Origin of the sequence: Pseudoalteromonas sp. APC 3355 (genome assembly GCF_030407615.1) — a bacterium.
GTDB lineage: Bacteria > Pseudomonadota > Gammaproteobacteria > Enterobacterales > Alteromonadaceae > Pseudoalteromonas > Pseudoalteromonas distincta.
Window position 1 is genome coordinate 115,344 of sequence record NZ_JASDDB010000002.1, and the last position, 57,671, is coordinate 173,014.

The 57,671-nt window shown below is 38.2% G+C and carries 53 protein-coding genes and 1 tRNA gene (1 of these 54 only partly in view); 29 read left to right on the top strand and 25 right to left on the bottom strand.

Translation table 11 applies throughout. From position 1 onward, the window contains the following. Nucleotides 1-52 precede the first annotated feature (52 nt). Complete coding sequence (locus QMA08_RS03795) at nucleotides 53-898, bottom strand: LytTR family DNA-binding domain-containing protein (RefSeq protein WP_290173731.1); 846 nt, start codon at nucleotides 896-898, stop codon at nucleotides 53-55. Between the two features lie 147 nt (nucleotides 899-1,045). On the opposite strand from QMA08_RS03795, the gene QMA08_RS03800 reads away from it, so the two are divergent. Next, complete coding sequence (locus tag QMA08_RS03800) at nucleotides 1,046-1,465, top strand: DUF2141 domain-containing protein (RefSeq protein ID WP_182694694.1); 420 nt, start codon at nucleotides 1,046-1,048, stop codon at nucleotides 1,463-1,465. 10 nt (nucleotides 1,466-1,475) lie between these two features. Further along, a complete protein-coding gene (locus tag QMA08_RS03805; RefSeq protein ID WP_290173732.1) occupies nucleotides 1,476-2,996 on the top strand; it encodes a carotenoid oxygenase family protein in 1,521 nt (506 codons plus the stop codon). A gap of 191 nt (nucleotides 2,997-3,187) precedes the next feature. Here the strand turns inward: QMA08_RS03805 and QMA08_RS03810 are convergent, their stop codons facing one another. The 3 genes from QMA08_RS03810 to QMA08_RS03820 form a co-directional block, all read right to left on the bottom strand. Further along, on the bottom strand, nucleotides 3,188-4,231 hold the full coding sequence (locus QMA08_RS03810; RefSeq protein ID WP_290173733.1) for an acyltransferase: 1,044 nt from the start codon (nucleotides 4,229-4,231) through the stop codon (nucleotides 3,188-3,190). 557 nt (nucleotides 4,232-4,788) lie between these two features. Further along, a complete protein-coding gene (locus QMA08_RS03815) occupies nucleotides 4,789-5,097 on the bottom strand; it encodes a hypothetical protein (RefSeq protein WP_138488578.1) in 309 nt (102 codons plus the stop codon). A gap of 388 nt (nucleotides 5,098-5,485) precedes the next feature. Beyond that, nucleotides 5,486-5,728 carry a DUF4235 domain-containing protein gene (locus tag QMA08_RS03820; RefSeq protein WP_290173734.1) on the bottom strand — a complete coding sequence of 81 codons (243 nt, stop codon included), beginning with the start codon at nucleotides 5,726-5,728 and terminating at the stop codon, nucleotides 5,486-5,488. 350 nt (nucleotides 5,729-6,078) lie between these two features. Here QMA08_RS03820 and QMA08_RS03825 point away from each other — a divergent pair, with 350 nt between their 5' ends. The 7 genes from QMA08_RS03825 (at nucleotide 6,079) to QMA08_RS03855 (ending at nucleotide 11,661) form a co-directional block, all read left to right on the top strand. After that, the gene (locus QMA08_RS03825; protein WP_290173735.1) at nucleotides 6,079-7,311 is read left to right on the top strand and encodes a cytochrome C; all 1,233 of its coding nucleotides are present in this window, start codon (nucleotides 6,079-6,081) and stop codon (nucleotides 7,309-7,311) included. A gap of 219 nt (nucleotides 7,312-7,530) precedes the next feature. Further along, nucleotides 7,531-8,025 (top strand): general stress protein, encoded by a 495-nt coding sequence (locus tag QMA08_RS03830; RefSeq protein WP_002958042.1) that lies wholly within the window; start codon nucleotides 7,531-7,533, stop codon nucleotides 8,023-8,025. A 588-nt stretch (nucleotides 8,026-8,613) separates the two neighbouring features. Further along, nucleotides 8,614-9,183: a superoxide dismutase [Cu-Zn] SodC gene (gene sodC / locus QMA08_RS03835; protein ID WP_290173736.1), complete on the top strand. Its 570-nt coding sequence runs from the start codon at nucleotides 8,614-8,616 to the stop codon at nucleotides 9,181-9,183. 16 nt (nucleotides 9,184-9,199) lie between these two features. Then, nucleotides 9,200-9,433, top strand: coding sequence for a ChaB family protein (locus QMA08_RS03840; protein WP_039485228.1), 234 nt, complete (start codon nucleotides 9,200-9,202; stop codon nucleotides 9,431-9,433). Nucleotides 9,434-9,646: 213 nt separating this feature from the next. Further along, nucleotides 9,647-10,234, top strand: a complete 588-nt coding sequence (locus QMA08_RS03845; RefSeq protein ID WP_290173737.1) for an acyl carrier protein phosphodiesterase — start codon at nucleotides 9,647-9,649, stop codon at nucleotides 10,232-10,234. A 112-nt stretch (nucleotides 10,235-10,346) separates the two neighbouring features. Beyond that, nucleotides 10,347-11,282 carry a hypothetical protein gene (locus QMA08_RS03850; RefSeq protein ID WP_002958046.1) on the top strand — a complete coding sequence of 312 codons (936 nt, stop codon included), beginning with the start codon at nucleotides 10,347-10,349 and terminating at the stop codon, nucleotides 11,280-11,282. 37 nt (nucleotides 11,283-11,319) lie between these two features. Further along, complete coding sequence (locus QMA08_RS03855; protein WP_024596327.1) at nucleotides 11,320-11,661, top strand: YajD family HNH nuclease; 342 nt, start codon at nucleotides 11,320-11,322, stop codon at nucleotides 11,659-11,661. A 58-nt stretch (nucleotides 11,662-11,719) separates the two neighbouring features. Here the strand turns inward: QMA08_RS03855 and QMA08_RS03860 are convergent, their stop codons facing one another. Further along, nucleotides 11,720-13,078: a serine hydrolase domain-containing protein gene (locus tag QMA08_RS03860; RefSeq protein ID WP_290173738.1), complete on the bottom strand. Its 1,359-nt coding sequence runs from the start codon at nucleotides 13,076-13,078 to the stop codon at nucleotides 11,720-11,722. A 146-nt stretch (nucleotides 13,079-13,224) separates the two neighbouring features. On the opposite strand from QMA08_RS03860, the gene QMA08_RS03865 reads away from it, so the two are divergent. Continuing rightward, a complete protein-coding gene (locus QMA08_RS03865) occupies nucleotides 13,225-13,569 on the top strand; it encodes a hypothetical protein (RefSeq protein WP_244958612.1) in 345 nt (114 codons plus the stop codon). Between the two features lie 100 nt (nucleotides 13,570-13,669). Here the strand turns inward: QMA08_RS03865 and QMA08_RS03870 are convergent, their stop codons facing one another. From QMA08_RS03870 to QMA08_RS03890, 5 genes are all read right to left on the bottom strand, one after another. Continuing rightward, nucleotides 13,670-16,378, bottom strand: a complete 2,709-nt coding sequence (locus QMA08_RS03870; protein ID WP_290173739.1) for a VCBS repeat-containing protein — start codon at nucleotides 16,376-16,378, stop codon at nucleotides 13,670-13,672. A 314-nt stretch (nucleotides 16,379-16,692) separates the two neighbouring features. Further along, nucleotides 16,693-17,370 carry a DUF799 domain-containing protein gene (locus QMA08_RS03875; protein ID WP_165743139.1) on the bottom strand — a complete coding sequence of 226 codons (678 nt, stop codon included), beginning with the start codon at nucleotides 17,368-17,370 and terminating at the stop codon, nucleotides 16,693-16,695. A 1-nt stretch (nucleotide 17,371) separates the two neighbouring features. Then, nucleotides 17,372-17,719: a DUF4810 domain-containing protein gene (locus QMA08_RS03880; protein WP_008165258.1), complete on the bottom strand. Its 348-nt coding sequence runs from the start codon at nucleotides 17,717-17,719 to the stop codon at nucleotides 17,372-17,374. Next, nucleotides 17,719-18,399 (bottom strand): CsgG/HfaB family protein, encoded by a 681-nt coding sequence (locus QMA08_RS03885; RefSeq protein ID WP_008165259.1) that lies wholly within the window; start codon nucleotides 18,397-18,399, stop codon nucleotides 17,719-17,721. Before QMA08_RS03885 ends, QMA08_RS03880 begins: the two co-directional genes overlap by 1 nt. Nucleotides 18,400-18,705: 306 nt before the next feature. Beyond that, nucleotides 18,706-19,476: a DUF1223 domain-containing protein gene (locus QMA08_RS03890; RefSeq protein ID WP_290173740.1), complete on the bottom strand. Its 771-nt coding sequence runs from the start codon at nucleotides 19,474-19,476 to the stop codon at nucleotides 18,706-18,708. A 635-nt stretch (nucleotides 19,477-20,111) separates the two neighbouring features. Between QMA08_RS03890 and QMA08_RS03895 the strand changes: the two genes are divergently transcribed. Both QMA08_RS03895 and QMA08_RS03900 read left to right on the top strand, forming a co-directional pair. Further along, complete coding sequence (locus tag QMA08_RS03895) at nucleotides 20,112-23,183, top strand: S8 family serine peptidase (RefSeq protein ID WP_290173741.1); 3,072 nt, start codon at nucleotides 20,112-20,114, stop codon at nucleotides 23,181-23,183. A gap of 317 nt (nucleotides 23,184-23,500) precedes the next feature. Next, nucleotides 23,501-24,178, top strand: a complete 678-nt coding sequence (locus tag QMA08_RS03900; protein WP_278382790.1) for a glutathione S-transferase family protein — start codon at nucleotides 23,501-23,503, stop codon at nucleotides 24,176-24,178. A 52-nt stretch (nucleotides 24,179-24,230) separates the two neighbouring features. Here QMA08_RS03900 and QMA08_RS03905 read toward each other — a convergent pair whose 3' ends face one another. From QMA08_RS03905 to gss, 6 genes are all read right to left on the bottom strand, one after another. Next, nucleotides 24,231-25,970 carry a SulP family inorganic anion transporter gene (locus tag QMA08_RS03905; RefSeq protein ID WP_290173742.1) on the bottom strand — a complete coding sequence of 580 codons (1,740 nt, stop codon included), beginning with the start codon at nucleotides 25,968-25,970 and terminating at the stop codon, nucleotides 24,231-24,233. Between the two features lie 256 nt (nucleotides 25,971-26,226). Then, entirely contained in the window at nucleotides 26,227-27,018 is a 792-nt protein-coding gene (locus QMA08_RS03910; RefSeq protein WP_290173743.1) for a hypothetical protein, read from the bottom strand. Nucleotides 27,019-27,327: 309 nt separating this feature from the next. Next, nucleotides 27,328-30,267: a TonB-dependent receptor gene (locus tag QMA08_RS03915; protein WP_290173744.1), complete on the bottom strand. Its 2,940-nt coding sequence runs from the start codon at nucleotides 30,265-30,267 to the stop codon at nucleotides 27,328-27,330. A gap of 609 nt (nucleotides 30,268-30,876) precedes the next feature. Beyond that, the gene (gene dps / locus QMA08_RS03920) at nucleotides 30,877-31,401 is read right to left on the bottom strand and encodes a DNA starvation/stationary phase protection protein Dps (RefSeq protein WP_200219960.1); all 525 of its coding nucleotides are present in this window, start codon (nucleotides 31,399-31,401) and stop codon (nucleotides 30,877-30,879) included. Between the two features lie 236 nt (nucleotides 31,402-31,637). Beyond that, complete coding sequence (locus QMA08_RS03925) at nucleotides 31,638-32,006, bottom strand: DUF2237 domain-containing protein (RefSeq protein WP_024595436.1); 369 nt, start codon at nucleotides 32,004-32,006, stop codon at nucleotides 31,638-31,640. Nucleotides 32,007-32,141: 135 nt separating this feature from the next. Continuing rightward, complete coding sequence (gene gss, locus QMA08_RS03930) at nucleotides 32,142-34,010, bottom strand: bifunctional glutathionylspermidine amidase/synthase (RefSeq protein ID WP_290173745.1); 1,869 nt, start codon at nucleotides 34,008-34,010, stop codon at nucleotides 32,142-32,144. A gap of 299 nt (nucleotides 34,011-34,309) precedes the next feature. Between gss and QMA08_RS03935 the strand changes: the two genes are divergently transcribed. From QMA08_RS03935 to QMA08_RS03950, 4 genes are all read left to right on the top strand, one after another. Then, nucleotides 34,310-35,143, top strand: coding sequence for a mechanosensitive ion channel domain-containing protein (locus tag QMA08_RS03935; RefSeq protein WP_272450781.1), 834 nt, complete (start codon nucleotides 34,310-34,312; stop codon nucleotides 35,141-35,143). Nucleotides 35,144-35,385: 242 nt separating this feature from the next. Continuing rightward, a complete protein-coding gene (locus QMA08_RS03940) occupies nucleotides 35,386-37,458 on the top strand; it encodes a catalase (protein WP_290173746.1) in 2,073 nt (690 codons plus the stop codon). A 103-nt stretch (nucleotides 37,459-37,561) separates the two neighbouring features. Further along, nucleotides 37,562-38,032: a GFA family protein gene (locus QMA08_RS03945; RefSeq protein WP_039485181.1), complete on the top strand. Its 471-nt coding sequence runs from the start codon at nucleotides 37,562-37,564 to the stop codon at nucleotides 38,030-38,032. A gap of 100 nt (nucleotides 38,033-38,132) precedes the next feature. After that, nucleotides 38,133-38,606 carry a VOC family protein gene (locus QMA08_RS03950; protein ID WP_290173747.1) on the top strand — a complete coding sequence of 158 codons (474 nt, stop codon included), beginning with the start codon at nucleotides 38,133-38,135 and terminating at the stop codon, nucleotides 38,604-38,606. Between the two features lie 334 nt (nucleotides 38,607-38,940). On the opposite strand, the gene QMA08_RS03955 is transcribed toward QMA08_RS03950, so the two are convergent. Both QMA08_RS03955 and prs read right to left on the bottom strand, forming a co-directional pair. Then, nucleotides 38,941-40,536: a nicotinate phosphoribosyltransferase gene (locus QMA08_RS03955; RefSeq protein WP_290173748.1), complete on the bottom strand. Its 1,596-nt coding sequence runs from the start codon at nucleotides 40,534-40,536 to the stop codon at nucleotides 38,941-38,943. Nucleotides 40,537-40,546: 10 nt separating this feature from the next. Continuing rightward, nucleotides 40,547-41,401 (bottom strand): ribose-phosphate diphosphokinase, encoded by an 855-nt coding sequence (prs, locus tag QMA08_RS03960; protein WP_290173749.1) that lies wholly within the window; start codon nucleotides 41,399-41,401, stop codon nucleotides 40,547-40,549. A gap of 186 nt (nucleotides 41,402-41,587) precedes the next feature. Here prs and QMA08_RS03965 point away from each other — a divergent pair, with 186 nt between their 5' ends. Then, complete coding sequence (locus tag QMA08_RS03965) at nucleotides 41,588-42,286, top strand: NUDIX domain-containing protein (RefSeq protein ID WP_290173750.1); 699 nt, start codon at nucleotides 41,588-41,590, stop codon at nucleotides 42,284-42,286. 89 nt (nucleotides 42,287-42,375) lie between these two features. Here the strand turns inward: QMA08_RS03965 and QMA08_RS03970 are convergent, their stop codons facing one another. Further along, a complete protein-coding gene (locus tag QMA08_RS03970; RefSeq protein ID WP_290173751.1) occupies nucleotides 42,376-43,386 on the bottom strand; it encodes an SMI1/KNR4 family protein in 1,011 nt (336 codons plus the stop codon). 359 nt (nucleotides 43,387-43,745) lie between these two features. On the opposite strand from QMA08_RS03970, the gene QMA08_RS03975 reads away from it, so the two are divergent. The 7 genes from QMA08_RS03975 to QMA08_RS04005 all read left to right on the top strand — a co-directional run bounded on the left by QMA08_RS03975 (nucleotide 43,746) and on the right by QMA08_RS04005 (nucleotide 48,537). Continuing rightward, nucleotides 43,746-43,830: transfer RNA gene (locus tag QMA08_RS03975), tRNA-Leu, on the top strand. Nucleotides 43,831-43,970: 140 nt separating this feature from the next. Next, nucleotides 43,971-44,333 carry a hypothetical protein gene (locus QMA08_RS03980; RefSeq protein WP_007581481.1) on the top strand — a complete coding sequence of 121 codons (363 nt, stop codon included), beginning with the start codon at nucleotides 43,971-43,973 and terminating at the stop codon, nucleotides 44,331-44,333. Between the two features lie 111 nt (nucleotides 44,334-44,444). Further along, nucleotides 44,445-45,434, top strand: coding sequence for a fatty acid desaturase (locus tag QMA08_RS03985; RefSeq protein WP_290173752.1), 990 nt, complete (start codon nucleotides 44,445-44,447; stop codon nucleotides 45,432-45,434). Between the two features lie 403 nt (nucleotides 45,435-45,837). Then, nucleotides 45,838-47,130, top strand: coding sequence for an amidohydrolase (locus QMA08_RS03990; protein WP_290173753.1), 1,293 nt, complete (start codon nucleotides 45,838-45,840; stop codon nucleotides 47,128-47,130). A gap of 233 nt (nucleotides 47,131-47,363) precedes the next feature. After that, the gene (locus QMA08_RS03995; RefSeq protein ID WP_290173754.1) at nucleotides 47,364-47,777 is read left to right on the top strand and encodes a GFA family protein; all 414 of its coding nucleotides are present in this window, start codon (nucleotides 47,364-47,366) and stop codon (nucleotides 47,775-47,777) included. A 10-nt stretch (nucleotides 47,778-47,787) separates the two neighbouring features. Then, nucleotides 47,788-48,237 (top strand): Rid family detoxifying hydrolase, encoded by a 450-nt coding sequence (locus QMA08_RS04000; RefSeq protein WP_231616329.1) that lies wholly within the window; start codon nucleotides 47,788-47,790, stop codon nucleotides 48,235-48,237. 78 nt (nucleotides 48,238-48,315) lie between these two features. Continuing rightward, nucleotides 48,316-48,537, top strand: coding sequence for a hypothetical protein (locus QMA08_RS04005; protein WP_290173755.1), 222 nt, complete (start codon nucleotides 48,316-48,318; stop codon nucleotides 48,535-48,537). Here QMA08_RS04005 and QMA08_RS04010 read toward each other — a convergent pair. Continuing rightward, on the bottom strand, nucleotides 48,517-49,722 hold the full coding sequence (locus QMA08_RS04010; RefSeq protein WP_290173756.1) for an MFS transporter: 1,206 nt from the start codon (nucleotides 49,720-49,722) through the stop codon (nucleotides 48,517-48,519). The two genes, QMA08_RS04005 and QMA08_RS04010, sit on opposite strands and share 21 nt — an antisense overlap. A 106-nt stretch (nucleotides 49,723-49,828) precedes the next feature. On the opposite strand from QMA08_RS04010, the gene QMA08_RS04015 reads away from it, so the two are divergent. Next, the gene (locus QMA08_RS04015; RefSeq protein WP_290173757.1) at nucleotides 49,829-50,620 is read left to right on the top strand and encodes a helix-turn-helix transcriptional regulator; all 792 of its coding nucleotides are present in this window, start codon (nucleotides 49,829-49,831) and stop codon (nucleotides 50,618-50,620) included. Between the two features lie 35 nt (nucleotides 50,621-50,655). Here the strand turns inward: QMA08_RS04015 and QMA08_RS04020 are convergent, their stop codons facing one another. From QMA08_RS04020 to QMA08_RS04030, 3 genes are all read right to left on the bottom strand, one after another. Beyond that, entirely contained in the window at nucleotides 50,656-52,716 is a 2,061-nt protein-coding gene (locus QMA08_RS04020) for a TonB-dependent receptor (protein WP_290173758.1), read from the bottom strand. A gap of 74 nt (nucleotides 52,717-52,790) precedes the next feature. Continuing rightward, on the bottom strand, nucleotides 52,791-53,447 hold the full coding sequence (locus QMA08_RS04025; RefSeq protein WP_007581509.1) for a YoaK family protein: 657 nt from the start codon (nucleotides 53,445-53,447) through the stop codon (nucleotides 52,791-52,793). Nucleotides 53,448-53,476: 29 nt separating this feature from the next. Further along, the gene (locus QMA08_RS04030; RefSeq protein WP_272450766.1) at nucleotides 53,477-54,166 is read right to left on the bottom strand and encodes a transporter substrate-binding domain-containing protein; all 690 of its coding nucleotides are present in this window, start codon (nucleotides 54,164-54,166) and stop codon (nucleotides 53,477-53,479) included. Between the two features lie 123 nt (nucleotides 54,167-54,289). Between QMA08_RS04030 and QMA08_RS04035 the strand changes: the two genes are divergently transcribed. From QMA08_RS04035 to QMA08_RS04045, 3 genes are all read left to right on the top strand, one after another. Next, nucleotides 54,290-54,538 (top strand): TIGR03643 family protein, encoded by a 249-nt coding sequence (locus QMA08_RS04035; RefSeq protein ID WP_039485113.1) that lies wholly within the window; start codon nucleotides 54,290-54,292, stop codon nucleotides 54,536-54,538. 76 nt (nucleotides 54,539-54,614) lie between these two features. Next, complete coding sequence (locus tag QMA08_RS04040; RefSeq protein WP_002958080.1) at nucleotides 54,615-54,977, top strand: hypothetical protein; 363 nt, start codon at nucleotides 54,615-54,617, stop codon at nucleotides 54,975-54,977. 23 nt (nucleotides 54,978-55,000) lie between these two features. After that, a complete protein-coding gene (locus tag QMA08_RS04045) occupies nucleotides 55,001-56,083 on the top strand; it encodes an endonuclease/exonuclease/phosphatase family protein (RefSeq protein ID WP_272450764.1) in 1,083 nt (360 codons plus the stop codon). 146 nt (nucleotides 56,084-56,229) lie between these two features. Here the strand turns inward: QMA08_RS04045 and QMA08_RS04050 are convergent, their stop codons facing one another. Together QMA08_RS04050 and QMA08_RS04055 are read right to left on the bottom strand one after the other, a co-directional pair. Beyond that, a complete protein-coding gene (locus tag QMA08_RS04050; protein ID WP_033020541.1) occupies nucleotides 56,230-56,610 on the bottom strand; it encodes a VOC family protein in 381 nt (126 codons plus the stop codon). Between the two features lie 114 nt (nucleotides 56,611-56,724). Next, the gene (locus QMA08_RS04055) at nucleotides 56,725-57,132 is read right to left on the bottom strand and encodes a hypothetical protein (protein ID WP_182672802.1); all 408 of its coding nucleotides are present in this window, start codon (nucleotides 57,130-57,132) and stop codon (nucleotides 56,725-56,727) included. Between the two features lie 343 nt (nucleotides 57,133-57,475). Between QMA08_RS04055 and QMA08_RS04060 the strand changes: the two genes are divergently transcribed. Next, nucleotides 57,476-57,671 carry the 5' portion of a hypothetical protein gene (locus QMA08_RS04060; RefSeq protein WP_290173759.1) on the top strand. 152 nt of this gene lie beyond the right edge of the window, so the window shows 196 of its 348 coding nt (coding positions 1-196); the start codon lies at nucleotides 57,476-57,478; its stop codon lies off the right edge, out of view.

The window sequence follows — 57,671 nt, forward strand, 5'->3', positions numbered from 1 at the left end:
GATAACTAAGTAACTGTGGAACTCCCATAGTTTGCTAGAGGCTCTTTTTTAGCTAAATATTTAAAGCTGCTTTGGCGTTTGCTAAATAGGTTTGTGATACTGGTACTTCCAAACCATTTTCCATAATAAGTATAAGTTTTCTGCCTTCTTTTTTACTTGCAGCAACTGCTTCTCGCGATACCCACCAAGAGCGGTGTGTTTGAAAACCATCGTAATTTTCTAATTTTAATAAAGCATCTTTAAACCGTATAAGTAATAGGTGCTGGCCTTTATCTGTAACTATATTTAGGTAATGGTCGTCCATTTGTAGACAAATTAATCGACCTCTTTTTTCTAGTGGTAATTCGTTGATTAGGTCGTTTACTTGTTGATTTTGAATAGTTACGATTTTTTCAGACTCATCAGTAAGTGCTTTTTCACTTTGCTGTAACTGTTTATTTTGTTGTATTAAGATGCTTTTTATAGAACTTACACCCGCAATAACTCCGCCAATAAATACACACGCAAAAAAAGACATGGGGAGCGATTGCCAGTAATTTTCAAGCGAGTTAAAAAATAGGTTAATGATTAAGGGGGTCAAAAGAGCCATGATGGCACTGGCCGTGAGTGTTGAAATAATTAGCCTAATTGCTGCATTGTTATAAGGCTGAGGTAAGGATTTCAACAACCATACGGATAAAATTTGTATTGTAGGTGAGTAAATTACATAGCCGCTAAAGCAAATGATTGTCCAAAAAGCTCCGCTGTATAAAAAGCTAATTTCATGCATACCAAATGGTTTTAGAAACGTTAAAAAAAGCACAAAAATAGCCACAACCACGCAGTCAGATAAAATACTTCCTTTATCCCAGCTCCCTCTTACATACTGATTAATATGGTTTATTTCACGATTCGTCAATTGAACTCCTAGTTTTTTTACTTATTTTACGAAGTTTACTGTATAGCTTACGAAAGCGCTGTGGAAGGTGTTGGTTGTTAACCTTATTGTTATTTCAACGAGCCAAGAGGGCTCCGTCAATCTAACTTATTAGGAGTAGGAAATACCATGAACTTATTACAGCTTTCAGCGCTTTCACTTACATTAGTAATAGTACCTGTATCGGCACAAACGGTGCAATTTGATATTCAATCTATTCAGCATAATCAAGGAAAACTATACATACAACTGTATAAAGGTAAACAAAGCTATAAAAGTAATAAGCCTTATAGTGCCACGATAGTAAAAGCAAAAGAGGGCACTGTTAGTGTTAAGTTTAGCGACATTGAAGCAGGTGATTACGCTATTCGCTATTTTCATGATGAAAACAACAATGGCAGCATGGATACCAACTTATTTGGCTTACCAGTTGAAGGATATGGTTTTTCAAATAACGCCATTGTGAATTTTGGTCCTCCAAGCTATGAACAAATGTCGTTTAAGGTTGCTCAACAGCCTGTTAAAACTCACTCTACTATTAACTATTGAGGGCACCGATATGGAACGCAGAGAGGTACTTAAAAATATATTTAGCTTATCTATTGCTGCAGCGGTTGCTCCGCTACCATCTTTTGCTAATTTATCTTCGGCCGAAGGTGATTTATTAAAGCAGAACGCGCAGAGCTTTAATAAGGCTTTATTAATCAATCCAAATTTACAGGGCTTTGTTGGATTAAAGCAAAATATCCCCCCGCAGACACTGATGATTGAAGGAGCAATACCAGCTGATTTTAAAGGGGCATTTTATAGAAACGGTCCTGCAATACATCAAAGGCAGGAGCAACGCTATTCACATTTATTTGAAGGTGATGGCATGGTGCAACAGTTTTCATTTTCTGAAGAGGGGGTGACCCATCAGGCAAAATTTGTTAATACAGATAAATTTATCCAAGAGCAGCAAGCAGAGAAGTTTTTATTTTCAGGCCCCGACAGCAAATTAAAGCATAGCCGTTCAGTTACTGGTCCTGACAGTATTAATACAGCCAATATAAATGTATTACCAGTAAATGGTGAATTATGGGCTCTTTGGGAAGCCGGATCAGCAACCGCACTTGACGCGAATACGCTCAATACAAAAGGGTTGGTTGATCTTGGTAAAAACACTAAGTATGGCCGTAGTTTAAAAGGGTTGGCATTTTCAGCTCACCCTAAGGTAGATCCCGATGGCACTATTTGGAATTTTGGTAGCACTACTACTGGCGATATTGTGTTGTACCATTTAAGTAAACAAGGGATTACGCAAAAAGTTAATATTTTAAAAACGAATTACCGTGGCGGCATGTTGCACGACTTCTTAGTTACTCATAAGCACTTACTTATTATTTTGCCTTCTATTATTCAAGACAAAACTAATAATACATTTTTTGGCGCTATTAGTTTTGCTAAACAGTTACCAATGCGAGTGCTCGTTGTTGATAAGGAAACGCTGACATTAAAAAGAGAATATAACCTCGAACCGGGATTTGCTTTTCACTTTGGAAATGCGTGGGAAGATCAGCAAGGTAATATTCGCTTTGATGCTAGCCTTTATCCAAATTTAGATAACTTGCATTATATGAGTGATATTATGCAAGGTAGGATTAATCATCCTGAGCCGGCTAAAACAACATTTTTTACATTATATAAAAATGGCCAAACTAAGAAAGAAACCTTATCAGGGGTGAGTGAATTTCCTCGTATTTATAATCATTTAACGGGATTAAAAAACGATACTTTAGTTACATTATCCTCCATTGAAAGTGATGTGTGGAGTGACTCTGTGCGTGTTATTAATACTAATACAGGAAAACAGGATATATTTACATATGGTAAAGAATACCTAGTAGAAGAGCACATTGTGGTTGATACCTCACAAAAAGAAGGAAATGGTTACCTAGTTGGCACTGCTTTACACGTGCCTTCAAAGCGCACCTGTGTAAATATATTTAAAGCGAGTAGGGTGAGTGAAGGCCCTGTTTGTAAGGCATGGCTGCCTCATTCAATACCACTTGGTTTTCATGGGAATTTTATGCCTATTTAATAGAGTATTAAAAATAACGTTGTTTGCTTTTATTTTGTTAAGTGTGTTGTGAATGTCAGACCTTAATCACTTTGTGGAGTGAGTACACTCACTTCATATTGTAAACGAAAGGGAGCAAACCTTGAGGAACCACACACTCTTATCTGAACGACAAGCATTCACGGCAATCCTTATTTAATTGTAACAATACGTTAGGAGCCGATTAGCTTTCGTGAGTGTCGCCCTACTGGTTTCTTTATTAGCCATGCGAGGGCCATTGTTGTACCGACTCCAACAATCATATTTGCAATACCTAATAAGCCAATAATGAAGGCATCTCGGTGACTTTGAATATAGTCTTGTAGGCCCATAATTAGAAAGCCAACGAATAACACATGGTAAAAATAAATAGAAAACGAATATTCACCAATGTTGCATATGGCTTTGGGTAGACGTGTTTCAATATTTTGAAGCCACTTTAAGATTAGTAAACAAGCTAAGATTTTTTGAATGTAGAAAAGAGTTTGTCGGGATGAATACCACCCACCTACTTTATATTCATTAATATATTGGGTAAGGATGGCTGCGCTGATTAAGGCAGTAAAAGCGATTAACCACGTTTTATATTGATTGACCGTAGCCATTGCCTTTTCGTAATGACTCCCTATTATCATTCCGAAACAATATGCACCACAAAAATACACCAAACTCTGCATGCTTAAAAAATCAGGAAAGGCGCTGCGAGATATAATTAAGGGCACACATGCAAAAAGAAGCATAAGCTTTGGCGCGCGTTTATTCACAAAATTTAGCAATGGTGTCAATATGAAAAGTACCAATAAAATCGGTATGTACCAAAATTGAATAGCTGCGGTTCCGGATACTAGATTTGTGGCGACAGTGATAATAAACGATATATCGGTTGCTGCACCATCAGCAAGATAATATTGCCAGTACACAGCTGTCGCTATTGTGCTTGCGGCAACATAGGGTAAAACAACATTTAGTATTTTACTCTTATAAAATGAAATCCATCCTTTATTCTGTAAAACTTTGCTGAAAAGTAATCCCGAGATAATGGCGAAGTATAGTGTGCTGCCGTGAAACAATAATTCAGTTGAGTAAAACAGCGCTTTTAAACCGAGAGAATCTAAATCGCCAGTCCAAAAAATAGCAAATGACCACGCATGAGCTGCGACAATACTTAAGATCGCAATGCCTCTAAAGGCTTGTAAATGATAAATATGTGAAGACATAGGCAGAGTCATCTATCGTTAAATATACGTTATAATTATGTTACTGCTCAGGTGGTGCGATAGATACCCACTACATACGTATTCAGGGCTTACAAATTTAAACGAGGTAAATATTACTACTTAAAATGTATCGCCAAAATGCCACCTTGAGGTTTATGTATCTGTGTTTGATGAAGTTAAAACATTGATATTCAATTTTACCTACAGAAAACGCGTTGCTAACTAAGCTCAATGATACAAAGCGAGCCGTGTTATTAAAACGATTTACCAAAGGACTATACGGTGTTTATCAACAAAATAAACAGGTTGTTATTAGTGATTTAAGAATGGGGGAGAGGGCAACTGTGTGTTTTCGTTTGTGGTTGCTGAACAAAAAGATCAGCAGTTGATCTTAGGGCAATATGAGAAGTTGAGTAATTGATTGCCGCTATATAAGCTCAAGCAGATTTTGCTCGTATTACAGACTCAAATATCGATTTATAAACGAGCGCGGCAATATCCACGTTTTTTTACTGTGGATATTAGTTAAGGGTTACCTGCTATTACTTAAGCCTAGTTTAATCATCTGGCCCTTTTAAGGTAAACACTAAATGTTTACGCATATCTTTTAAAATCACGCCTTTTTTAAGCATTGCACCGCTTAAACGCTTTTGCCATTTTAATAAATCAGGCTCTGCGGCTGCTAAGGCTTGCTCGTTTTCAAACTGAAAACACAACAGTAGTGAACTTGGAAATAAGTGATATTCCACATCAAACCAGCATTGCAACATACCAGGTAGCTCAGTGCGGCCTTGCTCTTCTAATTTTTCAGCAGTATTAAGTACAAGCGCTTGCTGTTTTATTTGCACTGCAGAGAGTTTTTTCATTATTAAAATCCAAGTTAGCGGCTAAAAAAATGCAGCCGGAATGCGTGCATTATACGCAAGCTTGTAGGCAGGCAACAACTTTGAAAGAGAGTTAATGTTTAATAGAGTGTATCTGCTTAAAATAAAGGGTCATGTTGCAAGGCACCTCCAGTTTTTCAACCTATGTAGGTTGGATAAGCGGCGCAGCCGTGCCATCCGACTTTTTAAGTTTCATCACTGAACTCCGATTTAGGTATTAATATATTTTTTAGCTCAATAGTTAAGTAACCTTAACCTAGGCTTTTGCCAAGTTGCTTGCGACAACTGGGGAGTGGTTGTCGCAAGGCGCCTTTAGCGCCTCACCACATTACGCTTAATACTTATAAGAGGTATTAATTGGGTAGGTTTATTAGGAGCGGCGCTTGTCTAGTACGTAGCGTACGGCCATTCTTGCAACACCCGCACCAATACCTGAGACTACTGCCCATGTAACGGCCTCTTTAAGATCTGTTTCTTCGCTTGGTCTATCTTTTGGAGCTGGTTCGTTGGTAACCTTTTCCCACGATTTTTGTAAAGTTTTCCTTGTTAACATACCTGCAGATGCAGCGGCGAGACCTATACCTATTGTCGTAATTAGTTGTTTATTACTCATAATGTTCTCCTTTTTATAAATAACGGCAGCGTTATTTATGTATAACTCTTTAAGTAAGAATATTAATAACAGCAATTTACGTACCGATAGGCTGAGGCGCTTTTAAATTAGGGCGTTCTTGTTTTATGCAAATTAGTCGTTTAAAACCACACTCACATCACACTTTCACCACATTTACACACAAGCTAAATAACCATTGTAGAGCGTGCGCAACTCTGCTCAAAATCTTCTTTTTAGATATTAACTCTGCAATTTAACTTACCTTCTAGGCGGCTTATCGCACTCATTGCTGTACAGATAGTAAACACTTTCACCCTATGCTTTAATATTAAAAAACAAGGGAGGGCGTTATGAGTAAAAATCGATTTTTATTTAATAAATACGTTTTGGTAATGGCTGTGTCGGGCACTTTGTTTGCACCGCTATCTGTTTATGGCAAGGATGAGGGGCTAGTAGTTGAGCAGCTTTGTGCTAGTTGCCATAGTTTAACTAACCTTGAGCGCAGCGCGGGTTATAGCCAGCAGGACTGGCAAACATTAATAAGCTATATGGTTGATGCGGGCGCAGATACCGCGCTTAATAAAGATATAAGTGCTTATTTAGCGGAGCATTATCCTGTAAACACTAAGCGCGAGTCTAAGGTTGTTTCCGGCGATTTAAAGCTTAGCTTTAAGTACTGGCAAGTGCCAACGCTTGGGCAGCGCGCTCGCGATCCGGTGCAAGGTAAAAATGGCATTATTTGGTGGGTTGGCCAGTGGGGTAATATTTTAGGCAGGTTAGACCCTCAAACCGGCGATATGAAAGAGTACACACTGCCAAGTGGTACCTATGCGCACAGTGTGTCGCTTGATAAAAATCAAACCCCTTGGTTTTTAGGCAATAAAAATGGCACGGTTGGATATTTAGACTTAAAAACCGAAAAATTTAAAGTGTATAAAATGCCAAATAAAAATGCCCGCGACCCGCATACTGGTGTATTTGATGAAGCCGGAATATTTTGGTTTACCCTCCAGCATAGCAATATGATTGGCAAGCTAGACCCTACAACTGGCGATATTCAATTGGCTACTTTACCCACTAAAGGCTCACGCCCATATGGTATTAAGCTCGATTCAAACGGTTCGCCGTGGGTGTCGTGTAATGGTAGTAACTGTTTGGTTAAAGTTGATAAAAATACCATGGAGCTTAGTGAGATTAAACTCCCAGGCGCTAAAACGCATACTAGGCGATTAGCCATTACGCCTGACGATATGGTTTTTTATGTTAACTCTGGCATGGGTAAACTTGGCCGCTATAACCCCAAAAACGGTAAAATAACGCAGTGGGATAATCCCAGTGGTGAAAACAGTCACCCGTATGCAATTGAATATGCCGATAACGCCATTTGGTTTAACGAGTCAGCCAAGCGTCCTGAAACCTTAGTAAGGTTCGACCTTAATACCGAAACTATGCAGAGCTGGCAAATTCCGAGTAAAGAAGGAGTCTACTCTGGCTTAATTAGGCATATGCGCATGGGGAATAATGGGTTGATCATTCATCAAACAGCGACCAACCAATTAGCTGAAATTACGTGGAGTAAGTAATAATTTATTTTATGTTAAAGCTGCGTACTGCGTACTGCTTACTAGTAAGTTTTCTTATATTAGGTAGGAGTTTTTTACAAAGCTTAGCAACTTTTACCTTTTAAATAAGTAAATTGATACAATCATTTGTGTAAGGTACTGATTTTTAATAGTTAAATTTTTGGTTTGGGTTTTGCTTAGTAGTAAGTGTATTTTCTTAAATAAAATAAAGGAGTTATTATGAGTACCGTTATTACTGGGTTATTCGAAAGTGCATCACAAGCAACACTCGCAATTTATAGATTAGAAGCTTTAGGTATTAATGAAGCTGACATAAGCATTGTAGCCAACGACTCATACGCAAAGGAAGATTTTGCTGTAGACGAAGGTACAAAAGCCGCTGAAGGTGGCCTTGTAGGCGCGGCTTCAGGTGGTATTCTTGCAGCAATTATTGGCGGTTTTACTGCAGTAGGTACTGTAGCAACAGGTGGTACGGGCTTATTAGTTGCCGGACCATTAGTCGCAGCATTTGCTGCTGGTGGCGCAGGCGCCGCAGTAGGCGGTACTTTAGGTGCTGCAATTGGTGCGTTTATTCCTGAGCACGAAATTAAGTATTATGAAGATGCCATTGAAAAGGGCTCTATATTAATTGGTGTTAAGTACGATAGTGACAACAAAAACGCTATTGAAGAAATACTCAACAATGCAGGCGCAAGTAACGTTTCTACGGCTTAACGCTAACTAATTAGTTTCAAAATTAATTAAAAAGGTGAAACTTAGTTTCACCTTTTTTTCGTTTTTAACGGCGGAGGAATCATAAATATTAACGTAATTTTTTGTCATTAAATAAACTCCATATATAAGTAAATTGGTTTTAAACATGCTTTGATTATAGAAAAGACTTATTTAGATAGGCGCTTTTTATTACATGTCGTAAGGCCCCCCTAACAACACCAACTCTCGAGACTACCGCGTATATAATAACGGCCTTTTTAATAGCTACTTTTTAACTTGGCTTGTCTTTTTGGGTTGGAGTGTTGGTAGTCTTCTTTTATGAGTTTTGTAAAGTTGCCATTCTGTTTGTAAATATGCCTTGGTTTTTGCTTAACTTTTGGATGAAAGTCAGTTTTTTTAATTAATTAGCTATTTATTTAAACGTAATAAAAACTATAAATTTACTTTTTAATCAATAAATTAAAAATAAATAATACATAAAATCATGTTTACGCGTAGGGCTGGTATATACATTGAAACTACTTGTTTAATAGTCGCTTAATTTAGCGTTATTGCTTTATTAATTTGATACTAAACGAGGAGATGACGATGAATTGTTTGCAGTTTGATTCAAACGCTAAAAGACCTTTAACCCGCATTTTAAAACCAGCTTTTGCGATACTACTTACCGGTGTGTTACTACAAAATAGCGCACTGGCTAATGTAAAAGTTCAAATGCACCAAGTAACTAAGTCAGGCCAAGGGCAATCACTAGGTACTATTACACTAACAGAAAATGATAACGGCGTTGTTTTTACACCAAGTTTAAAAGGTTTAACACCGGGGCAGCATGGTTTTCATGTTCACCAATTTGCTAGTTGTGAACCCAAGGAAAAAGGCGATAAAGTTGTGCCGGGGGGCGCCGCTGGTGGGCATTTCGATCCAAAAGCTAGTGAGCATCATGATGCTCCTTGGGGGGATGGCCATTTAGGCGATTTACCGGCGTTGTATGTAAATGAAAGTGGCCAAGCTAAATCGCCTGTTTTAGCGCCAAGGCTCACGCTTGAAAAACTTAAACAACACGCAGTAATGATTCACGAAGGAAGTGATAACTATGCAGATAAGCCAAAGCCATTAGGTGGCGGTGGCAAACGTGTTGCTTGTGGCGTAATTGAGTAAATAAAAGGAGCAAGTTATGCCATATAAAAATCGTGATGAACTACCTGAGTCGGTAAAAAGTAACTTACCTAAACATGCTCAAGAGATATATCAAGAGGCGTTTAATAGTGCGTGGGATACCTATAAGGACCCTAGCGATAGAAAAAACGATGATGACCGCGAAACAACAGCGCACAAAGTAGCTTGGTCGGCGGTTAAAAATAGTTATAGTAAAAATGATAATGGAAATTGGGTAAAGTCGAGTAACTAAACTAACAACAAAGCTTAAGCATTAAAAAGCCGCCATAGCTGATATAGCGGCTTTTTATATACTCGTTTTATAGTTGCGATGTTTATACAATACTTTGCAGTCTGTTTGAGTAAAAACTGGTAAGCAAAACCATAAGTACTGCTTTAAACACGAATGTGAGTTTAGTTTAAACTTGCGTTATTATTTATTTGTATTAGCCAATCAGAGAACACTTTGAATTATTTAGCTCATCTTTATTTAGCGCAGCCCACAGCCGATTCTCACTTTGGGAACCTGTTGGGTGACTTTGGTGGAAAAAGACATGTAAAGCACTTACCAAACACAGTTAAAAATGGCCTCGATAACCATTATTTAGTTGATAAATTTACCGACTCTCACCGCGAAGTAAAACACGCTAAACAATACTTTTCACCTGAGCGTAAACGCTTTGCTGGTGTGGCTATTGATGTGGTGTTTGATCATTTTTTAATTGTGCATTGGCAGCGATTTAGCAAGCAACCTTTAAGTGATTTTAAGTACACCAGCTATCAGCTTTTGAATAATCGCATACCTGTTATGCCAGCGCGAATGCAGCACGTTGTAACAAGTATGACTAAAAACGATTGGTTTAAAGAGTACGAAACCGTTGAGGGAGTAGGGCTTGCGCTCGATAACATAGCCAAACGCATTCGTTTTACGAACACTTTTGCGGGCGCGGCTGATGATATAAAGCGTAACTACAATGAATTAGAAAACGTGTTTTTAACGTTTTTTCCGGAGCTGGTTAAGCATGTGAATGAGTTTAGTCTTGAAAGCACTTAAAAAAGTTAGATAAAGAACTTTATTTAAAGTTTTCATAAATTGTTAATCTTTTGTGATAAGTTAAGGTGAAAAAAACGCTACTCTAATACAAATTAATTTTTGAGTGTTTTTAATGAATCGCAATTACTTGGTTATTGTGGGCTTTGCCGTTTTATCGGCATTTCTATCTGGTTCTGTATTAGCTTTTGACTTCGACTTAAAATCGGTACGAACCACTATTTCAAACCCAAGCACTAGCCACGCGCTAATATACGACGACTTGGCTGGGAGTAATCAAAAAACACTGTTTTCGTTAGAGCCCATAAATAACCAGCGTGTGGGTGTGTTTTTTGATATTAACGACATTGAAATTGGTTACTCAGCCGATATTTTTGAAGATGATGTTGAAACAAAAACACAAGATATACTGCTCTCGTATAGAAAATTTAAAAATTCTAAAATCACATTTAACTATCAAACGCTTGAAGGGCTGCAAAGCACGGCTAGCAATTTAAGCAGCAATCAAACTGATCAAATTTTCTCGCAAAATACACGTTCAACCAAGTTTGAGCTATCTGGCCAACACAACTTTTATACCTTCAATAATAAAGCGTCTTTGTTTGAGCATTTTTTTCTTAATAGGCCAAAGCTAAGTAACAAATTTGATATGTCGTTAAGTATTGTTGGCGCGTGGTCTTTCAAGCATGTATCTCTTGAGAATAAAGATAATATTGTGTTTCAGGCTGATTTTTTAAATTCGTCTGCACCACAGGTCACTAAGTTAATTTCTAATTCGTACGGGGCGAGTATTGGCTCGCTTTTATCATTTTCGTTACCGCATAATGTTCACGTATTTGCTGAATACAAAGTAGGTAAAGGGCATATTCAAAACACAAACCCTGGGTTGGGGTTAAAAGATTCGGGCGCCGAAAAAGTTGAAGCATACGGCGGTGGAATTTCTTGGACTTCCGACAATAAAAAACTTATGGTCGTACTACGCGCGTGGGAGCAAACAGGCCGGCATATAGATACTTCTTTTGGTGATTTGTCAGTAATTAAGTTTTTTTAGTAATGATCACCGAAATAGTAAATTTACCAGGAATACTATGAGTAAGAATAACGCAGTACCTCAGGCTTATGTGAAGCAAGAGGAAGGTTACCGAATTAAAGCCTTAAGATTATACCCTTGGGTATGCGGGCGTTGTGCCCGTGAGTTTGAGTACTCTAATTTACGAGAGTTAACGGTGCATCATATAGATCATAACCATAGTAATAATCCAGAGGATGGCAGTAACTGGGAGTTATTGTGTATTTATTGCCACGACAATGAGCACAATAAATACCACGAACATATTATGTATGGCGGGTCGACTACAGAGCGAAAAGTTGAGGCTGCAACACATTCTCCATTTGCCGATTTAAAAGCGATGCTTAGTAAATCAAAGTAGCTTTAGAGAGAGCTATTTAACAAGAGCGAAGCATTTTGTGCCTCGCTCAAACTTGTCGCTAAATTTTAATCGCCTCAGTGGGCGTTGTTGATAATCCACTAAAATACTTCATTACTAATTGGCCTTGACTATCTTTTTCTATTACTAAGTAATTGTTTGAATTAGGATAGTAAAAGCTATTTTTAGACATCGTAATAAGTTTTGTTTTATCGCCACCGGTGCGCTTAGAGTACAAAACGTCATTTTCAAAAATTAGGCTGCGTAAGGTGTTTTTATCAATACGGTAATCACCCAATACGGGCGCTAACTGCTGCGCTGTTACATCTGCTTTTTTAAACTCGGGGAGCGCAATACCCAGTGCTTTGGCTGTGAGTTTTTCGTTGATAAAAATAGGGTTTATGTGGTTTGAATTAGCCAGTACTGCAACATATAGCTTTTGCTCTGGAATATAGCGTGCATGTGCTAAAAAGCCATTTATTCCGCCAGTGTGTTTAATTACGGTGTATTCATTCAAAGGCTTAATAATTAATCCGTAACCATAGGATGAAAAGCTGCCGTCGTTAAGTTTAAAAGGGCTGACCATCTTCTCATAACTTGCTTTACTAATAAGCTTGCCAGACGATAGTGCATTAAACCAAATGTTTAAGTCGGTTGGGGTAGATATAAGCGCACCTGCGGCATAAGGCCAATCCATATTAATGTAGCTGGTGTTGATAAATCCTTGCTCTGTTTGCTCATAGCCAGATGCGCGATGGGCAACAAGTTCTTGCCCTTCATAACTACTCTGGTTCATTTTTAGCTTTTTAAATATGTGTTGTTCAATAAAGTCTTTGTAAGACTGGCCACTTGCCACTTCAATTATTTTACCAAGCAGTGAATAGCCGGTATTTGAATAAGCCATCGCTTCGCCGGGTTTAAACACCATTGGGTGTTTGGCAAATCTCTTGAGTGTATCGTCAACGCTGGTGGGTACTTGTATTTCTTTATCAAAGAGATCGTCGTCATCTGTGTAGTTGGCCATGCCTGAGGTGTGGGTTAATAAGTTTTCGATTGTGACGAGGTTGCCTTCAGTAGGAAAGCTTGCAACATACTTATGAATATCATCGGTAACCGCTAGCTTACCTTGCTCTTGCAACATCATAATTGCAGCTGCAGTAAATTGTTTTGAAATAGAACCTAAACGTAAAACGCTTTGCTCATTAAGTGCAATGTTATGTTCGAGGTTGGCAAGCCCGCGCGCTCCTTTAAAAAGTACTTTGCCATTTTTGCTTATAATTACCGATACCCCAGGCTCGTTTTCAACTAGGCTCTCGTTAAGAATTTCCTGATACTGCGAGGCCGTCGGGTTTGCTTTTACAAGGCTGGGTGTTAATAGCAAGAGGGCTAACAAACAGCTAGCGTAAAATGGCTTAATCATATTCATCCTTTTAGTTTTTATACCAAACCTGTAAATAGGTTTAGCAATCCTTGTACTTATTAGTGAATTAATATTGCACAGCTAAAAAGTAAACACAATTATCAGATTTTATAGGGACTCAGTAATAGGTATAATCGCTGCGTTTATTGGTTTTATTATTTTCTTACAAGGAAGTTATTTATATGCCTGATATAACGGCTCTATTTTATATTGCGATTATGGCTTTTTATTTATTACACAAAAACGAAGAGGGCAAAATATTAGTGCCCATAATAGGTTTTGCTGCAATTCCTCTTTTTAGCAACGATTACTGGCTATGGTTTAAGGTAAGCGTAGGGTTAGGAATTTATGTATTGATGGTGGAAAAAGCTAAAGCAGGGTATACCGGTGGCGGGGCTGTTTCAGCATTTGCTATGTTTTTTATGGTGGCTTTTTTAGTTAGTATTATTATAAAAACTATTTTTTCTGTTGCTATTAATTTTAGTTTTTAAACCTCATGTTTATTTAGTCAAAACTAAATTATCTCTACTTTCTCGCGCATACTTGTGGTTTATTATTTTTAATAAACCACAAGTAGCCCTTTAATTTAAATTAATGAGTTAAAAACATTCCAACATTAGTGCCAAAAACTAGTGGCACTGTATCTTTACCTATTTTGCCAAATTTTATTGAGTTACCCATTACTTCTCCCGCTAATGGGTAGCCTTGCCATACAATATCACCTGTCTTTGTACTAACTTCAGAGATAAGACTTGATTGTGAATAATAATTATTGTCACTTGAGTTTGTGGTTATTAATACATTATCAGAATCAGGTAATTGTATTAGGCCTGTTACTTCACCATTAATTCGAGCTTTTAGTAATAGTTCTAAGTCTAATGAAAAAGTAACTAAATTACCCTGATATGAGTATTCAGGAGAAAAACATAAAACACTATCCGTTTGAGGTTGTGCATAAAGACTCTTACATTCCTCTGAGTTTACTGAACTGGAGCGCATGCTCAGTTTATTATTCTCAAAGGTAAGAGTTGTTAGGCTATCTCGAGTACTTAGTATTACTAATTTTTCCCCTAAAGTACTTGTTGTGGCAGTAATTGAGGTGATGGCACTGCTAGCTGTCCATGTAGCTAGAATATTATTGTTACTAATGTCGTGTACGGTAAGTGTTTCATATGTGGCTATTAATGCATCGTCATAGCCATCGTTATTAATATCAGTAACCTCTAAAGCATTATAATTAGAAGAGTCATCTTCTGTCGTTACTTGCCATTTAGAAATATCAGACTCTAATTCAATTACGTTTAGGGAAGGAGAGTAATTGCGAGTTCCAAATATAAATAATTCATCATAATTGTCTGAATCTATATCACCTATTGCTGCTAGGGCTGCTTCGAGAATATTTGATGAGCTATTATAATTAGGTGTAACTTCACCATCTTCATTCATAGTTAAGTATCGAGGGCGAATATAGCCACTATTTGTACTAGGAATTATATAAACTGCCGCCTCTTTTTCAGGGCTTATATTTGCCCACCCAGCTGCAATATAGGAATCGTATTGTGAAGGTGATTCTCTATTTGCGTTATGCCATAAAATTTCGGGATTTGGAGTAATACCAGCGACTACTAGTATATCTTTACCTGAACTGCTTAAGCCTGTCCCCCAAACAATTTCTTCTTTACCATCATTATTAATATCGCCAACAACCATCGCAGCGCTGCCATGATCTATAAGTGGCAGTGTCCACAGCTCTGCATGGGTATTATCAATAATATCGTAGGCGTGAACTTGACCCCATTGGCAGTCGCCAATTATTATCTCATCGGCTGGGTCGTTATCTATATTTGCTGTGGCTACAGAACAATTATCCTGATTATTAATAGTTAGGATTTGAGAGCGATCATTAGCATTCCATACTGTTATCGAATTCCATCCTTCAGTGCTAATGATCTCATCTATACCATCGCTATTTACGTCGCCCGTTGCCATAATTGGGCCAAAGCCGTCAGCGTTAAACCATTGACTGCTAGCACTTTGGATATCAAAAATTTCACCGTTTGAGAGTATTAATTCTAATGATGTGTCGCTATCGATATTGGCAACAGCTATTTCAATAGGAGAATCTCCCTCTAGAGAAAAGCTAAAAAGCTCTGTTTGAAAATTATTGTCGTAAACAACAGCTTCTTTAGCGCTATAGCTTTCACCAAAAATTACGATTAATTCGGATTCGCTATCACTATCAATATTTTTTACCATAAAATTGTGGATAGTTTTATTTGTCGAAAATACACTGCGAGGGGGCTGTGTAAAACCACTTACTTGATAGATATTATTATTTGTTCCTACAAAGGTATTGTTTGCGCCATTATCTTCTTTAAATACAGATAGGCGCATTTCATTCTGATTACCGCCAAAAGAGTATGGGTAGCTGTAAATTGATTCGAATCCATCGCTTTTTTGAGATATAACAGACAGTCCACCTAATTTATCAAGCACCAACATTTCGTTATTTTCATCGCCAATGAAGTTACCAATTTGCATACCGTTAGATATATGGGTGAGCTCAATATCCTTTCGCATTGTAGGTGCTTTAAAGTTTTGTATTGTTACATTTATTTCACTAACTAATGGCTCAAGGGTTCTATCAGATGTAAAAGCAAATTTAACCGTATTTTGTTGCGTTATCATAGGCAATAGTGGGGTCCATTTTACTTCCCCTTTGCTTGATACCGTCATTCCAGTGGGTCCGTATAATAACTCGACTGGGGTGTCTGACTCAGCATCTTTATTTACATTGAATGTAACTTCTTCGCCTGCTTTTGCTTCAGTAGGTGCGCTTGATAAAGACAACGTTATTGCTCTATCAAGTGTAAAAATAGCACTGCCGCCAGCGCCTGATTCATACCATTGCATTTGTTGTTCGTTAGGAAAACTAGCAAATAGCTCAAGGTTAGCCCCAACAATATAATCAAAAGAACTTTCACAGTCATACCCTTGATTTTGTTGCTCAAAGCTTAGGGTTAATGAGTGACGTTCACCGCTATCAACAGATGCATCAAATGAGTAGCTACCGGTTACATTCGACTGATTAGAATTGATTTCGAAACTACCATCTGTATTAAACTGAAATGTTTCTAAGCATTTATTTGGGTACTCGTAAAACCAAGTGGCACTAATTGATTTTGATGTTTCATTAACAGCAAGTACAGCGGAGTTTGGGGCGTCTTCACCCCCGCCACCGCCACCGCAACCGGAAATGAAGCTCGTTGATAAAAATATTACAGAGAGTAGCTTTCGCATTACATCTTCCTTAATCTGAGCTTTGGTAAGCCATATAAATAAACTGAAATATAAGATTAGCCATGACGCTGAGCATAACTAATGTATAAAAGTGAATGAATTGTGAATAAAAATAATCAGTAAATCTAGTTAAATCATAATTATTTGTAAACATAAGTAAATTGAACGACTGCTAAAGTGGTTGGTTTGAGATAATTAATAGTCGTACGGCTGTTGCGCATAGCCGGTACTAATTGAGCATCCAAAAAAAAGGCCGGTTACTACTTGGTAGTACGGCCTTTTAAAACTCTAGAATAGATTAGTAATTATAAAGTTTATTTTTTCTTTTCGCTTGGTGCTGGTTGGCCATAATTAGGTGAACGAGGTCCATATAATAAGCCGTTGTAAACATCTGAAGAAAGTAAGCGTGTTGAAGTCATTGCTGCGATTTCAAAGCCTTTATCGGTTACCGTTTCAGCAATTTGATTGATTGCTGCAATAACAAGCATACCTACAAGGCCACCACCGCCATTACTTTGTTGTTCAGCTGAAGAGGCTCTTGCTTTGCCTTGCCATAATTGCTCGCCAGTGCGTAAATCAACTAGTGAGGCTGACACAGTTACAGCTGTTTCGCTAGAAATTACAACATAGCTAGTGCCGTATTCTTCAATAGTGATGTAAAGCGCAGAGTCTGCACCAAAAATTTCATGTAATTTATTCGCCGGTACTTGGTGTACGTCGCTTGCAACAGTGAGGCCATTACCTTTAAAGGTTTGATCAACTAAAGCTACAGGAAAAACATAAAAACCCGACTCAGCTATAGGCGCGACCATTTGAGTCATCACACTGTATGGTGCAATTACTTCAGGTGTATTATTTAGCGGAGGTAAAATAATAACTGAGTGAGGGTCTGCTTGTTTAAATGCTGTGTAGTCATGTGCTGGTGGAGGTGAAACACAACCAGCGAGTAATGCGACTAATGCGATCGCTGTGTATGATTTTAAATTAAGCATATTAAGCGCCTTTCGCAGATTTTAGAAGGAAGTCGATGTAATGAACTGATTCTGGGAAAAGTGATTTCTCAGTTTCGAAGTGAGTAGTGCCTAATGAAGGATTACCCGTTTCAAAGTACAGCATACCTAGGTGAGCATGTAGGCCAGGTGCAACATTCTTACTTTTGTTTGCGGCATCGGCAATAATTTGCTCAAGCATACTAATTTGCTCTTCGGCTGTTACGTCATCTGCTTTTAAATAGGCGTATACGGCAGTGCTATAGTCACCGTAATAGTAAATAGGTTCTTTCGTTGAGTTACAACCCGTTAGGGCTATACAAACAAATGCTAAGGTAATTAGCTTTTTCATTATTTATTGCCCCATTGGCCAGCTTCAAGACCAGTAACTAACTTGTTAACGACTTCGCGAATAGCTAGGTCAAGTACTTTGCCATTTAATGTGGCATCGTATGAAGCTGTGCTACCAAAACCAATAACTTCACGTTCTGATAGGCTGTATTCACCAGCCCCTTGCACTGAATAAATAACTTCTGACGTAGTAACATCAACAACATTAAGCGTTACTTTAGCATAAGCAATTTGCGATTTACCTTTACCCAATAAACCAAAAAGCTGGCGATCACCAATGGCTTTACGGCCAAACTCTGTTACATCACCAGTTACAACAAATTTAGCACCGCTAAGAACTTGTTTTGTACCTGTTAACTTTGCTTCTTCTGCAAGGGCTGCCATATTGTCGCGATCAAGCACACTAAAGCGATTTGTTTGTTGTAAGTGGCTCATTAGTGTTGTTTTTGCTTGGCTGCCTAAACGGTCTTGGCCTGATGAAAATATACCATTTTGAAAGCTCGAACGGTTTACAAACTGACCTACGACTAGTTTGCTTTTTGTACCTGAGTAGGTTGTGTTATAGCTAGCAACAGTTGGTGTTTCTACTACTTTTGATGATGTTGTAGCACACCCAGCTAAAGACGAAGCTGTAATTGCAGCGATTACAATTGTTTTAATGTGGCTTTGGTTAATTCGCATAAATTTTTGTCCATATAGATAATTGCAGAAGTTTTTATTGATAGGCGCTTGATTTTTATACTTATAAGTCAATTACTTATTTCAAGAGTCCATTCAACTTACTTTATAAACAAAAGTCGATGTAAATACAATGTTATTTATGTTTTATACAGATGCACACAATAAAAAAGAATAAGTTTTTTGTAATAACAATGCTAATTCATTAGTTTTTAAATTATTGAAAGCCTTTTTCTATAGTTGATATACAAGGACATTTATTGCGCGCTGAGTTGTTAATTAGTAATTTTATTCAATTAACTTTAATTTTTAAAACCAATCGGCTGCAACTTGTAGTGGAGTAGGGTCGCCTTTTTTAGATACCCAAAACACTAAGGCTTGCTTTGTTGGCGATATTTTTTTAGCGCGAGGCATGGTTAAGTCAGTTAATGATAATTGCTGCTCGGTCTGCATGTCACTTTGCTCGTAGCCAATAACAACAAAGTCGTGTTTTAACTTATGGCCTGCGTTTTCGCCGCTGTGTATTTGTGTTTCTATGCCAAAGCCTAGCAGAGCTACATGGGCTATTAAGTTTTGGTTAGTATTATCTTCGGTATTAACAGTATCGTATTCGAGATTAATTTTACTGTTGTTTATAGTCGCTTTTAAATTACCTAAATAACGGGCTTTAGCTACAGGAATAGCTTGTTTATAAAACCAACCTTGCCACCCTTTGCCGTTAACCATAAATCCTGGAGTAGCTACAATCCTACTTTTACCAAGTGCCTTATAAGTGCGTTGTGTTTTACTAAAAACAGCAGAGGCAAACGGGTCTTTCCATCCTAAATAATCCCAATAAGTAACATGAAAATTAATAGGGATTAAATCAGTCCATAGTTTTTCATCATCTGTAAACGTTGAAATCCAGCGCTCTGCTGGTGGGCAGCTACTGCAACCTTGCGATGTGTAAAGCTCTAAAAAGGTAGTCGGATTAGCTGTACTGGAAATAGTTACTTGCTCAGCAGCTTGGCTTTGAAAGCAAAAAATTATTAACCCAACAAGTGAGATTAAAAATGGACGGGATATTGCTTTAAAAGGCATGTTACTTCTCGCAAAGGCTGATATTGCATTCAGCATAAATGATATTTACGAATGAAGTATCACGAAATACTCACAATTAAATCACGTTTTAACTGTGTATTTTATTTAGCTGCTCAATTATTGAAATACTTTACATGACTAAATTTTATTTTTAGGAAATATTATACTTAATTTGATGGTTTGTTAGTTAAAAGCGTCAACCTTTAGTGTGTAAGTGTTTTTTTTATATAGAGGTTATCAAATTTTGAGTTTTTATTTAGTTATTGGCAATAAAAGTTGCGATATTTATCAAGGCTATATTTACCTAATAAATATTATGCTAATTAGTTTTTTAGCCTTTTTTATCTAGAAATAAGGGGGGAGTGAGTTGTTTTAGGAAGTATCGCTTCGTTTTATTATTTTAATTAAGTTAATTATTTGTGTTTTATTTTTTTATTGTTCTGATAAGTGGTACGGTATTGTGTTGCTTAAGTTGCTATCCTGTTGTTTTATTTGGTTTTTAATTGTTGCCTTTAAGTGTCATTTAGTTAAAATAAGGTTTCAGTATAACTTTTTATTGGGTCAAAACACCCGATTTTAGTTTAAACGGATGTTTGATTTACTAAAAATCAGTAAATTTCAAAAGGATTTATTAAATGAAAAAGACAAAGTGCTTTGCATTGTGTTTAATCGCAACCTCTATTTTAACTGCGTGTGGCAGTGATAAAGACCCATCTAGTACTAGTGAAACACCTAAAGTAGTAGCCAATACAGCACCTTCAGTAAATGCAGGAGCTGACCTTATCGTAGATGAAAATCAATCTATTTCATTTACAGGAACAGCTGAAGACTCAACCGGTACAATAGCAAGCTATGCATGGCAGCAAACCTCTGGGATTGATTTAGAGCTTAGCGGCTTAGATACAAACACCCTTTCTTTTACAGCGCCAGAAGTAGATGAAGAGCAAGTTGTTGTATTTGAATTAGTTGCTACTGATGATGGTGGTTTGACTGCATCTGACTCTATTTCAATTACTATTAAAAATGTACTAGTAGAACCAACATTGAGCTTAAACGAAAGAGTCACTGTTGAAGAAAATACAGAAGTAGAAATTACAAGCATAGCAGAAGATTCTAATGGCTCAATAGTGTCGTATGCTTGGCAACAAACTGACGGCATTATCATTGAAATTGATAACTTAACTAATGATTCTTTAAAATTTATTGCTCCAGAAGTTGATTTTGATACAACGTTAACTTTTGACTTAACAGTGACTGATAATGATGGTCAAACAGCTACAAGTAGTGTTTTTGTTGATGTGACTAATGTTGCCGCAAGTGTTATGTCTATACCTGGTGGTAGTGAAAATATTGTTATAGATGGGCAAACCGTTGAAGCAGCGCTGAATGAAGTATTAGTACATTTAAACGATGATGTTACAGAAGCTGAATTAGAAGCTGTTTTTGATGAGATTAGTAATAATGATGCTGGAATCGCAAGTTTTGATGATGCATTAAAAGTATTACAGATAAGAGTTAGAGAAGGCGCTTCTGAAAATAGCTTGATAACAAAAATTGGGGAAATGGGCGGCGTTAGGCATGCAGGTTTAAATACTGTTATAGAGTCAAAAAACTTAAGTCTGATTAGTAATTATAATCATGTAATCAAAAATAAAAACACTGTAATACAATATATTGCAGAGGAAAGCACTGATGAGCCTCTTTTTTCTGGAGATTATTGGGTTAAAGCTGTAGCCGCAGATAAAGCATGGGATGCATTACAAGAACGTACTTTAGCGCCAGTGACATTAGGTGTTGTTGATACCGGTATAGGTGCAGGACAAATTAGCATTGAAAGTTCTCGCTTAACTCGTCTTCGCGCACAAGAGAATGGCCAATTTGGTGTTGTTGAAGGTGATGATACAGAAACTGATAGTTCTCATGGGTTGTGGGTATCTAGCTTTATTGCAGGACATAACACGAGTGAAGGCATTGCTGTGTATGGTGTTGATCACAGTGCCAACTTAATACATACCGATATTTATGTTAAGCGTTGTAAGGATGGATCAACTACTGAAGAGTGTTCATCTGAATCTCCTATTAAAACTTATATAACAGATTTAATAGCAGGAACTAAGGCGACTATAGATAGCGGTGCGAGCATTGTAAATATATCTTGGGGTGATACAAGCACTTGTGCTGACGACTCACAAGTTAGATTAAAAAGTAATAGAAATTGGCGTCTACAACAAACTAACTTAGTGGAATACGCAAAAGAAAAAGATGTATTACTAGTTTATTCGGCTGGTAATAACTGTGAAAAAAATGATGATCAACTTTTAGTTGATATCAATGATATCGCCCAAGATGCTTGGCAAACAAATACATTGATTGTAGCGGCAACAGATGCAGATGATAAAGAAACTGATTTTACACGTATGGGTAACGTCGTAAATATTGCGGCTCCTGGTGATCAAATGGGGTGGGGGAATACTGATGGTAGCTTAGGCGTAGGTACATCATTTTCAGCTGCTTTAGTAACAGGCTCTGCAGGGATTGTGAAAGGAATTAATAGTTCATTAAAAGCAGCGGAGATTAAAGATATTTTAGTTGCTACATCTTCTAATTTAACGCTTTCTGAAGAGTCAAAAGCTCTAGGCACAACCGGTCCTACGCAGTTACTAAATATTCACTCTGCAATACAAACAGCCGATTTAACTGTTGATTCTGTTTTAGATGTTAAGGCTCCAATTGCTTTACCTAAAGGGGATAAAACTACTTCGCAGTTAAGCTTTACCTTACCTGAAACTACTGTGACAGCAATTGATGTCATGTTTTTAATTGATGTTAGCGGTAGTTATACTGATGATATAGCCAGCTTAAAAGAGCAAGCTGACAATATATTAGAAAACTTATCTGGTCGTGGAATTAATGTTGCTTTTGGGGTTTCTGCTTTCTCAGACTTTCCTATTGATGGATACGGCCATGAATACGATGGTGATGAAGCGTTCTATTTATTACAGTCGGTGACTACAGATATAGATGCCGCAAAAACAGGAATCAATAATTTAACCATTTATTCAGGTAATGATTATCAAGAATCACAGTTAGAAGGTTTGTACCAAGCTGTAACTGGAGCTGGTAGAGATATAGACAACGATGGAAATTATACTAGTTTAGGTGATATTGAACCTATGAATATTGGTTGGCGTGAAGGTGCTTTAAAAGTTATTTTATTAGCGACAGACGCGCCATTTCATGATTCAGATATAGATGAGAATTACCCGGGTGCGGGCAAAACTGAGGTCATCAATGTATTACAAGAAAAAGGTGTGACTGTATTTGGATTGCAAAGCGGCTCAATTGGCTTAGCTACAGATGATTTAGATTCAATTGTGTTAGCTACCAAAGGACAAACATTTTTATTGTCGTATGATAGTAACGAAATTGCAGCGGCTATTTCTTCAGCTCTTGATGAGGCTTTAAAAGAAATCGATCTCTCAATTGAAGTGATTTCAGGAGAGCAGTGGGTTGAAACTATTACCCCTGTATTAATTGAGAACGTTAAACCAAATGAAGAAGTGACCTTTGAAATTAATTTGAAAGGGATTAAAAATGCCTCTCTTGAGGAATTAAATTACGAAGTGATACTTTGGATAAGAGGTGATGGTAGCGCAGTTGTAAGAAGGGTTGTAATTCCTATTACAGTTCCAACTTTAGCCGATTAATTTAGACAAAATTAAATGATTAATAAAGCCGATATTGAGCGTTGCTCAATATCGGCTTTTTATTTAATGGGCCAAATATGAGTAGTGCTAATACTTGCCATACTTTTAGTTTGTTGCTTCTGCAATTGATTTTTAAGCATATTACTTCTTACAAAAGTTTATTTTTTCTTTAGCATAAGTGATTTTTACGATTGAAGTATCACGAAATACTCACAATTAAATCACGTTTTAACTGTGTATTTTACTTAGTTAAAACTTAATTTGAACACCCGCTCAAGTTGTGCTTTAATCATTGCTCAATTATTGAGGAACTTTACATGATTAAATTTTATTTTCACCATACTCCTAACCCAATGAAGGTTGCGCTCTTTTTAGAAGAAACAGGCTTACCGTTTGAACTTGTTCCTCTTGATACTTTAAAAGGTGAGCAACATACACCTGAATTTAAAGCAATTAATCCAAACGCTAAAGCGCCAGCAATTGTTGATGGTGAAACGCGTGTGTTCGATTCGAATGCTATTTTAATGTACCTTTCTGAAAAGTATGGGAAGCTTGAAGGCAAGAGCGATGACCGCGCAGAAATGCTGTCGTGGTTAATGTTTATCGCATCGGGTTTAGGTCCATATTCAGGGCAAAGTGTTCACTTTAGACACATGGCGCCAGAAGGGCTTGATTACGCGGTTAATCGTTATTTACGTGAAGCGCAGCGCCATTACGAAGTACTTGATACTCACCTTGAAGGTCGTGACTTTATTGTGGGTGATACATATACCATTGCTGATGTATCTGCATGGGGCTGGATTGATAAAGCAACGGTTGTATTAGGTGAAGAGGGTTTAGCACCGTACCCAAATCTTAAGCGTTGGTTTGAAAGCATTGATAGCCGCCCAGCGGTTGCACGCGCACGCGCAATTGGTACTGATATAGCCTTTAAAAAAGAGTTTGATGAAGACGCTAAAAAAGCGTTTTTCCCATCAAATTACCCAAAAGTATAAAAAGTACTTAATGCTAAACAGCAGATCAGTTAGCTGATCTGCTTATTGTATTTTATTGCTGTGTGAGCGGTTCTTTATTTTCGTCTGACTTAAACAAGCTAACTTCTTGTATATGCAGGCTTACGCTATTTCTTTTTAGGGCGATGTATAAGTCTGAGTGAATATATATACCTTCTTTTCCAGACTTCATTCCTGCAATATCAAACCACGAAAGTAACTGGCGTTTTCTACCTGCAAGCTCAAGCCTTATATCACGCTTTTTAAATATAACGTCGAGATCTGCAAGCATGGCCATTACACTTAAATCTAAGTGAGTAAAGCAGGGCACAGCGTCAATTATTACACATTGGGTGTCGTCTTTTTGTCTTGCGTATTGCTCAAGTAATCTGCGTTTAAAGTAGCTGGCATTAAAGTAAGTTAAAGGTGAATTAAAGCGGTAAATAAAAACGCCTTGCACCGCTTTTGCTTTATCTGTGGCGTCTAAACTTCTTACTACACCGTTAACATCTACGCCGAGTATATTGTCGGTTGGGCGCATTACAGTGCGAATAAATTGAAATAACCCCAGTAATACAGCAAGTGTGATCCCTGGTATAACGCCAATAAATAACACCGCAAGTAAGGTGGCTGAGGCGAGATAAAATGCCTGTTTGTCTTTTCGTTTTAATTGCCAAACAGCTTTTAAATCGAGTAAGTGTACAGAGGCAATAATAAGTACAATACCTAGCGCTGCGCTTGGAATAAATTCAAGTGGGGCTGTTAAAAATACAGCTATGAGCGCAATAATGGCCGCTGCTATTATTGATACTAACTGTGTTTTACCACCTGCTGCATCGTTAACAGCGGTGCGTGAGTCGGCGCCACTGACGGCAAAACCTTGCGAAAGAGCTGACGCTATATTGGCAATACCTAACGCTCTAAATTCTTTATCGGCGTCTATGTCGTAGCCATTTTTAGCAGCAAAGCTGCGGGCAGTTAGCATCATACTAACAAAGCTCACGATGGCTAAGTTAAGTGCGGGTACCACTAGCTCACGAATAATCCCTAAATCAAAAACAGGGGTATTAAAAACGGGAAGCCCGCCAGTTACGGTGCCAATGGTTTTTATATCAAATTGTTTTAAATCAAAAATCCATACCAAAAGCGCACCAAAAGCAATAGCAAACATAGATGCAGGCCACGTGGGTCTTATGCGCTTCATGGCAAAGTAAACCGCCAGTGTAAATAAAGCCATTAATAAGGTGGGAACGTGTGTTTTCGCTAGGTATGTGGGCACACCACCGAGGCGTTCAAGTAAGTAGCGCTCATCAAAAGTAAAACCAAATACTTTAGAAAATTGACCAACAATAATAGTGATGGCTACGCCGTTTAGTAAGCCTATTAAAATAGGTTTAGATAAAAAGTCGGCTAATACACCTAACTTAAATTTACTGGCTATAAAGCACCAAAAGCCGGTCATAGCGGTCATGGTGACAACAAGTTGCCAATGCTTAAAGCTGTCACCTGCAGCAAGAGGTGTTACTACAGCGGCGATAACGGCGCAGGTTGCGGCATCAGGGCCGACTATTAATTGTTTTGAAGTACCAAAAAGTGCATATAGCATCATTGGCAGTATGCAAGAATATAACCCTACGGCGGCGTTAACACCGGTTAGTTGTGCGTAAGCAATGGCAACAGGTAAAGCCACTGCAGCTACTGATAGCGCCGCCCTTACATCATCAGCAAACCATTGGCGTTCATAGTGCAGCAATGTATTTAAACCGGGCATAAAATTATATAAACGCGACAGCACTTTAGTTTTCCTGCTAATAGTTACAACGTTTTGATAGTAAATTTAATATTCAAATAAGTATAGCTAGGTGGGTGTTATTTTAATAAATTGCAGGTGATTATTTATCAAGATATTAAATTTATAATTTGGCAAAAAAGTGAAAATTGAATTTTCCTGAGGTGTCTTTTAATCAGCTTATGTGCGTAGTATTAATGTACTGATATTGAGCACCTCAGGAAATCACTAAATCTAAAATCTAGTTTTAAATTTTTTAAGATTATTTAGCACCACATGCCGGATATAACTCAAGCACCTCTGTTACTACTTGTCCAAATAAGGCTTGTTCTTGCTGTGTTAAATCTATAGCAGGAATAAATGGCATTGTGTCTGTTAATTCCGAGGTAATGATTTGATAAAAGGTCATCGCTGTAAGGACATTCCCAGCATAGGATGCATGATTACCGTCGGCACTATGAAGGTTTATACTAGGCATTATTTCTAATACTCTATTCCATACAAAGCCAACAGGCGCTATGCAGCTAGGTTGTTTTTGACTGATTGCTAAATGGAGGTCGTAAACCTGCTTTGCTTCTGCGGGATCCCCTTTTTGAGGATGCTCTGGAAATAAAATAGGTGTAATTTTATGCTCTTTTGCGTTCGAGATTAATCGCTCAGTTGCACTTGTAGGGTAGTCAGTCGAACCTGATTGTGAGTACTTTTGGCCTTGAAAAATTGCATGACTCCAGTTATCACTTTTTAATTTATCGACATTCGCATTTACTGCGACTATTCCATCTAAAAATCGACCACTAACAGTCGTTATTTTGACTGAAGTGCTAGGTAACTGGTTTGTAATAATTATTTCTAATAAGCCCCCTAACTGTGAACTATGGCTATTACCATAGATAATTATTTTGTAGTCACTTAAGGGACTGTTATTAATAACCGCTTTTGATTGTGGTATTTCAATGCTTTCAGCCTCTTTTGTTTTACTTCCCCCAGAGCCGCATGCTGTTAATAATAGTAATGATAATGTGATTGATATTGTTGTTATGTATTTTAGAGACATTGTTAATCCTTTTTTCGTACCAATTATAAGTACGGCTTTAGAATACTAGACATTTTATAACCAAGCTGCAAGGTTGCTGGTTTTTAGTGCAATGTATGGTGCTTAGTTTGTGCGCTAAAAGTGAAGTGCGGGAGGTTGATATTGTTTACGCGGTATCTAAATTTTAGTTTGGAGTATTATTCAATGATAATTTTATTGCTTTAAATAAATATTTAGTTATAAAAATTGTGCGATGTTTTAACACAAGTGCCACTTTTTTGTAGACGTAAAAAAGCCTGCATAAAAGCAGGCTTTAGTTTCTAGGGAAAATTAAAATTTAGCGCGAATACCAAAGCTGTAACGGCGATCCGCTTCAGTGTACTTCCAAGCACCACCTAGTTCAGATAGGTAAATAGAAGGCTCGCCCGTTAAGTTGGTCGCATTACCTACTAAGGTCACGTTTTCGTTAATATCCCAACTTGCTGAGAAGTCTAACTGGCCGCGGTCGTCACGGTAGTTATTACCGTAAACAGTACCTTCTGCTGAAATACTGCCGTCTGAGTTAATATTTTCTACACGTTTCTCGTTTTCAGTATCTAAGAAACTGTCACGGTAGTTATAAGCTAGACGAGTAGAGAAACCTTCGTATTCCCAAAATACTTGTAAGTTATACGTATTTTTAGAAATATCTAATAACGGGTTACCGTTTGGTTGCTCGCTGTCTGCGTATGTGTAGTTTGCGTTAATGCCTAAGCCAGAAAATGCACCAGGTAGGTCTGTAAAGAACTGTTGATAACCAACTTCAAAACCTTGTACTGAGCCGTTTTCACCATTTACATTTTTAACAGTATCGATACCCGTTAGTCCTGCGTCACGTAAGCCTGCAACATGGTTGAAGCCATCAGCATCTACTGGGAAGTCAGTTGCATCCGAGTAAACTAGGTTATCTTGTGAAACACCTGCAACGTCAAGCTGACATACTTGGTTCCATTGAGTTACGTTTTGGCCTGTTGAAGTGCTTGATGCCGCTACACAGCTACTTTCGTTACTTAAGAAAGATTCAACATCTTTATAAAATACTGCGAAAGAAATTACGTTACCTTGGTCAAAGTAATGCTCTACAGATAAGTCGTATTGCGTTGCACGATATGGTTCTAAATCAATAGAGCCTTGCGTTGCACCTGTAATGTCGTTATTAACGTCAAATGCAGGGCTTAGTTCGCTAAAGTCAGCGCGGCGCATAACTTTTGCAGCAGCAAAGCGGAATAATGTTTCGTCTGAGTAGTTATACGTTACGTTTAAGCTTGGTAAAAAGTCGCTGTAGTCATTGTCGCCAGTTACTTTTTCGCCATTAAGAAATACGCTTGATTCTAAATCTGTAGTTACATAACGACCACCCACAATTGCAGTGATGTTATCAAAGTCTAAGTAGGCTGATATATACACGGCAGCTGTATCTTCAACTACGTTGCGGTATGCGCTTTCTTGGAACTCTTGGTTATCTGAAAGGCTACCTGTTGACGCCAAGTTAGTACCTGCAAGTAACTGCTGAAGCTGAGCGTAAGTATTGGCCGGGTTAGATAAACCGTTGTAGCTTAAAAAGGTTAGTAGGTCGTTTTGTCCCGAATGACCTAGTTGGTCAAAAGAGTTGTCGTGGCTAACTGTTGTAAAGCTATTTGAAAAAGCAGCGTTGTAGTCATCAACCCATAAAGTGGCTAACGAACCGTCTGAGTCGTTAAATGCATTTTTATAAATGTCTTTAATTTCTACTTTGTATTGCTCATATTCGTAATCGCGGTTAGTAACACGTACACCCGCTTTTACTTTAGATACCCAGCTTAAGCTGCTGAGTGGCTCAAACATTTCAACATCAAAACGAATAGCTGTTTCGTCATTGTCTGTTCTTCTATCTTCACTTTTAAACGTACGAAGTGCTAAGTTTTGTGGGTCAGTAAATGCATTAGGATCTGAATGAATGATGCTTGGTAATTTATTACCGTCTTGCGAGAATGCACCATCATATAAATGATTTGTTAGCTGAGTTCCGCCACTTGCTTCAAATGTTGATTTTTCGATTGGGCGAAGTGTAAATTCAGAGTCAGGTCTTACGCTTTCTGATGATGCTACTGCAATTTCACCAGAGATTTTGATGCTGTCAGTAAGGTTCCACTCTGCACCAAGTGCATTTGAAAACGAGTCAGTTTCACGAAAGTCACTGTATGTTTTAGGAATACCAAACTCGTTTGTTAACGTGTAATTATTTACGCCGTTAGCATCTTGAGTTGTATTTGCATCTGTTGATAACGAACCTGCGACACCTAAAATAGAGTTACCAGCTTGTTCACCTGAGCGCTTTGTGCCGCTTAAATCAAGATACACCATGCCATTGCCAGATTGTGGTGCCCATTGAAGAGATAAATTTACAGCAGTTCGTTTACGTTGTTCTACATATTGTTCAACACTGTGCTCGTCTCTTACGATAGCGTTGCCACTAGGTGTATTACCTTCTTGGCCATTAATTTCGATATCTTGAGGTTTAACACGGCTAGATGTTTCATCTTGGCGAATTTCGCGATCTTGGAATGAAAACATAGCAATGGCACCAAAGGTACCCATTTCGTCAAAGTCCCAGTTGTTACCAATTGAACCACTAAAAATAGGTGCTACTTTTTCTGTTTTATCAGCGTATTCGCCATCTAATGAAACTGCGCCTGTTAATTTATCTAACTCTAATGGGCGAACTGTCTTTAAACTAACTGTTCCGCCTAATGCACCCTCAATCATATCGGCAGTAGGAGACTTAACTACTTCTACTGTTTTTAAGAAGCTTGATGGGTAATCTTGCAAGCTAATGCCGTCACGAGAGTCACCAATAGTAGAGCGACCATTTAATTCAACACGGTTTTGAGGTAAGCCACGAATAGAAACACTGTCACCCACACCAAAATCGGTATTAATAGATACGCCAGTAATACGTTGCAGTGCTTCTGCAATATTATTATCAGGTAACTTACCAATGTCTTCAGCAACAATTGCATCTACAATACGTCCGTCAGTACGCTTAAGCATAGCGGCGGCTTTCATACTACCTAGCATGCCTTTTACTTCAATTACTTCGATGTCTGCAGCTGCCGTTTCTGAAGCTGCGGGAGCCTCTTGCGCTGCAATATTTGAAGAAGCCATTAGTAAAAGGGCTGCGGCACTGATTGCTGTAGAGCTACTTCTTTTATGTTTATTAATTAATGTTGAAGTAATTTGATTGAGTTTCATGTATCTCTCCCGTTTGGGTACGACTTGCGTCATTGTGTGTGTGTTGTTACTTGGTTTGGTTAACCAATTTAACTGTTACTTTCCTGTAGTGTGTCATACAGGTGGTATGGTTGAAATTAATCCAATTCAACTTTATTTACAACCTTTGTTTACCAAAATTTCACAATGTGTATTACAAAAACCTCTTTTATTTTGCTTATATTTAATAAATTTAATGGCTTATAGCGTGTTTTTATTTTTTGTATTTTGAATGAATTTTATTGAAGTATCTTTACCAAAGGCATTTTTATATATTATTTGTACTATTTAATACATTTGTTAGTACTATTTTTAAATTTTATGCCGTACTTTTATACGTGTTTAGTTTACTTTTTAAGTGATATTGAATTGGAAGAGCGACCATTAAAAGTTCGAAATGATTTATAAATTTGCGAAATAGTGGAGAGGTTAAAATAATTAAAAATCATTTTGGTAATACCAATTTTCTATTGTTTTTATATTGATTTTGTACTAGCTGGGGTGGGGGCGATAAGCTAGGTAGTGATAAATAGATTTTTACGCAAAAAAAAGCCCAGCATAATAATGCTGGGCTTTCTTACTTTAGATGTATTAGCTCTGTAATTCGCCTGTAGATGATTCTAAATGTGCTCGTATGAACCACTGAAATTGCTCTAAATCGGCTAGTTGGCTGGTGATCATATCTTCAGAGACCGGATCTAGCTCAGAAAGGGTCTCGATTGCTTTACGGTGATCGGCATTAACGCCGTTATATACTTTATCAAGCGCAGCCAAATGTTCGGTTACTAAACCTTTGCCTACAGGGTATTCGTCCCAAGTACGGCGATCTACAATTGATTTTGGTGTGCCAACAGGTACTGCACCAAGTGTCGCAATTCGCTCTGCAATTGTATCTGTCATTTCGCGTACAATGTCTACTTGCGGGTCTATCATTTCATGTACGCCAATAAAATTAGGTCCCACTACGTTCCAGTGAATATGCTTTAAAGTAAGCTGTAAATCTATCAATGCAACCATGCGGTTATCGAGTGTAGCTATTGTTTTTTGAGCTGATTCGTCACTCATACCTGGCGCGGTAAATTTAGTTGTTTTGTTTGATTCGTTATTGTTACTCATAATTTCTCCTACATTAAGTAATGTGTTGCTCATATAATATGCTGCGTTATGAGCATGACTTAAACTTAATGAAGCAACTGTTATGCCGTAAGTTGATTTATTTTAAAAGTTGTTTAAAAATAAGATGTTATGTTTATATTTAAGGTTTTAGAGGCTGGAGGGGGGATTGAGTTTTTGAAAAGCCTGCATACATTTGTAAAATCTGCAGACTTTAATTTAATAACGCTTAAGTGTATTTAAACGTTGGCTATATATTCGTGCGCTTTTAAAACATCGAGCGGCACTATTTCTAATGATTTTTTATTTGTGGCTTCAAGTACCACCGGTGGCGCAACGTTTGCTGAAATAGCATGAAGCCATCTTAGCGCACACAAGCACCATTTATCACCGGCTTTTAAACCTTCAAAATCGTAAAGAGGGTTCGGGGTTATTAAATCGTTACCTTGTGATTTTGAAAATTGTAAAAACTCATCAGTCATAATTGCACACACACTGTGATTGCCAAGATCTGATTCTGGTACATAACAAAACCCTTCACGTGTGTAGCCACCATTACCGCAACATAGTTTTAAGCGTGTGCCGAGTACATTAAATTGATTCGCCATGAAATACCTTAATTTGTGGTGTTTAATAAATTTACTCTATCAGGAGTAACTCGCTCGAGATAGCTATAAAATTTAAAAGAGGGAAGGGCTACACAAACTTAAGCCCGCAGCAAATTGCGGGCTTAGTATTGTTTATTATTTAATACGCAGCGCCATACAATCGCTATGGCCGTTTATGATCATGCTTTTATCAACACGTACGCCACCACCAGAGTATTTTCCGGCGGCTGTAAAACTACATATTTGTACAAAGTAATCATCTACTTTGGGCAGTGCAAATAGCTGTTGATATATTTGGTCTTGCTCGGCAAAGTGCCCCATTGTTTTTTCTATAACTTGCTGCTGCTCATCAACGAGTTGAATATTAGCGCCACAGCGTCCCACTATTGGTTTAACTACATATCCGGTTTGTAATAACTCGTCGTTAAGCTCAAACGCGGTATTAAGTAAATACTTATGATTAGGGAATAAGCTCCACAGTATTGGCAAAATAGCCTTGTTACTTGGAATTAATGTCCACAGCGGTTCAAACACCATCACGTTTTTACGCAGTAATACATCGACTAAGCGCGGCGTTTCACCAGCTTTGAATTGTGGTTCAAAGTTATCACCTAATGATTGGTCGGCTTCACACTCTTCACGAATTTGATCAAGTGCGGTTTCCCACGACCAGGTTTTCCATACATAACTCAGTTGTGCGCCATCTGCATCTACTATGTTGCCTGACTCATTCCAGCTAAGTGTGCTTAATCCAATTACTAACTTACATTCAAAGCCTGCGGCTTCAATAGCTTCTTTCATAAATAATGCGTGGTAATGTTCTTCTGGTTCATCATCTTGCAGAATATGAACAAGACCTTTTACCTCACTTTTACGCCATGCTTTTACGAGATCTTTAAATAAATTTTGGCCTGCATCTACACCTGTTTTAACGCCAAAGTGTTTTGCCCATTTACCCTGAACTTTGCCGCTTTCCATGTAACACGATGCCGAATCGCAATTGTATTCGTAAACTTTTAAACCTGCTGCTGTTAAGGCAAAGTCAAACCGGCTGGTTATTAATTGGTTTAAGCGGTTATCCCACGATTGGCGAATTTTATTAAGCACAACATCGGGTAAATTAAACTTTTTTAATAACTCAGGGTGCTGCAATACATAGTCGGTTGCATGCATAAATAAGCCATGCAGCTCATTTGTTGCATGCTCAATGCTTTGCTGCGCCGTTTGAGATATTGCAAAGTAATTATGTTGATCCTCATCTACGGATGTAAGTTTATGGCCTTGCATCATTTCTACGTAGGCAGCTTCATCGTCATTCGCAATATTTAACCATGACTTGTTTGCTTGGCCTGTATCTACTGCTTTATGGGCTTCTATAATAAATAAATCAGTGTTTAGCTCAGACGTTGGCTCAGCATATTCTGTTTCATCAGTTTGTGTCATCCAACCTAAAATAGTGGCGTCGCTGTAAGAGCACTCAATCCAATAGTCGCCATCTTTAGTTACTTTTGCTTTTAATTCACGGCACCAGTTTTGATTTGTTGGCCATATTTGATGCCCTACATTTTGCTCAGCAAGGCGTATTTTATCTTCATGCACTTCAACAACGACAGCAACATGGCCTGTTTCTTCAAACTCGCCGCCTTCTTCCCATATCAGTAAACTACCTACTTGAGGGTGATGTTTAGCACCATTTTTAAACGCGTTTAGTGGCAGTCTATTTTGGCTATTTACCTCGCGTACTGAACGCAGCTCAAAAATATCGTAAGCCATGGCTATGTCATCAAAAATATAACCATGGTTGAGGTACATCCATCTTCGGGCAAATTCAACGCATTGCCATTTATAGCCCATGTAAATACCGTCTAGGTAACTACGATAGGCGCTACGATTAGGATAAATGCTTTCGTCAGCCGTATCATAATCAGATGAGTAAACAGCAACATTACCAGGTGCATAACCTAATAAAGTACCAAAATCACTAGCAGGAGCAGAAGCTTTCATAAACAAAGATGTTCAAAATAAGGTGTGATAATTTGCTGACTATATGAGTCAAACTGCGTTATAGCAAGATATTACTGGGTATAATCTTTAATTAAATATTGGTGCTAAATAGGGCTTAAAATTATATTTTATTAATCCATAGTTTTAAAAGCAGTAGTTAAGAAATCCCTCCTTCAAAGTGTTTATACATGTAAAACTGAACCTATATTCGTACTTTGGTTAATTTTTTGTTAAACTGTTGCGCTTGATATAGCAAAACTAGCTAAAATTAGTTAAAAGTTTTTAAAACAGGAAAAATAATGGAAGACATAATAAACAACATTGATATTAATCAATATTTACCCGCTGCAATTACGTGGGCAACCAACATATTACTAGCAATTGCAATTTTACTTGCGGGCTTATGGTTAGCGGGCAAAGTACGCAATTTAATTATTGGCTTATGCCATAAATACACTCATCTTGATGATACGCTTTTTCGCTTTTTAGGAAGCATGGCTCGCTACATCATATTAGCGTTCGTTATTATTGCTGTGTTAAATCGCTTTGGTGTTCAAACAGCCTCTATTATTGCTTTACTCGGTGCTGCGGGACTTGCTATAGGCTTGGCGTTACAAGGTGCAATGTCGAACCTTGCCGCAGGCGTTATGTTGCTAATATTTAGACCTTATAAAGTGAGTGACTTTATTGAGGCTGCAGGGCGTTTTGGTAAAGTAACAGAAGTAGATATGTTTACTACTATTTTACAAACGTTCGATAACCAACAGGTTATTATACCAAATAGTCAAATTTGGGGTGCGCAAATTATAAACCATTCACATCATCCAATTCGTGGTGTTGATATGCATTTTGGTGTTGCTTATGGTGAAGATACAACGGCTGTACGTAAAGTTATAGATGGCGTACTTGCAGCGCACCCACACATACTAAAAGATCCAGCGCCTTTTGTTGAAGTAGAAACTCTTAACAACAGCTCAGTAGACTTTTTAGTAAGACCTTTTTGTAAGGGCGAGCATTACTTCGATATTCTTTACACGGTGCCAGAGTTAATTAAAAAAGCACTTGATGAAAACAACATCGAAATACCTTTCCCACATCGTAAAGTTATTTTAGTTAACGAAAGCAAAGATTAACTAAATTTAAAACGGTTTAAACCTAAGAGCACTTTTAAGTGCTCTTTTTTTGTGTGAAAAAGTTACATACCTGTGTAACCTTTTCTTTTATAAATCACCTCAAATACTACATTGTTATCTGTACAGCCCTTTTTTACTAGGTTGGATGGCTGGTCTTTATTTTGCATTTGCATAGTCGCTTTTAGCTTTAAAGCTCATAAAAACTATTGACCCATTAAATCAAACTGTATGAAGGACTAAACATGGCTGAATCATTTAAATACTCAGGTAATAAAGGGCATGGCGGCGAATTGCATCAAAAGGCATCGGATGAACACCCTACCATGACCACCGCGCAGGGCTGCCCTGTAAGTGACGATCAAAACTCATTACGTGCAGGAAAGCGTGGCCCAGGATTATTAGAAGATCATATAATGCGCGAGAAGATCTTTCACTTTGATCACGAACGCATTCCTGAGCGTGTAGTGCACGCCAGAGGCTATGGTGCACACGGATACTTTGAAACTTACGACACGCTTGAAGATTTGACCTGTGCAGATATTTTTCAGCGAAAAGGTGAAAAAACCCCAGTATTTACTCGTTTCTCTACAGTTGCAGGTAATAAAGGGTCTCCAGATTTAGCACGTGATGTACGTGGTTTTGCGGTAAAATTTTATACCCAAGAAGGAAACTGGGATTTAGTGGGTAACAATATACCGGTATTCTTTATTCAAGATGCGATGAAGTTTCCAGACTTAGTTCATTCAGCTAAAGCCGAGCCTGATCGTGGCTTTCCACAAGCGCAAACAGCACATGATAACTTTTGGGATTTTGTGAGCTTATCGCCTGAGTCAATGCACATGGTTATGTGGGCAATGTCTGATAGAGCTATTCCACGCTCTTTACGCTTTATGGAAGGTTTTGGTGTTCATACCTTTAAATTTATTAATGCCAAAGGTGATGAGAAATTTGTTAAATTTCATTGGAAGCCAAAAGGCGGTATGCAATCGGTAGTATGGAACGAAGCTCTTAAGCTAAACGGCGCGGACCCTGATTTTCATCGCAGAGACATGTGGGAATCTATTGGTAACGGCGACTTCCCTGAGTGGGAGCTAGGTGTACAGGTGTTTGATCAGCAATTTGCTGATGAATTTGAATTTGATGTTTTTGATGCCACCAAGCTTATACCTGAAGAGCAAGTACCAGTGCAAATTGTTGGCCGTATGGTGCTTGACCGTGTTGTAGACAACTTTTTTGCAGAAACAGAGCAAGTAGCATTTTGTACTCAAAACATTGTACCGGGGCTCGACTTTACTCCCGACCCGCTACTGCAAGGTCGTAACTTTTCATACTTAGATACTCAAACCAAGCGTTTAGGTGGTCCTAACTTTACGCATATTCCGGTCAATGCGCCTAAATGCCCAATGCGTCATTTTCAGCAAGATGGCCACATGGCAATGCACAATCCAAAAGGGCGTGTTAATTATGAGCCAAACTCATGGAGCGCAGGCGAAAACAACCCGCGCGAATGCCCAGTACATGGCTTTAAAAGCTCAAAGGAACCTGAAGTAAGCGGCGGTGATAAACTGCGTTATCGCTCAGAAACATTCAGCGATCATTACAGTCAAGCCCGTCAATTTTATTTAAGTCAAACAGAGGTAGAGCAGGCGCATATTCAATCTGCGTACGTGTTTGAGCTGTCTAAAGTTGAGCATTTGCCAATACGAGAACGTTTGGTATCGCACTTGTTAAATATTGACGAAACCCTCGCAAATAAAGTTGCCGAAGGACTTGGCTTGCAAGAAATGCCAGACCCAGCTGAAGCTGCTATGCCAACACGTAAAGACTTACCTGTATCTGATGCGTTAAGTATTTTGAAAAATGCGCCCAACACCTTCAAAGGCCGTAAATTAGGTATTTTAGTAAGTGATGGCTTTAATGCAGAAATTTTTGAATCGGTTACCAATGCACTTAAAAGTGAAGGTGCAAACTTTGAAATTATTGCCCCGCAAGTTGGCGGTGCTAAATGCAGTAAAGGTAAGCACTTTAAAGCTGATCAGGTTATTAATGGTGGTCCATCGGTTTTATACGATGCGGTACTTGTACTCACCACCGAAGATGGAGCTGAAAAACTAGCTGCCATAGCAGAAGCTAAAGACTTTGTAAGTGATGCGTACGCACATATGAAATTTATAGGCTTTACAAATGAGGCTAAGCCTTTATTTAAAGCGGCAGGCCTTGATGGAAAAGTAGATAATGGTTGGATAGATTTAGAGGCACATTCAGCCGATAAATTTATAAATACATTACGTAATTTAAGATTCTGGAAACGTTAGTAAGCTCAATAATTAAAAAACCACAGCATGTAATTGTTGTGGTTTTTTTTAGCTCACCTAGTTAAGGTATTAGTTCAAGCCAACAATAAAAATTGGATATATTATGAAGCTTAATGGCGCTTGTCACTGTGGCAAAGTGGTATTTACGGTCAACTCAAAACACCCTTATCCTTACAATTTATGTTACTGCTCTATATGCCGTAAAACCGCAGGGAGCGGCGGGTTTGTTATTAATTTAAACGCGCAATACAGCACGCTTGAGGTTACAGGGCGTGAACACATAACTATTTATCATGCAAAAATAGGCGATAAAATAAGCCCTGCAGAGCGTCATTTTTGTAAGCATTGTAGTGCTAACTTGTGGTTATACGATGCACGTTGGCCTGAGCAAGTTCACCCCTTTGCTGGTGCAATAGATAGTGAGTTACCCATACCGCCAGAGCGCACTCATTTAATGCTTGGTAGTAAAGCAAATTGGGTAAATGCGCCCATTAATAAAGGTGACAAGCAGTTTGAAGAATACCCTGATGAAAGTATTGCTGCTTGGCATAAGCGTTTAAACCTCGAAAAGTAACGCAATTTTTTGTATGAGCTAAGCTTAAATTTAGGGGCAATTAAACGCATATTTAGTTAATTAAATATTAAAAATCACCGCGTAAGTAAAGGAGAATATTATGGCAGTCTCAGCAATACCAAAAGGGTTTCATTCAGTTACACCTTATTTAATTATGAATGACGCACAAAAAGCGATAGATTTTTATTGTGATGCATTTAATGCTGAACACGTAATGCAGATGCCTTTACCTGATGGTGGAATAGCCCATGCAGAAATAATAATTGGTGATTCGCATATTATGCTTTCAGATAATGGTTCTGAAGAGCATTTAAAAAACCCAAAAGAACTCGGTGGTACAGCGCTAAGCCTTATGCTTTATGTTGAAGATGTTGATACCGTGTTTAAAAAAGCAATTGAGCTTGGTGCAACAGAAATAAGACCCGTACATGATCAGTTTTATGGTGATAGGACCGGCACGCTACAAGACCCATTTGGTCATATATGGATCATTGGTACACACAAAGAAGATGTTAGTGACGAAGAGTTAAATAATCGAATCGGGAATATAACAAATCAAGAGCAAGACGCATAACTAGCGAGTGTTAACCTTTCGAGGTTAAGTTTACGGAAGCGCGTTGGTGTTAAAAAGGTAAATTGTAGTAGGTCATACTGGAGTTAGTTGTTTAGTTACTTTTCACAAACTTGCGATAACAACTTATAAAGTTCAAACATGCAGTGCCCGAAAGACTATGCTAAAGGGCAATTAAATTGTCGTTAGATTGAATGATTTTCAATCTTCAAAGGCCAGCACGGTCTGATGATCTTGTATCGATTACAAATTAAAAAGCCGTAGTATTACTACAGCGGCTTTTAAATTAGTGGGTCCGTAATAAATTTTCAAGGCATAAACTTAATACGAATAAGCCCTAAATTTGTTTATCTATTAAGTTTCTTATTTCACTAAGGGTGGTTTCTTTAACTATTTTACCGTCTTCAAATACGACTTCTAATAACCCTTTTGCCTCTTCTTGTTCAGTTACATCATCAAATAAGGTGAGCTCGTTATTTACTCTGTCTATTTTTAAGAGCCCTTTTGCCGACTTTTTCTTTGAGTCAGTTTTTGGGTCTTTAAAAATAGCCAAACGTTCACCAGCTTTAACTACGCTAGTTGCTTTTACAGCAGAGCCATGCGTATCACGTGTTACGTATTGGTAGCTGTAAGAGCCAATACCAAGCACTACTTTTGATGCAAACCCTTTATCCATGAGGCGTTGTAAAATTTGGCGCTGACGGATTAGTGTTATTGCGTCGCCGTAAATAGCGCCAATATGATCATCAAGCAGTTTATAACCTTTTGATGTTGTTGTACCGCCAAATATATCCCATAGGCATTCTATAAGTCCTTTAACTTCACATTCCATCAGTTCAATGGTGTTGTTATCTTCAAGTCCATAATATTGACCGTTAAAGCGATATGCCTCAAAGCCATTTAGAATAGCCTCTTTTTCAGCCTCTTTTTGTGTTTCAAATAACTCTTTGTAATCAGATACCGGTGAAACTTTGTAGCCCGTTAATACTTTAACAGGGTCGCCTGAGTCAGGGCGTATAACTAGGGTGCCATCGCGCGCCATTATTTCGCTTTTTAACTGAGGCAAGTAGTCAGTAACAAGTGTCCAAAAATCCCATGTGTCAGATACAACACTTAAAATCCCTTTTGGTGATTGCTCTTTCATTAAGTACTTAAAAAACTCTATTTCACCTTCCATAATCCATGAGCAGGTAACCGAGTGTTCAGTTGCATCAACAGAGCAGCCAACTAGCTCGTTATCTACATTTGCTCCGTAATATTTTTCTGCAAATAAAACAGCGGGAATGGTATCTGTGCCTACCAGCCCTGATGCTAGATGGCCAAAGCCACTCATTGCCGCAGCGTGTTTGCCAAACATACCTCTAAAGCTAAAGTCATGCCCTTGAAACGGCACAAATTCCATAGGCATTCCTGTTTTTTGTGCAAATTCTTTGAATACTTTTAAATATGCAACAGAAGTTGTAGTACTGGTTTGTATTGGCCAGTTTTCACAGCTTAATACTGTTTCAATCATATTTGTTAACCATTGAAAGCCAGCTTTAGTATTTACTATCGTCATAGGAGGTACTAAATAAGGGACTAGCGTTCCTTCCGGTAATGCTTTAATTTTTAATGGCAAGTAACCTAAATCGTGTAAGTCTTCTAAATACTTTACATCAACTGTATAGCCAAGCATTGAGCTCATAATACGTTTGTGATTAGCAACTGCGGTTGCTTTATCAGCTTTAAAAAACTCACTCCATTCTTCTAAAAGATAACTTTTAATAAAGTATTGAAGGCCAACAAACGCAACTTTATCGTTATTTTCTATATTGCTAAGTTTTCCGCTTCTTGATGTGAAGTTTGCATAAACCTCACTTACGTCAGGATGATAAGCGCGGCTATGGAATTCTTTATAAACATCTTTTTGCATACTTGCAGCTGTAATAGTCATGGTGTTTTCCTTACATCTCAATTATTTGTAAACTAATGGTGTTACTATTTTTAAAGTCATTAGCCGGTTTAAACGAATCTGTTGTATAAATACGGTCTATCAGGCCCTCAAAAACATCAAGCCCCTTTGAAAAAATACCGTGAGTAATAAAAAGAGAAATTTCAACCGCGCCATTACTTTTTAGTACCTTGGCAAGTTCGATAAAGGTTCTGCCGCCGTCACAAATATCATCGGCAATAAGCACGCTTTTACCTTTAACATCGCCAATAATTTCGGTTTTAATTATTTCGCCTGTTTTTAAGTTCCTCACTTTTTGAGCTTGTATAACCTCAGGTACGCCATTGAACTTTTCTGAAATTTTAATGGTTTTTTTACTTGCTCCCGCATCTGGAGAGATGAGTGTTAATTCGCCTTGCAAGAGTCTTTGGCTTAGTTCTTCAGAGCGCTCAAGTAACGAAATTTGTTCAACATTGGTTACCTTATTAATTAAAGCTGGGGATACATCGCTATGGGCATCCCAAATAGTAACCTTTGAAAAATTTAAGCTATTAATAAAGTTAGCCATAACAGCAGCGCCTAAAGCTTCTCCTTCAACGCAAACACGGTCTTGGCGTGCATAAGGAAAGTAGGGAATAACAAGTTCGATAGGCGTTCTGTCATTTGTTAATCTTTTTAACGCATCTACAGCAATCATTAATCTAACCATTTTTGAAGAGGTGGTTAGTCGTTCAAAAATCTCTATTTTTATAGAGCCTGAAAAATTAGCGGCGTTAAATCTGATATGCTCTTCACCACCAGAAAAAGTGAAATTTTCATAATCAACTAACGATTTACTTCCTGATGAGTCATAGCTAAATACTTTCATTTTTTGTTCTTTTAATGTTTGTGTCCTAGCGACACAATTAAATTATCAAATGTTCCTATAGTAATCAAGTTATTTTTTAAACTAACTAGCTGAACTTGTGTATTGTCTGTAATTTTACTGTAGGTTGAAATTGAGGTGTGTTTAATTTATTGTGTCACTAAGACATTAACCTTGCATGGGTATGCAATGACTAATCATTACGATATTACCGAATACAAAAACCCATTATTTACTGTCGACAGTGTGTTATTTACTGTTAAGAATGACGCTCTAAAAGTACTGATGGTTAAGCGAGCGAACGAACCTTTTTCTGGTCGATGGGGACTACCAGGTGGGTTTGTCGACGTAGATATTGACGATAGCGTGAGTATGACTGCGCTTAGAAAACTTAAAGAAAAAACCAGTGTAGCGCCTCAATATTTAGAGCAGTTACAAACATATTCTGGCATTAATCGAGATCCGAGAGGGTTTAGTGTCACTTTGGTGTACTTTGCATTAATTGCGGAGGCGCAAGTATCAACCCACATAGAAACAGTTGATGATGCGAAGTGGATTGATGTTGAACAAGTTAATGATTTACCAGTGGCTTTTGATCACAAGTATATTATTGAACAAGCTAAAGCGCGTTTAAAACAAAAAGCGTTGTACTCAATGGCGCCGGTTTATTGTTTGCCAGAGCATTTTACCGTAGGGCAATTTAAGTCCGTAATTGAAACCATTATAGGTAAATCTGTTCAGCGTAAAAGTATTATTAGACGCATTGAAGCTGCTGATATGTTTGAAACACTAGATGAAAAAGTTAAATCGGGTGGACGCTTAGCGCAGTTATACAAAGTAAAAGCCGGTGTTGATATTGTAAACTTTGAACGTAATTTAAGTGTCTAGTAAATTAAATCAACGCTCTTAAAGTAATCATAAGAGCGCTTTGTTACTTAAGGTAAGTGCTATTAAAGTAAGTTCTTAAGCTATTGAAGTTATTCAGAGCTATCTACAGTAATAAAGCCTTTTAGAAACTCACTTAACGTTTCAGCCTCGTAAATGGCACTTTGTTCATCTGCGCCAAATGATATTATTTGACCTGATGTACCTTTGGTATTTGGTACAAAATCTAGCGCTATAAAATTACCACCTCCCAAATTAAAAAATGGTACCCAGTAGGGGGTAACGTACATGGGTAGGGTTTTTACATTACTTTCATTATCGGTGTCGAATAACTCTTCTTGAGTCCATTCATTATAAATAGACTGCCAGTCGCGCCACTCTTTTAAAATGCGTTGAGCATCCATAAATGCTGTATTTTCGACACCATTATGTAGTGTTAAAAACGATTTTAGTATAGCTGGGAATGCAAAGCCGGCTTCGTTTTCAAATTCAGCATAAATAGCATCGTTGTTTTTGGGCTCAATAACATTGAGGTTATTTTGTTTTACCAACGCTTTAAAATATTGTTCAATTAGTTCAAAGTTATCAGATGCATTAAGCTCAATAAATGGCGTTAAAAAGTCCGCTTTTTCTTTGGTTAACTTTTCAGCAATAAAGCTGTTTGGAACTTGGCTACAAATAAACTCTCCCATACCTTTATGAGTGAGTTCTTTTTCGTTGTTAAAAAGGGAGCGACTTGAGCTGCTATTACTTGTAAACGTATATACTTTAGGTGTTGAGGCATCGTCATTAATTGAGCTAAACCACTGATTAAATAGAGGCGTTGCTTCTACTTGCATGGTTAAAATTTCTTTGTCCTGTAGAAAAGCAATACCATACGCTTTTTCTGACGTTGAATCTGGGGTAATAATGAGCAACTTTAACGTACTCTTTGCTGTTAGATTTTGTATTTCTTTAAAAATAGCTTCTCTAAAAATACTCATACTGCCAAAGCTATCTAAATTTTCAAACTCTGGCAGTGTATTTATTTTTATTAAATCAAAGTGAAAATCACCCCAATTATTTTCTTTTAAATTTTCAGTGTAAGTTATTATGTTTTTCATCTTATAAATTCCATTTTAAAGGTTACACACTCACCGCTACATAACATATTTTTTGTCATGAAACAGGGGGAGTGAAGAATAGTTATTGGAGGTAACAACGTTTATCTAAAAAACCTAGGTATTTTAACATTGTATTTAGGGTTTATTTAGTCCAGGGCTTTAAATAGTTATACATTCTTTCAAATGTTAATGATTGCCTAATTGTTAAGCGGTTGATCACGCTAATGTCATAAAACGCTTGCCGCTAACCCTATTGTTTGTATAATGCTTGGCATAGAGACGAAGGCACATAAATAATCCTTAGCTCTAAAGTGGTTTTTCTTTATCTTCTCGTGTTTAGAAGGTTAAAGAAAAATGACGCCAGCGTGATGAAATTGGTAGACATGGGGGATTCAAAATCCCCTTCCGAAAGGAGTGGCGGTTCGAGTCCGCCCGCTGGTACCACTTTTTATAACCCCAACCAAATTGGTTGGGGTTTTTTTATGCCTAAGATTAATGGTCATAGTTAAATTTTTAGGTATCAAGCTACTAAATTTAGAAGTCGCCCAAGAGTTGGGTAGTAAATATGAAGCAAAGGAAGAGTAATGAAAAAAGTAATTGGTTTGTTGGTTGGTGCAATGGCTTTATCTGGTTGTACTCACCGTATTGGTGATTTTACAATTGCCTCTACAAAAAATATGAATCATACAAATAGCAATCACAAAGTTGATTATGACACACGTGTGGTTGGTAAGGATGTTAAACATACTGTTTTAATTTTCCCAACAGGAATATCTAACATGAAAGAGGCTATGGATAATGCTATCGAGCAAACGCCTTCGGCGGTGGGTCTTTCAAATGTTACCGTTAAAGTTGTGCAGTGGTATATCCCATTAATTTATGGACAGTCTTACTTTGAAGTTGAAGGTAATCCAATCTATGAGGTGGATAATACGAAAACTAAGTAGTTTTTAGTTTTAAATAGCTGCCAACGGTAGCTATTTGACTATCAATTTCTAACATGCATTTGATTAAGGTATGATAGTAATTAATAGATTACTCTGAAATAAATAATAATCATGACCCAATTAACTGCCAAACAGAACATTCAATCGATTGTTAAAGCAATTAAGGCAGAGGAAGCATCACTTCGTCAAAAGCACCCGTTACTTGCACATCAAAACACCTTAGGGTTGATCATTTTATTGCTATCGCTTAGCGTATTAATTGGTGTTGGTGTTTTATATTATTTAGCCATTATACCTGCTTGGGCATGTATAGTACTTGCGGCTATTGCTGCGTCTATTTCCCATGAGTTAGAGCACGACCTTATACATAAACAATACTTTAGCAATCAGCCTTTCATGCATAATTTTATGATGTTAGTAGTATGGTTAATGCGGCCAAATACTATTAGCCCATGGTACCGACGTAAAATGCATTTACACCATCACAAAACCTCAGGCACACAACAAGACCTAGAAGAACGCTTGGTGGGAAACGGTATTAAAAATCCATTTTTACGTGCGCTAGTTATTGTAGATGGGTTATTAGGGCTAATTATTTCTACTAAACGTTTTAGAAAAGAAATTAATGGCTTTAGTTTTTCGAGTGTTTTTAATGCGGGGTTTCCGATAGCGACTGCGTATTTCGCTATTTTATATAGCGTTATTGTATTTCATATTGTTGATTTATTTATACCACTTTCGCTTAATTCGCCTAGCTGGGTACTAAGTATAATGAACGTGTTTGAATTTTTAATGGTCGTGCTCATTGTGCCTAATATTATTCGTTCAAGTTCGCTTAATTTTGTTACCTCAAGCATGCACTACTATGGCGGCGTTAATAATATGCTTGAACAAACACATGTATTAACGAGTCGTTTATTTATGCCGTTTCACTTGTTTTGTTTTAACTTTGGTAAAACGCATACCATCCATCATTTTGTGCCAAATCAGCCGTTTTATTTACGCCAAATGCTAAGTAAAAAAATACTTAAAGTAATGGCGCAGCACAACGTGCGCTTTAACGATTTTGACAGCATTAAAAGTGCGAATGCATATAAATAATTACCCCCAACATAAGGGGAGGTTCTGCATTGCTATTCTTATTTTATAGTTTGAATAGCAATTATGTGCCAAGCCTATTACTCGTTAACTTCTTCTATCCACCACCGCGCTTATTAAAACTCACTTTACGTGCGTTGGTTGACTATTCAATGCCATTTTTAAATCAACAAAAGCAAAAGTGGTAGGCGCTAATTAGCGCTAAATCTTCAAACTAAAAACAGAGAAAGCCAGTGAAAAGTGAAGTGGCCCTTCATAGTTGGGCATCTAGCTTAAATGGGATTGATTATTGTAGAGCCTTCAGTAATAGTGGTTATAGAGCAAACTAATTATGTTCTCAATAATACATAAGGGCTCGTGCTCATCAATATTATAAAAACCAATAAATATAATAAGGACAAACAGGATGAAAAAATCACTAATTTCAATAGCGTTGGGCTTTGCTGCCCTTAGTGCGTTTAATGCCAATGCAAACATTGATCAGCAAGTTAAAAAGATAGAGCAACAGGTTATTGATTGGCGACGTGATTTTCATCAAAACCCTGAGCTTGGAAATCGCGAAACCCGCACAGCAGGTATTGTCGCTAAGCACTTAAAGTCGCTGGGTATGGAAGTACAAACAGGGATTGCTTATACAGGTGTTGTGGGGCTATTAAAAGGTGCAAAGCCAGGCCCGACAGTAATGCTACGCGCAGATATGGACGCGCTGCCCGTTACTGAAAAAGCCGATGTTGATTTTAAATCAACTAAAACCACTAATTACCGTGGTGTAGATGTAGGCATAATGCATGCTTGTGGGCACGACACGCACGTGGCCATGCTAATGGGCGCTGCACAAGTGCTTGCAAACATGAAAGATGAGCTACACGGTAATATTATGTTTGTATTTCAGCCTGCAGAAGAAGGCGCACCAGAGGGGGAAGAGGGTGGCGCTGAGCTAATGCTTAAAGAAGGCATATTTAAACAATACAAACCAGAGGCTGCTTTTGGGTTACACATAACATCTAGTTTGCACAGCGGTAAAATTGGCTATAGAAGTGGCCCTGCAATGGCCAGTGCAGACCGATTTGAAATAACTGTACATGGCAAGCAGGCACATGGCTCTGCACCGTGGACTGGGGTTGACCCCATTGCCGCAGCTGCGCAAATAGTAACAGGCGTAAATCATATTGTTAGTCGCCAAATCAACATTACCAAAGAGCCTGCTATTGTCTCGTTTGGTAAGATAGCGGGTGGGGTACGTAATAATATTATTCCTGAAGAAGTCGAAATGGTAGGTACAATTCGTAATTTTGATATGGATAACCGAGCACAAATATTTGAAAAAATAAAAACCACAGCCACGCACATTGCTAAATCGTCAGGTGCTACTGCAGAGGTACACATTCACGAAGGTTATCCGGTAACGATTAATAACCCAGAGCTAACCGCGCAAATGTTACCTAGTCTTAAAAAAGCAGCGGGTAATGGAAACGTAGTTGAAATGGGAAAAATAACCGGCGCAGAAGACTTTTCGTTTTACGCATTAGAAGTGCCAAGTGTATTTGTGTTTTTAGGCGGCACACCCAGTGAGCAAGATTTAAATACAGTGGCTAGTAATCACTCCCCTTATTTTTATGCCGACGAATCATCGTTTAAAGTAGGTACTAAGGCACTTAGTCTATTAGCCGTTGATTATTTAAACGCACATAAAAGATAGCTTAAACGCACCACGTTACGCTATTAGCTTAACGTGGTATTGCTGTTTTATTTAAAACATCGGATCATGTTTGTAGCACTTGCTCAACGTTGAAAATCACTCTCAAAAATTAAAAATCTAACCGAACATACAAATGAACCGGCGAGCAGTTTTTTTATATTTTAAAAATAATGAATCGATATTGCCGGTCTTATATCTCGATTCAATCTTCATAAGCATTAAGGATTTAAATAATGGAAATTACTGGAAGCTGTTACTGTGGTGAAATTAAATACCAAGCAGAATCTCAAAACAATAATGCACTTGTTTGCCATTGCAGCGATTGCCAACGTATGTCGAGCGGTCCATTTAGAGCCGTTATAATTGCAGAGCCAAACTCGGTTGTGTTTACCCAAGGTGAGCCAAAAGAGTTTGTTAAAACAGCCCAAAGTGGTAACAAGCGTGCGCAGGGCTTTTGTGGCACATGTGGTACAACACTTTATGCTACAAATGCAGAAAAAGAAGGTCGTGTTTATGGGTTGCGTATTGGTGCGGTTGATCAGCGCGATGAGTTTAAACCGTCTGCACAAATTTGGTCACAATCAACGCTTACATGGTTAAATAATTTACACGAAGTTCCTGCTTTTGAAACCACACCACAAAAATAAGGTAAGCCAGATGATGAGCTCACTGATAAAAACCGCTTTTTTAGCAAGTACATTAATTACCGGCAGTGCATTTGCAGCTTCGAGTAATATCGACTTTTTAAATGTAGGCAAAGCTAATCCTAACTTACCATTTTCGCAAATAGTAAAAGCCGGTAACACGCTTTATATGTCGGGCCAAATAGGGATTAACCCTGCAACCGGTAAGTTAGCGGCTGGTGGTTTTGAAGGCGAGACTAAACAAACACTTGAAAATATTAAACGCACTTTAGAGCAATATAACTACAGCATGAGCAATATAGTTAAATGCACGGTTATGCTTACTGACATAAACGACTTTAAAGCATTTAATGCCATTTATACTCAGTATTTTAGTGCGCCGTATCCTGCACGTAGTGCTTTTGCTGTAAAGGCGTTAGCGCTTGATTCTTTAGTAGAAGTTGAGTGTATAGGTTCACTTTAAATTAAAAGTTAAGTTTTTCTGAAATTTTATTAGCTAAACGGCTGTCTATTTGAATAGTTACATAACAGAGGAAATAATATGTGTAGTTCACCTAAAAGCAGCCGAGCAGTTAAAAAAACAGCCATTAGTTTTAATGATGAGCTTACTCAAGAGCAGCGTCTACGCTTTGCTGCAAAAGCTAATTTAGCGCAAGAGCGTCGTGAGCAGCGCGAAGCAACTAATAAACGCTATGAGCAAAAACACACGAGCAACAAGCCTTCACTAGGTTTATTTTCGTGGTTACAGCAACTCGTTAGCTGATTTAGCTAAAGTGGTATTTTTACCACTGCCTAAACCACATAAAGCACACAGTACACCGGCAATAGCGCATAACCATAATGGCGCACTCCAACTGCCTGTTGTAGTGTGTAATGCACCAGCTAGCATAGGACCAATAGCCGCGAGCAAATAACCTACGCTTTGCGACATACCTGAAAGCGACGCTGCTTGTTGCGAATCGTCAGTTCGTAAACTAATAAACGACAGCCCCAATATAAAACATGCCCCAGAGCAAAAGCCCAGCATTAAGGTCCACACAAAGGCAAAGTTAGGCATGTAAAGCAGCCCCAATGCACTAAGTGCACTGAGCATAGCTAAAATAAAGCTAAGCGCGCTTTGATCTTTTAATTTGGCAAGTAGCGGAATTAATATAAAACCTGGCAATGCGGTCGCAATTTGAAAAGCCCCATGATAAGCACCTGCTTGCGTAGCACTTTGGCCAGCTTCGGTTAATATGCTAGGTAACCACGTAATAATTATATAATTTAAAAACGAGTTTAAGCCCAGCAGTAGGGTAATTTGCCATGCTAGTAAATAGCGCCATACACTTTTTGACGTGTTAGCGTGTTGAGCAATACTCGCGGGTTTTGTGTGCTTACTTAATTGCGACATCCATACAATAATACTCGCCAGAGTAATAAGAGCTGATGAGCCCAGCGCAAGTTGCCATCCTAATCCGTTTAACTGACTAAGCGGAAATACCAAAGTAGAAAACCCACCCGATACCACGCCCATAGTAAGCACGTAGGCTGAGGTCATTAACGCAACCTTTGCAGGAAAGTCGCGCTTAATTAAACTTGGTAATAATACGTTTGCAATGGCAATGCCCACACCAATAATAGCGGTGCCTACAAAAAGCATGGCTGAGGTATTTATTACCCGCGCTGCAACCCCTGCAAGTATAAATAACAAAGCCACAAACAAGGTGCGCTCTAGCCCCTGCTTTTTAGCAAGAGTTGCGGCCATTGGCGATACAACCGCAAAGGCAATGAGTGGCAGTGTTGTTAAAAAACCAGCTTGCGATGCGCTAAGCCCAAAGTGATTAATAATTTGTTCAAGCACAGGTGCAATACCTGTAAATGTGGCGCGTAAATTTGCGGCAATAAGTAATATGCCAAGCACAAGTAATATGCCAGCAAAGCGTGATTTAGGTGTGTTATTTAACAAAAGGGAAGACCATTAAAGCTAATACTTAATGGGCGCTAGTATAAAGGCTTAGCAAAAACTATAATTTAGAGATAATGACATTAAATAACTAAAAACAGACAAAACTATGTTTGATGCAATTGGTTGGGACGACATTAAAAATTTTGAAACTATGGCGCAGCCCATAATAGCCAAAATAGAGCATGCCCATGCAAGTCACGAAATACCACTGCACACCCATCCAAAAGGGCAATTAATTTTAGCGCTGCATGGTTATGTAACGTGTGAAGTGTCGGCCAAAATGTGGATGGTGCCTACGCACAGTGCAATTTGGATCCCAGCACAAAAGGTGCATAGTAATAGGGCGTCTGATAACGCGCAGCTTTGTCATTTATTTATTGATAGTAGTAAAAGCGGTATGCCGCTAAATACTTGTACGTTAGCTATTACGCCGTTAGTTAAAGAGCTAATGTGCGAGTTGGCTGCGCATAATCAGCACTATACTTTAAATAGTAAAACAGCGCGTTTAGCGCAGGTGTTATTTGATCAACTTATTGAAATGCCCGTACAACCACTGGATTTTGTATTATCTAAAAATGAGGTAATTCAAACCATGAGCGATCAGCTTATAAATATGCCAAATAACCGAAAAACACTACCACAATGGGCTAAGCAGTTTGCATTAACTGAGCGCACATTAGCGAGGTTAATAAAAAAAGAAACCGGTATGACATTTGGAAAATGGCGTACGCAATTGCATATAATTACAGCCTTAAAAGCGCTATCAGATAAGCAAAGTGTGCAGCAGGTGTCGGAGTTATTAGGGTATGAGTCGGTTAGTGCGTTTATTACTATGTTTAAAAAGGTAATGAAAAAGTCGCCCATGAAATACATGAGCGACTTAAATCAGTTAAATTAGCTTAGCTCTTAAATAAGTTTAGCCCTTAATAAGCATTACCACGTATAAGTTGCCGAAAGCATCGCGTTACGTGGTTTGCCAGGAAAGTACCTGTCGCCGGTAAAACTGGTGTAATCGGCCCGCTCCGCATAAGCCTTATTAGTTAAATTAATAATGCGGGCAAGCACTTCAAGGTTATTAGTAACTTGCCACTGTGCGCGTAGGCTTAAAACATCATGCCCTTGGTATTTATTTAAATTTTCTGGGTCGGTGTAGTAGTTACCAACGCGATGCCACTGCAAAGCAAATTGCGCGTTGTTTAATGCCTGCCATGTTAAATCGAGATTAGCAATATTACGCGGCGCGGTATCTATGTCGTTGCCGTTTATATTTAAACCGTTAAGTATTTGGTTGTTAGTATAAGTATGCTTTGCGTGAGTGCCTGCAAAGTTAAGCGCAAGCGACTGCGTTAGCTGGTAGTCAAGTTCAAGCTCAATACCACGATGGCGAGAGCTGCCATTATTTACCGTAAAAAAATCGCTATCGCGGTAAATCGTATTGTGTTTACTCATAGCGTAAAGTGACACGCCATAAAGTAGTTTTTCGTAAATTCCTTTAATACCCAGTTCTGCATTATTGGCTATTTCGGCGCTTAAATTTGCAGTGGTTTGCTCGCGTTGTAATTGGTATAGCTCAGCCGCTTGTGGCGCTCTGTAACCGCGAGAAAAGTTTGCATAAAGCGTGTTATTTGTATTGTACTGATAACTGACCCCAAGCTTTGGCGATAGATTACTAAAACTATTTTTCCCACTTTCAGGGCGGCTGTATCGGCAGCCACCAAAGCCGCATTCTGTGCCGTCGTCTTTTGTTCTACCTGCAAGCATATTATTGGTGTAGTCGTACTGCATATGCTCGTAGCGCACACCTGCGGTAAGTAACCACTTATTTAATTGCCAATCAATAGATGCAAAAGGGGCATAAAGCGTGGCGTTTACATCGTAATCGTAATGCTTACCTTGTGGCACTGTAGCAACTAAAAAAGCAGAACCTTGAGTGGGCTCGTTTTGGCTTTGAGTAAAATCGGCTTGCGTGTATTCGCCGTCAAGCCCTAGGTTTATTTTTATATTACTTTGTAAATTATATTGATAAAGCGATTGTACGCCAAACCCTGTTTGACTGTTTTTTTCAAGCGGTGTGCCGGGTAAAAAGTGCTTAAAAAAGTCCATGCTTTGGTCGCGAAAATATAACGTAGTAGAGAGCACATCATCGTTATTTAATTGCCATGTTGCATTGCTCCATGCTCTAAATGCACGTGCTTTTCTAAATGCGTCTGGGTCAAAGTTTTTTTGCGAGAGGTCTTCGTTTTTATAGCTTTCAAAGCCTGTAATAAATCCAGCCGTTTGCTGATCAAGATTTGTGTAAGTAAGGCCTGAGGTAAGTAATAAATTATTATTTGAATAGCGATGGCGAATATTTACTTTTTGTTGTTCTACGCTTTCGTCGTCGCGGTAACCGCTATCGTCGGTAACACTTGCGTTAATGCCTATACCGCTGTTGCCGTAATCTTGTCCTGCACGTAATTTGTAGCGAGTATAACCGTACGAGCCATAATCTAAACCAACTAAACCACCGCCTTGAGTAGTGTCGGGCGTTATTACATTAATAACCCCATGCACAGCATTTGAGCCATAAAGTGCAGAGCCAGGGCCTTTTAGCACTTCAATGCGCTGCGCCATTTCGCTGTGCGCCTCAAATAGCTCGTTTATATTACAAAACCCAGCGGCTCTAAGTGGTATACCATCCTCCAAAGTCAATATGCCACCACAAGCGCCTGCGCCCGAAAGCACTTGTGAGCGAAGCGCGGGTAAATACTCTTGGCCATTTCCGCGTTGAATATTAGCCCCTGCTACACGTTGCAGGGCTTCTTCAATATGGGTAGGCGCTATGCTATTTAGCTGTGCTTCACTAAGTGTGCTTATTGATAAAGGGAGTGGGGTCGATAGTGCTTCAATACGTGATGCCGTAGTTGTTATGGTTTCTATTGCATCATTATTTTGATTATCGGCAAACGCAGTGTGGCTAAAGGGTAATATCAGCGGCAAAAAATAAGGTTTCATACATTCCTTGAAAGTAATCTATATTGCATTACCTCTATAATATGCGGTTTTAATGTGCTTTTAAACTCGTTGCGTTAAAGCGTACGTAACCTATAAACCCGATACGTAATTGATAAAACAAAACAAGCCACAGCAGGAAACACCAAAGCCAGCACTAAGTAATGCTTAAATAAAACGTAGCCGGTTATACCGCCTAGTAAAAAGCCTGCAATAATGAGTAAAAACATAACGCCTTTACGGGTATCAAATTGCTCACCTTTAAGCGCTTTACCTAGCATTAAACCAAGGTCAGTAAAAATACCGGTTAAATGTGTCGTACGTATAACAGCACCACTGTAATTAGTTGCTAGCGCATTTTGTAACCCACACGCAGCAGACGTTAAAATAATGCCGTAAACGAATGTGTTTTTGAGTAAATAAGCACTCGCAAGTAGTAGCAATCCTTCAATAAAAAGCAAAGTGTCGTAATGACGACCAAGTTTTAAAGAGCCACCAGAGAGCAAAAAGCCCGACAGTGCCGAACCCAACATAAAGCTAACAATTATTGAAAGTAACAATAAGGCAGTACTGGGATTAGTTATTGCTTTAATACCAAGTAAAGTAACAGAGCCAGATACATGCGAAATAGCCTGATGTTCAAATCCTAATAAGCCTACAGCGTTTACTATGCCCGCTATAAATGCGAGCGTAAACGCGCCATATTCAACCCACTTTGGTAGTTTTGTAAACATTGGTTATCTCTTAACGTGTGCAGTGTTAATTATTGAGTTTGTGCTTTAAAACGCTTTATTTGCTCATCAACTAATTTTGTATCTATTACGCCACGCTTAAAAGCAATGTAAGTAGGAAACGTAAACTCATTGAGCTGCCTAGCGTATACGTTTTTATATTCCTTTGAGTACCACAAACCCGCCTGATAGTTAGTTATTGCGTATTCAACGCGATTTTTTTCTAGCAGCTCAAAAGTGTCTTTAGTTGAAAGTGAGCGAAGCAGATTATTCTCATCAAGTTTATACTTTTTAGCAATAACCTCAGGCACAGCAACACCGCGTAGCATCGCTATTGGGGTATTTGATAAATCGTCAGTGAGCAGTTTATCTTTGTTTAAAGCAAATAAACCATACTTAGTAGTATGCAAGGGCACGCTTGTAAAATCTAAATACTCTGCTCGTTCCTCTGTATTGGCCAAAGAGAAATAGCAGTCGTAGTAGCCCAGCGCCATTTCTTTTTTAACGCGCGCCCATGGCAGATGAATTACGTCAATTTTAAGATTTAAATTACGCTCAATAAAGGTTAAGTATTCAATATCTAAACCCGTGAACGTATCGCTTTTCTCATCAAATATAGTAAAAGGCGGGTAGTGGGTTGTTACGCACCGCAAAGTTTTACTTGGCGCTGCAAGTAATAACGAAGGTAAAGTTAAAGCTAAAAACAGAAATATTGCGCGCATAAATAAAAATTCGATATCTTTTAAAATACATAAATTGAACGCCAATTATACAGTTACTGAGCTTAATTGCATTGATCTAAGTATTTTTACCTAGCGTATAAGTTAAATTTTGTGAGATATACCATGTTTAACGCAGAGCAGCAGTCACGCATTATCGAAATGGCGTGGGAAGATAGAACCCCTTTTGAGGCAATAGAGCAGTTATACGGATTAAAATACTCCCAGCTGGTGGTATTTATGCGCGAACATATTTCAAAAGGCAGTTTTAAAGTGTGGCGTAAACGCCATGCTGGTCGTAAAACAAAACACTTAAAATTACGCGATCCCGCTATTATGCGAAGCCACTGTAAAACACAATATAAACAACGTTAAATAAGTGTAAGCTGTTTCATATGATGTTCAGCCGTGTTTGTTAACCTTTAGCTATTAATTACGCTAGAGATTATTTATGAGAGCACTAACATACACAACACTAATAGCATTGGCTTTATGTTCAATAAGCGCCGACGCAAAACCGCATAAAGATAAGCATGGTCATAAACACGGCCATAATAAGCATCATTCACATAAACACAACGACAATGACTACCTTTCTAAAAAAGAGGCAAAGCAGTTAATTCGCGCAGGTTGGACGCCACCAGGGCTAAGTAAAAGCTACCACAGAGGCGACTATTTAGATCGTGATTTATATAAACGAGGTAGAGTGATTGAACGCTCTAGAGATAATGGTACAGTGAGTATAGAAATAGACCGTACAGTTATCCATATGGTGCACGACACCCGAGAAATACTTTCAATTTTAAGTCGCTAAATTAACTTTATAAGGATATTAAAATGCTTATTGCGTTGGCTATAATTATTGGCTTTTTTTTACTGGTTACCTTGTTGCCTATGTCGTACAGCCAGCATTACTTAGTGCGTAGCTGCGACTTTGTGCGCTTACAAGTATTTTATATTGCCAGTTTTGTAGCCGTTACATCGTTGTTTTTATTATGGCAAAGTAGCGCAATAGGTTATGTATTTATAGCCTTAACCTCATTACTTATAATGATTTTACAAGGTAAATGGATTTACCCGTATACGTGGCTTGCTAAAAAAGAAGTGCAAAGCGCACCAAAGCATATAGACCACAGCGTACGAATTATGTCGGCAAATGTACTGATGTCGAACCATAAAAGTGAGCAGCTAATTAGCCTTGTAGATGAGCACCAACCCGACCTACTTATTACGCTTGAGAGCGATAGCTGGTGGGAAAATAAATTATCAGTCATTAAAAAAAATTACCCGTATTACATAGAATGCCCTAAAGACAATCGTTACGGCATGCACTTATATAGCAAGTTTAAAATACTCGATGCACAAATATGTGAGCTAATAGAAGAAGATATTCCCTCAATTCATATTTTGTTTGAAAACGATGAAGGCCTGCAAATGCAAGGGCACTTTATTCACCCAGCACCACCAAGCCCGACAGAGGAAGACTCATCGCGTCCGCGCGACTCAGAGCTAATAATGGTGGCTAAAGCACTTAAAAACCCAACACGACCTACCATAGTTGCCGGTGATTTAAACGACGTAGCATGGTCGCGTAGCACCCGTTTATTTATGCAAATAAGTGGCTTTTTAGACCCTCGAAAAGGCCGTGGTTTTTATAACACCTTTCATGCAAGCTACTTTTTTATGCGTTGGCCGCTCGATCACTTATTTCACAGCGAAGGCTTTAAAGTAAAACGTATTAAGCGCTTAGCTAAGTATGGCTCTGATCACTTTGCGCTACTTACTGAGCTTTCTTTTGAGAACGCCAATCAGGAGTCACTAGAAGATAAACCCGAAGATCTAAAGCATGAAGAAATCCAAGAGCTTGCTATGAATAAGGCAGATAAGCGAAAAGTGCCGAGGTTTGAGGAAAAGTTATAGCTATTAGGCAGTGTAGGTCGGATAAGTGGCGAAGCCACGCCATCCGACAAAAATAATGAATTGGCTAGCAACAACACGACTACCACGTTTATGTTGTCGAGTGGCTAGAAAGTGCCATGACGGATGCTCATAACCTAAGTCACTTGTTATACGCGTTTCTCAACTTTCCAAGGAGGATTTAAGCGGTTTTCACCTGCCCAGTAAAGTTTGATTTTATTACCAGACGGATCTTTAAGTATTGCTTCTTTCCACAAGTACCGTTGCTCTGTCGGCTGTTGTTCAAACTGAAAACCTTTTTTGGTCAACTCAGCACACAGTTCATCAAGTTTTTCATGCTCGAAGTAAATCACAGAACTGTTTTCAAATTCACTGGATTCGAGTGATAAGGAAAAAGTAGAATTCCCATCTGGGCAAGAAAACCTTGTGTAATGGGGCGTATCGACAATTTGAGTGAAGCCGAGTTTTAGATAAAAGTTAACAGCAACATCCATATCTTTTACTGGTAAAGTAACCTGGTTAAGTTCCATTTAAACTCCTAGCGTATAACTTTTCAATAACGGGCGCAGGCACATAAGCATAATAGCGAAGCCGCCCTGCGTGTATGCGTCCCAGCGAACGTAGTGAGCGAGTTTACTGAGTTGTTATGCATGTTTATATACAGAGTGAGTTGTGTTTTTAAAACAGTGTAAGGCGATAAAGGCCCCTAAAGTTAAACTAGCCACACTGCACAAATAATTTAAGCCATAGATTATCGTTTCCATTCGGCTCTCACTGTCGAGAAAAACATAACACGAGGAAATTATGTAAAGTAAAGCTATAACAGAGCTCCCAATTTTATAGGAAATCTTTGACGTGTTAAAAGCAGCGAACAGCAATGCTACTGAAAAAAACACACTTGAAAATGCTCCGATGTAATAAGCTGAATCTTGGAATTGATAACCTAATTCTTCATTTCGTAACATGACAAAAGGGGATATGAAACCGATTAATTCGGCTAGAATTGGTCCACTAAATAGTCCAAAAATTAAAATTTTAAGAGCACGGATCACTACACCTCCTTCTAAATGTATAACAACTTTATCAGAGGACACCTCCCTATTTTAGCGCGAAGACATCCTTATTTTGTGAACTTATATTAATAGCAAATACTATAAGTTATTGCCAGCTATAAATATTATGCTTACTGTAGCTTATATAAATATGTAAAAAGGGGAAAGTTTCCATATATTATTACTAAGTTAATGGCGACTCACCCGAACGACCGGTTAGCGCTCATTGTTGCCTGTCAGGTTAAGTCTAGTGAAATAGATTGCATTGCATAGTTAAAGTTTTTATATTGTTCGGCAATATTTTATTTGGTGCTAATAAAGCACTGCGTGCAAAGGAAAGCATGTGAATTATAAAAAAATGTACTACCCAGTTAAGGCGCTTGCTGTTTTATCTTTAGTTGCTGTTGCTATTAAGTACTGGATGCCAACTGAAATTGGCTTTGCGTTTATGCTGTTGCCTTATTTGCTTCTATATTTTTTAGCTAACGCTAAAAACTATAAAAATAAACGGCTCATTTTTATTAGAATTATAGCTGCAT

Excerpts from the sequence above, each read along its gene's own strand:
- QMA08_RS03800 (WP_182694694.1), top strand. The coding sequence starts at position 1,046 with ATGAACTTATTACAGCTTTCAGCGCTTTCACTTACATTAGTAATAGTA.
- QMA08_RS03805 (WP_290173732.1), top strand. The coding sequence starts at position 1,476 with ATGGAACGCAGAGAGGTACTTAAAAATATATTTAGCTTATCTATTGCT.
- QMA08_RS03810 (WP_290173733.1), bottom strand. The coding sequence starts at position 4,231 with ATGTCTTCACATATTTATCATTTACAAGCCTTTAGAGGCATTGCGATC.
- QMA08_RS03815 (WP_138488578.1), bottom strand. The coding sequence starts at position 5,097 with ATGAAAAAACTCTCTGCAGTGCAAATAAAACAGCAAGCGCTTGTACTT.
- QMA08_RS03820 (WP_290173734.1), bottom strand. The coding sequence starts at position 5,728 with ATGAGTAATAAACAACTAATTACGACAATAGGTATAGGTCTCGCCGCT.
- QMA08_RS03825 (WP_290173735.1), top strand. The coding sequence starts at position 6,079 with ATGAGTAAAAATCGATTTTTATTTAATAAATACGTTTTGGTAATGGCT.
- QMA08_RS03830 (WP_002958042.1), top strand. The coding sequence starts at position 7,531 with ATGAGTACCGTTATTACTGGGTTATTCGAAAGTGCATCACAAGCAACA.
- sodC (WP_290173736.1), top strand. The coding sequence starts at position 8,614 with ATGAATTGTTTGCAGTTTGATTCAAACGCTAAAAGACCTTTAACCCGC.
- QMA08_RS03840 (WP_039485228.1), top strand. The coding sequence starts at position 9,200 with ATGCCATATAAAAATCGTGATGAACTACCTGAGTCGGTAAAAAGTAAC.
- QMA08_RS03850 (WP_002958046.1), top strand. The coding sequence starts at position 10,347 with ATGAATCGCAATTACTTGGTTATTGTGGGCTTTGCCGTTTTATCGGCA.
- QMA08_RS03855 (WP_024596327.1), top strand. The coding sequence starts at position 11,320 with ATGAGTAAGAATAACGCAGTACCTCAGGCTTATGTGAAGCAAGAGGAA.
- QMA08_RS03860 (WP_290173738.1), bottom strand. The coding sequence starts at position 13,078 with ATGATTAAGCCATTTTACGCTAGCTGTTTGTTAGCCCTCTTGCTATTA.
- QMA08_RS03870 (WP_290173739.1), bottom strand. The coding sequence starts at position 16,378 with ATGCGAAAGCTACTCTCTGTAATATTTTTATCAACGAGCTTCATTTCC.
- QMA08_RS03875 (WP_165743139.1), bottom strand. The coding sequence starts at position 17,370 with ATGCTTAATTTAAAATCATACACAGCGATCGCATTAGTCGCATTACTC.
- QMA08_RS03880 (WP_008165258.1), bottom strand. The coding sequence starts at position 17,719 with ATGAAAAAGCTAATTACCTTAGCATTTGTTTGTATAGCCCTAACGGGT.
- QMA08_RS03885 (WP_008165259.1), bottom strand. The coding sequence starts at position 18,399 with ATGCGAATTAACCAAAGCCACATTAAAACAATTGTAATCGCTGCAATT.
- QMA08_RS03890 (WP_290173740.1), bottom strand. The coding sequence starts at position 19,476 with ATGCCTTTTAAAGCAATATCCCGTCCATTTTTAATCTCACTTGTTGGG.
- QMA08_RS03895 (WP_290173741.1), top strand. The coding sequence starts at position 20,112 with ATGAAAAAGACAAAGTGCTTTGCATTGTGTTTAATCGCAACCTCTATT.
- QMA08_RS03900 (WP_278382790.1), top strand. The coding sequence starts at position 23,501 with ATGATTAAATTTTATTTTCACCATACTCCTAACCCAATGAAGGTTGCG.
- QMA08_RS03910 (WP_290173743.1), bottom strand. The coding sequence starts at position 27,018 with ATGTCTCTAAAATACATAACAACAATATCAATCACATTATCATTACTA.
- QMA08_RS03915 (WP_290173744.1), bottom strand. The coding sequence starts at position 30,267 with ATGAAACTCAATCAAATTACTTCAACATTAATTAATAAACATAAAAGA.
- dps (WP_200219960.1), bottom strand. The coding sequence starts at position 31,401 with ATGAGTAACAATAACGAATCAAACAAAACAACTAAATTTACCGCGCCA.
- QMA08_RS03925 (WP_024595436.1), bottom strand. The coding sequence starts at position 32,006 with ATGGCGAATCAATTTAATGTACTCGGCACACGCTTAAAACTATGTTGC.
- gss (WP_290173745.1), bottom strand. The coding sequence starts at position 34,010 with ATGAAAGCTTCTGCTCCTGCTAGTGATTTTGGTACTTTATTAGGTTAT.
- QMA08_RS03935 (WP_272450781.1), top strand. The coding sequence starts at position 34,310 with ATGGAAGACATAATAAACAACATTGATATTAATCAATATTTACCCGCT.
- QMA08_RS03940 (WP_290173746.1), top strand. The coding sequence starts at position 35,386 with ATGGCTGAATCATTTAAATACTCAGGTAATAAAGGGCATGGCGGCGAA.
- QMA08_RS03945 (WP_039485181.1), top strand. The coding sequence starts at position 37,562 with ATGAAGCTTAATGGCGCTTGTCACTGTGGCAAAGTGGTATTTACGGTC.
- QMA08_RS03950 (WP_290173747.1), top strand. The coding sequence starts at position 38,133 with ATGGCAGTCTCAGCAATACCAAAAGGGTTTCATTCAGTTACACCTTAT.
- QMA08_RS03955 (WP_290173748.1), bottom strand. The coding sequence starts at position 40,536 with ATGACTATTACAGCTGCAAGTATGCAAAAAGATGTTTATAAAGAATTC.
- prs (WP_290173749.1), bottom strand. The coding sequence starts at position 41,401 with ATGAAAGTATTTAGCTATGACTCATCAGGAAGTAAATCGTTAGTTGAT.
- QMA08_RS03965 (WP_290173750.1), top strand. The coding sequence starts at position 41,588 with ATGACTAATCATTACGATATTACCGAATACAAAAACCCATTATTTACT.
- QMA08_RS03970 (WP_290173751.1), bottom strand. The coding sequence starts at position 43,386 with ATGAAAAACATAATAACTTACACTGAAAATTTAAAAGAAAATAATTGG.
- QMA08_RS03980 (WP_007581481.1), top strand. The coding sequence starts at position 43,971 with ATGAAAAAAGTAATTGGTTTGTTGGTTGGTGCAATGGCTTTATCTGGT.
- QMA08_RS03985 (WP_290173752.1), top strand. The coding sequence starts at position 44,445 with ATGACCCAATTAACTGCCAAACAGAACATTCAATCGATTGTTAAAGCA.
- QMA08_RS03990 (WP_290173753.1), top strand. The coding sequence starts at position 45,838 with ATGAAAAAATCACTAATTTCAATAGCGTTGGGCTTTGCTGCCCTTAGT.
- QMA08_RS03995 (WP_290173754.1), top strand. The coding sequence starts at position 47,364 with ATGGAAATTACTGGAAGCTGTTACTGTGGTGAAATTAAATACCAAGCA.
- QMA08_RS04000 (WP_231616329.1), top strand. The coding sequence starts at position 47,788 with ATGATGAGCTCACTGATAAAAACCGCTTTTTTAGCAAGTACATTAATT.
- QMA08_RS04005 (WP_290173755.1), top strand. The coding sequence starts at position 48,316 with ATGTGTAGTTCACCTAAAAGCAGCCGAGCAGTTAAAAAAACAGCCATT.
- QMA08_RS04015 (WP_290173757.1), top strand. The coding sequence starts at position 49,829 with ATGTTTGATGCAATTGGTTGGGACGACATTAAAAATTTTGAAACTATG.
- QMA08_RS04020 (WP_290173758.1), bottom strand. The coding sequence starts at position 52,716 with ATGAAACCTTATTTTTTGCCGCTGATATTACCCTTTAGCCACACTGCG.
- QMA08_RS04025 (WP_007581509.1), bottom strand. The coding sequence starts at position 53,447 with ATGTTTACAAAACTACCAAAGTGGGTTGAATATGGCGCGTTTACGCTC.
- QMA08_RS04030 (WP_272450766.1), bottom strand. The coding sequence starts at position 54,166 with ATGCGCGCAATATTTCTGTTTTTAGCTTTAACTTTACCTTCGTTATTA.
- QMA08_RS04035 (WP_039485113.1), top strand. The coding sequence starts at position 54,290 with ATGTTTAACGCAGAGCAGCAGTCACGCATTATCGAAATGGCGTGGGAA.
- QMA08_RS04040 (WP_002958080.1), top strand. The coding sequence starts at position 54,615 with ATGAGAGCACTAACATACACAACACTAATAGCATTGGCTTTATGTTCA.
- QMA08_RS04045 (WP_272450764.1), top strand. The coding sequence starts at position 55,001 with ATGCTTATTGCGTTGGCTATAATTATTGGCTTTTTTTTACTGGTTACC.
- QMA08_RS04050 (WP_033020541.1), bottom strand. The coding sequence starts at position 56,610 with ATGGAACTTAACCAGGTTACTTTACCAGTAAAAGATATGGATGTTGCT.